55 protein-coding genes, 1 other RNA gene and 1 pseudogene (1 of these 57 running past the window's edge) are annotated in these 57671 nt (G+C 52.2%); 34 read left to right on the top strand and 23 right to left on the bottom strand.

Annotation, left to right across the window (positions count from 1 at the left end; genetic code table 11):
* Positions 1-90, top strand: a 90-nt coding sequence (locus tag FHD02_RS24480) for a hypothetical protein (protein ID WP_039391442.1), incomplete at its 5' end; no start/stop codon positions are given.
* Positions 91-111: 21 nt separating this feature from the next.
* On the opposite strand, the pseudogene FHD02_RS19610 reads toward FHD02_RS24480, so the two are convergent.
* The 6 genes and pseudogenes from FHD02_RS19610 to ydiK all read right to left on the bottom strand — a co-directional run.
* Positions 112-384, bottom strand: a pseudogene (locus tag FHD02_RS19610) (quinate/shikimate dehydrogenase); the annotation flags it as partial.
* 21 nt (positions 385-405) lie between these two features.
* On the bottom strand, positions 406-1641 hold the full coding sequence (locus tag FHD02_RS19615; RefSeq protein WP_079224424.1) for an MFS transporter: 1236 nt from the start codon (positions 1639-1641) through the stop codon (positions 406-408).
* Positions 1642-1879: 238 nt separating this feature from the next.
* Positions 1880-3100 carry an MFS transporter gene (locus FHD02_RS19620; protein ID WP_079224421.1) on the bottom strand — a complete coding sequence of 407 codons (1221 nt, stop codon included), beginning with the start codon at positions 3098-3100 and terminating at the stop codon, positions 1880-1882.
* Positions 3101-3147: 47 nt separating this feature from the next.
* Entirely contained in the window at positions 3148-3504 is a 357-nt protein-coding gene (locus tag FHD02_RS19625; protein WP_137360047.1) for a YdiL family protein, read from the bottom strand.
* A gap of 158 nt (positions 3505-3662) precedes the next feature.
* Positions 3663-3770: antisense sRNA RprA (gene rprA, locus FHD02_RS19630), an RNA gene on the bottom strand.
* A 184-nt stretch (positions 3771-3954) separates the two neighbouring features.
* The gene (gene ydiK / locus FHD02_RS19635; RefSeq protein ID WP_137370828.1) at positions 3955-5055 is read right to left on the bottom strand and encodes an AI-2E family transporter YdiK; all 1101 of its coding nucleotides are present in this window, start codon (positions 5053-5055) and stop codon (positions 3955-3957) included.
* Between the two features lie 213 nt (positions 5056-5268).
* On the opposite strand from ydiK, the gene FHD02_RS19640 reads away from it, so the two are divergent.
* The 3 genes from FHD02_RS19640 to FHD02_RS19650 all read left to right on the top strand — a co-directional run bounded on the left by FHD02_RS19640 (position 5269) and on the right by FHD02_RS19650 (position 8998).
* The gene (locus tag FHD02_RS19640; protein WP_137360048.1) at positions 5269-8325 is read left to right on the top strand and encodes an FAD-binding and (Fe-S)-binding domain-containing protein; all 3057 of its coding nucleotides are present in this window, start codon (positions 5269-5271) and stop codon (positions 8323-8325) included.
* Positions 8322-8732 carry a 1,4-dihydroxy-2-naphthoyl-CoA hydrolase gene (gene menI, locus FHD02_RS19645; RefSeq protein WP_042308766.1) on the top strand — a complete coding sequence of 137 codons (411 nt, stop codon included), beginning with the start codon at positions 8322-8324 and terminating at the stop codon, positions 8730-8732. Before FHD02_RS19640 ends, menI begins: the two co-directional genes overlap by 4 nt.
* A 77-nt stretch (positions 8733-8809) precedes the next feature.
* Positions 8810-8998 carry a YdiH family protein gene (locus FHD02_RS19650; RefSeq protein ID WP_029139522.1) on the top strand — a complete coding sequence of 63 codons (189 nt, stop codon included), beginning with the start codon at positions 8810-8812 and terminating at the stop codon, positions 8996-8998.
* Between the two features lie 67 nt (positions 8999-9065).
* Here FHD02_RS19650 and FHD02_RS19655 read toward each other — a convergent pair whose 3' ends face one another.
* The gene (locus FHD02_RS19655) at positions 9066-9917 is read right to left on the bottom strand and encodes a Vmh family MBL fold metallo-hydrolase (RefSeq protein ID WP_137370830.1); all 852 of its coding nucleotides are present in this window, start codon (positions 9915-9917) and stop codon (positions 9066-9068) included.
* A 122-nt stretch (positions 9918-10039) separates the two neighbouring features.
* Between FHD02_RS19655 and FHD02_RS19660 the strand changes: the two genes are divergently transcribed.
* The 8 genes from FHD02_RS19660 to FHD02_RS19695 all read left to right on the top strand — a co-directional run bounded on the left by FHD02_RS19660 (position 10040) and on the right by FHD02_RS19695 (position 18051).
* A complete protein-coding gene (locus FHD02_RS19660; protein WP_220394217.1) occupies positions 10040-10915 on the top strand; it encodes a LysR family transcriptional regulator in 876 nt (291 codons plus the stop codon).
* 489 nt (positions 10916-11404) lie between these two features.
* Entirely contained in the window at positions 11405-11773 is a 369-nt protein-coding gene (sufA, locus tag FHD02_RS19665; RefSeq protein WP_061381440.1) for a Fe-S cluster assembly scaffold SufA, read from the top strand.
* An 8-nt stretch (positions 11774-11781) separates the two neighbouring features.
* On the top strand, positions 11782-13269 hold the full coding sequence (gene sufB / locus FHD02_RS19670; RefSeq protein ID WP_038640262.1) for a Fe-S cluster assembly protein SufB: 1488 nt from the start codon (positions 11782-11784) through the stop codon (positions 13267-13269).
* A gap of 16 nt (positions 13270-13285) precedes the next feature.
* The gene (gene sufC, locus FHD02_RS19675; protein ID WP_038640264.1) at positions 13286-14032 is read left to right on the top strand and encodes a Fe-S cluster assembly ATPase SufC; all 747 of its coding nucleotides are present in this window, start codon (positions 13286-13288) and stop codon (positions 14030-14032) included.
* Positions 14007-15278 (top strand): Fe-S cluster assembly protein SufD, encoded by a 1272-nt coding sequence (gene sufD / locus FHD02_RS19680; protein ID WP_220394218.1) that lies wholly within the window; start codon positions 14007-14009, stop codon positions 15276-15278. The genes sufC and sufD overlap by 26 nt, the downstream gene beginning before the upstream one ends.
* Positions 15275-16495: a cysteine desulfurase SufS gene (gene sufS / locus FHD02_RS19685; protein WP_220394219.1), complete on the top strand. Its 1221-nt coding sequence runs from the start codon at positions 15275-15277 to the stop codon at positions 16493-16495. The genes sufD and sufS overlap by 4 nt, the downstream gene beginning before the upstream one ends.
* A gap of 12 nt (positions 16496-16507) precedes the next feature.
* A complete protein-coding gene (gene sufE, locus FHD02_RS19690; protein ID WP_042308753.1) occupies positions 16508-16924 on the top strand; it encodes a cysteine desulfuration protein SufE in 417 nt (138 codons plus the stop codon).
* 122 nt (positions 16925-17046) lie between these two features.
* A complete protein-coding gene (locus FHD02_RS19695; RefSeq protein WP_137370856.1) occupies positions 17047-18051 on the top strand; it encodes a L,D-transpeptidase family protein in 1005 nt (334 codons plus the stop codon).
* Positions 18052-18120: 69 nt separating this feature from the next.
* Here the strand turns inward: FHD02_RS19695 and lpp are convergent, their stop codons facing one another.
* From lpp to FHD02_RS24485, 3 genes are all read right to left on the bottom strand, one after another.
* A complete protein-coding gene (gene lpp / locus FHD02_RS19700) occupies positions 18121-18357 on the bottom strand; it encodes a murein lipoprotein Lpp (RefSeq protein WP_003029373.1) in 237 nt (78 codons plus the stop codon).
* Between the two features lie 309 nt (positions 18358-18666).
* On the bottom strand, positions 18667-20079 hold the full coding sequence (gene pykF, locus FHD02_RS19705; protein ID WP_006684766.1) for a pyruvate kinase PykF: 1413 nt from the start codon (positions 20077-20079) through the stop codon (positions 18667-18669).
* Positions 20080-20086: 7 nt separating this feature from the next.
* Positions 20087-20281 (bottom strand): hypothetical protein, encoded by a 195-nt coding sequence (locus FHD02_RS24485; protein ID WP_249357174.1) that lies wholly within the window; start codon positions 20279-20281, stop codon positions 20087-20089.
* A gap of 375 nt (positions 20282-20656) precedes the next feature.
* On the opposite strand from FHD02_RS24485, the gene FHD02_RS19710 reads away from it, so the two are divergent.
* Genes FHD02_RS19710 through FHD02_RS19720 form a run of 3 tightly spaced genes read left to right on the top strand, consistent with a single transcriptional unit; the run spans position 20657 to position 23174 of the window.
* Complete coding sequence (locus FHD02_RS19710; protein WP_220394220.1) at positions 20657-21679, top strand: methionine ABC transporter ATP-binding protein; 1023 nt, start codon at positions 20657-20659, stop codon at positions 21677-21679.
* Positions 21672-22340, top strand: coding sequence for a methionine ABC transporter permease (locus FHD02_RS19715; protein WP_137360053.1), 669 nt, complete (start codon positions 21672-21674; stop codon positions 22338-22340). The genes FHD02_RS19710 and FHD02_RS19715 overlap by 8 nt, the downstream gene beginning before the upstream one ends.
* Positions 22341-22361: 21 nt before the next feature.
* The gene (locus FHD02_RS19720; protein WP_003029358.1) at positions 22362-23174 is read left to right on the top strand and encodes a MetQ/NlpA family ABC transporter substrate-binding protein; all 813 of its coding nucleotides are present in this window, start codon (positions 22362-22364) and stop codon (positions 23172-23174) included.
* 78 nt (positions 23175-23252) lie between these two features.
* On the opposite strand, the gene ttrA is transcribed toward FHD02_RS19720, so the two are convergent.
* The 3 genes from ttrA to ttrB are packed head-to-tail and all read right to left on the bottom strand — an operon-like array spanning position 23253 to position 28068.
* Positions 23253-26318: a tetrathionate reductase subunit TtrA gene (gene ttrA / locus FHD02_RS19725; protein WP_220394221.1), complete on the bottom strand. Its 3066-nt coding sequence runs from the start codon at positions 26316-26318 to the stop codon at positions 23253-23255.
* Positions 26311-27333: a tetrathionate reductase subunit TtrC gene (gene ttrC / locus FHD02_RS19730; RefSeq protein WP_042308742.1), complete on the bottom strand. Its 1023-nt coding sequence runs from the start codon at positions 27331-27333 to the stop codon at positions 26311-26313. The genes ttrA and ttrC overlap by 8 nt, the downstream gene beginning before the upstream one ends.
* The gene (ttrB, locus tag FHD02_RS19735; protein ID WP_137360056.1) at positions 27334-28068 is read right to left on the bottom strand and encodes a tetrathionate reductase subunit TtrB; all 735 of its coding nucleotides are present in this window, start codon (positions 28066-28068) and stop codon (positions 27334-27336) included.
* A 227-nt stretch (positions 28069-28295) separates the two neighbouring features.
* Between ttrB and ttrS the strand changes: the two genes are divergently transcribed.
* From ttrS to ydhT, 9 genes are all read left to right on the top strand, one after another.
* On the top strand, positions 28296-30029 hold the full coding sequence (gene ttrS / locus FHD02_RS19740) for a tetrathionate respiration histidine kinase TtrS (protein ID WP_137370857.1): 1734 nt from the start codon (positions 28296-28298) through the stop codon (positions 30027-30029).
* Entirely contained in the window at positions 30004-30588 is a 585-nt protein-coding gene (ttrR, locus tag FHD02_RS19745) for a tetrathionate respiration response regulator TtrR (protein WP_137370835.1), read from the top strand. Before ttrS ends, ttrR begins: the two co-directional genes overlap by 26 nt.
* Positions 30589-30680: 92 nt before the next feature.
* A complete protein-coding gene (gene fumD / locus FHD02_RS19750) occupies positions 30681-30890 on the top strand; it encodes a fumarate hydratase FumD (protein WP_137360058.1) in 210 nt (69 codons plus the stop codon).
* 477 nt (positions 30891-31367) lie between these two features.
* Positions 31368-31994: a ferredoxin-like protein gene (locus FHD02_RS19755; protein ID WP_038640293.1), complete on the top strand. Its 627-nt coding sequence runs from the start codon at positions 31368-31370 to the stop codon at positions 31992-31994.
* A gap of 112 nt (positions 31995-32106) precedes the next feature.
* The gene (locus FHD02_RS19760; protein ID WP_038640295.1) at positions 32107-34209 is read left to right on the top strand and encodes an aldehyde ferredoxin oxidoreductase; all 2103 of its coding nucleotides are present in this window, start codon (positions 32107-32109) and stop codon (positions 34207-34209) included.
* Between the two features lie 10 nt (positions 34210-34219).
* Positions 34220-34885: a YdhW family putative oxidoreductase system protein gene (locus tag FHD02_RS19765; RefSeq protein WP_137360059.1), complete on the top strand. Its 666-nt coding sequence runs from the start codon at positions 34220-34222 to the stop codon at positions 34883-34885.
* A gap of 64 nt (positions 34886-34949) precedes the next feature.
* Entirely contained in the window at positions 34950-35618 is a 669-nt protein-coding gene (locus FHD02_RS19770; RefSeq protein ID WP_042308731.1) for a 4Fe-4S dicluster domain-containing protein, read from the top strand.
* The gene (phsC, locus tag FHD02_RS19775; RefSeq protein ID WP_137360060.1) at positions 35615-36400 is read left to right on the top strand and encodes a thiosulfate reductase cytochrome B subunit; all 786 of its coding nucleotides are present in this window, start codon (positions 35615-35617) and stop codon (positions 36398-36400) included. Before FHD02_RS19770 ends, phsC begins: the two co-directional genes overlap by 4 nt.
* Before the next feature lie 3 nt (positions 36401-36403).
* A complete protein-coding gene (gene ydhT / locus FHD02_RS19780) occupies positions 36404-37216 on the top strand; it encodes a protein YdhT (protein WP_220394222.1) in 813 nt (270 codons plus the stop codon).
* 9 nt (positions 37217-37225) lie between these two features.
* On the opposite strand, the gene FHD02_RS19785 is transcribed toward ydhT, so the two are convergent.
* The 4 genes from FHD02_RS19785 to FHD02_RS19800 are packed head-to-tail and all read right to left on the bottom strand — an operon-like array spanning position 37226 to position 40331.
* On the bottom strand, positions 37226-37903 hold the full coding sequence (locus FHD02_RS19785) for an amino acid ABC transporter permease (RefSeq protein ID WP_061381430.1): 678 nt from the start codon (positions 37901-37903) through the stop codon (positions 37226-37228).
* Positions 37893-38678, bottom strand: coding sequence for an amino acid ABC transporter permease (locus tag FHD02_RS19790; protein WP_220394223.1), 786 nt, complete (start codon positions 38676-38678; stop codon positions 37893-37895). The genes FHD02_RS19785 and FHD02_RS19790 overlap by 11 nt, the downstream gene beginning before the upstream one ends.
* Positions 38678-39496, bottom strand: a complete 819-nt coding sequence (locus FHD02_RS19795; protein ID WP_061381428.1) for an amino acid ABC transporter ATP-binding protein — start codon at positions 39494-39496, stop codon at positions 38678-38680. The genes FHD02_RS19790 and FHD02_RS19795 overlap by 1 nt, the downstream gene beginning before the upstream one ends.
* 1 nt (position 39497) lies before the next feature.
* On the bottom strand, positions 39498-40331 hold the full coding sequence (locus tag FHD02_RS19800) for an ABC transporter substrate-binding protein (protein WP_220394224.1): 834 nt from the start codon (positions 40329-40331) through the stop codon (positions 39498-39500).
* Positions 40332-40543: 212 nt separating this feature from the next.
* Between FHD02_RS19800 and FHD02_RS19805 the strand changes: the two genes are divergently transcribed.
* A complete protein-coding gene (locus FHD02_RS19805) occupies positions 40544-41437 on the top strand; it encodes a LysR family transcriptional regulator (protein WP_087856327.1) in 894 nt (297 codons plus the stop codon).
* A gap of 53 nt (positions 41438-41490) precedes the next feature.
* Here the strand turns inward: FHD02_RS19805 and FHD02_RS19810 are convergent, their stop codons facing one another.
* Entirely contained in the window at positions 41491-41631 is a 141-nt protein-coding gene (locus FHD02_RS19810) for a hypothetical protein (protein ID WP_003832695.1), read from the bottom strand.
* Positions 41632-41963: 332 nt separating this feature from the next.
* On the opposite strand from FHD02_RS19810, the gene FHD02_RS19815 reads away from it, so the two are divergent.
* Complete coding sequence (locus FHD02_RS19815) at positions 41964-43445, top strand: APC family permease (protein WP_042308718.1); 1482 nt, start codon at positions 41964-41966, stop codon at positions 43443-43445.
* Between the two features lie 19 nt (positions 43446-43464).
* Here the strand turns inward: FHD02_RS19815 and FHD02_RS19820 are convergent, their stop codons facing one another.
* Positions 43465-44163, bottom strand: coding sequence for a cache domain-containing protein (locus FHD02_RS19820; RefSeq protein ID WP_137360064.1), 699 nt, complete (start codon positions 44161-44163; stop codon positions 43465-43467).
* A gap of 24 nt (positions 44164-44187) precedes the next feature.
* On the bottom strand, positions 44188-44913 hold the full coding sequence (locus FHD02_RS19825; RefSeq protein ID WP_042308714.1) for a FadR/GntR family transcriptional regulator: 726 nt from the start codon (positions 44911-44913) through the stop codon (positions 44188-44190).
* A gap of 314 nt (positions 44914-45227) precedes the next feature.
* Between FHD02_RS19825 and FHD02_RS19830 the strand changes: the two genes are divergently transcribed.
* The 4 genes from FHD02_RS19830 to FHD02_RS19845 all read left to right on the top strand — a co-directional run bounded on the left by FHD02_RS19830 (position 45228) and on the right by FHD02_RS19845 (position 50327).
* Positions 45228-46655: a gamma-aminobutyraldehyde dehydrogenase gene (locus FHD02_RS19830; protein WP_220394225.1), complete on the top strand. Its 1428-nt coding sequence runs from the start codon at positions 45228-45230 to the stop codon at positions 46653-46655.
* 11 nt (positions 46656-46666) lie between these two features.
* Positions 46667-47140 carry an ester cyclase gene (locus tag FHD02_RS19835; protein ID WP_137360066.1) on the top strand — a complete coding sequence of 158 codons (474 nt, stop codon included), beginning with the start codon at positions 46667-46669 and terminating at the stop codon, positions 47138-47140.
* Between the two features lie 82 nt (positions 47141-47222).
* Complete coding sequence (locus FHD02_RS19840; protein WP_038640327.1) at positions 47223-49115, top strand: FAD/NAD(P)-binding protein; 1893 nt, start codon at positions 47223-47225, stop codon at positions 49113-49115.
* Positions 49116-49118: 3 nt separating this feature from the next.
* A complete protein-coding gene (locus FHD02_RS19845) occupies positions 49119-50327 on the top strand; it encodes a cytochrome c (protein WP_220394226.1) in 1209 nt (402 codons plus the stop codon).
* Positions 50328-50370: 43 nt separating this feature from the next.
* Here the strand turns inward: FHD02_RS19845 and FHD02_RS19850 are convergent, their stop codons facing one another.
* Positions 50371-51846, bottom strand: a complete 1476-nt coding sequence (locus FHD02_RS19850; RefSeq protein ID WP_137360069.1) for a PLP-dependent aminotransferase family protein — start codon at positions 51844-51846, stop codon at positions 50371-50373.
* Between the two features lie 106 nt (positions 51847-51952).
* Here FHD02_RS19850 and puuE point away from each other — a divergent pair, with 106 nt between their 5' ends.
* The 4 genes from puuE (at position 51953) to FHD02_RS19870 (ending at position 56187) form a co-directional block, all read left to right on the top strand.
* Positions 51953-53215, top strand: a complete 1263-nt coding sequence (puuE, locus tag FHD02_RS19855) for a 4-aminobutyrate transaminase (RefSeq protein ID WP_220394227.1) — start codon at positions 51953-51955, stop codon at positions 53213-53215.
* A 176-nt stretch (positions 53216-53391) separates the two neighbouring features.
* On the top strand, positions 53392-54447 hold the full coding sequence (locus FHD02_RS19860; protein WP_220394228.1) for an ABC transporter substrate-binding protein: 1056 nt from the start codon (positions 53392-53394) through the stop codon (positions 54445-54447).
* On the top strand, positions 54434-55438 hold the full coding sequence (locus FHD02_RS19865; protein WP_199979842.1) for an iron ABC transporter permease: 1005 nt from the start codon (positions 54434-54436) through the stop codon (positions 55436-55438). Before FHD02_RS19860 ends, FHD02_RS19865 begins: the two co-directional genes overlap by 14 nt.
* A complete protein-coding gene (locus FHD02_RS19870) occupies positions 55435-56187 on the top strand; it encodes an ABC transporter ATP-binding protein (protein ID WP_220394229.1) in 753 nt (250 codons plus the stop codon). The genes FHD02_RS19865 and FHD02_RS19870 overlap by 4 nt, the downstream gene beginning before the upstream one ends.
* Here FHD02_RS19870 and FHD02_RS19875 read toward each other — a convergent pair.
* The gene (locus FHD02_RS19875) at positions 56174-56896 is read right to left on the bottom strand and encodes a substrate-binding domain-containing protein (RefSeq protein WP_137360074.1); all 723 of its coding nucleotides are present in this window, start codon (positions 56894-56896) and stop codon (positions 56174-56176) included. The two genes, FHD02_RS19870 and FHD02_RS19875, sit on opposite strands and share 14 nt — an antisense overlap.
* Before the next feature lie 4 nt (positions 56897-56900).
* Positions 56901-57671, bottom strand: the end of a protein-coding gene (locus FHD02_RS19880) for an FAD-NAD(P)-binding protein (protein ID WP_220394230.1). 837 nt of this gene lie beyond the right edge of the window; only the last 771 of its 1608 coding nucleotides appear in the window; its start codon lies off the right edge, out of view; its stop codon occupies positions 56901-56903.

Consider the following 57671-nt stretch of genomic DNA (forward strand, 5'->3'; position numbering starts at 1 on the left):
TCAATGTGGCAGTTACTGAAAAAGGTCCGCCATTTTATGGAAACCGCCAGCCCATTCCCCGGAGGAAAACATGGCCAGGCAAAAGTGTAGCGGTATTAGGCGCAGCTATTTAATCGCGCCGACCAGTTTGGCTGCAGGGGTCAATTCATCAACATATTCACAGGCCAGTTGCTTGTTGGGCATTGAAACCCCGGTGCCGCGCATTTTTAAGGCTTTTAAGCCGGCAATCGCGTTAGCAAACGTTGAGTTATCGACTTCAAATGCCATGTAGGTAAAAGGTAGTCCCGCTTTTTCTAATGCCTTGTTTTGCATTTCTGGTGACAGACTATGTCTGATAGGGTAGGCCATTAAACCAATCAGTTCATATTTAGCAGTTACGTCCATTTGATACTCCTTCTAAACAATTTATTGAAAATAACGCTCGCCCAACCGCACATCATTTTTGGGGATAGCAAATACGCGGTAGTAACGAATAAAGACGATGATGGCGGTGATGAAGGCCAGCAGAGCAAATGCAAAGTCCAGCAAAATGATGTACTGCAGGCCAATGTTAGAAAGGTATCCGGTGATTAGTGGGATAATAAAATTGGCTACGCCACCCATCATCATATAAACGCTGGTGACTTTGGCTTTACTCCTGGGGAAAAACTCTGACATCACTGAGACGCCAAGCTGTAAAATACCGCCAGCGGCAGAGAACCCAATCAGAAATGAACCGGCGTTACACACCAGCGGAGAGGGATATAAATAGATGACCGCTGCGGTGATGGTTGCCAGCCCGGCGTTAAACACATTTGCCCATATCGGTCGAACCATTTTCTTCAGCAGGGCGGCAAAAATAAATACGCAGACCAACGAACCCATACTGTAGTAAGAGATGGTTTTCAGGGCGTCGGCTTCCGCCATGCCGGCAAATGCCATTGCGTATTTCGGCATCCAGACCACGATGACGTAAAAGGTTGAAAACGCCGCGACACCAAACATCACCGAAGCGACACCTTCCAGCCAAACCAATGGTTTGCTGTGCATCTGTGGCAGCTCTTTGGCGATACCGGCATCCACCATCTGGCTGGGAAAGCGGCTTTTTAACAGCATCAGGGTGATAACGACGAACAGTACGCCTGGAATAACGACCGCATAGCCGTACCAGATATGGTTGAGCAGCATGGTGCTGACGACAATGGGGTAGATCATCTGTCCGAACGAGACCATCGCTTTAACCAGGATAACCGCCGATCCTGATGCTTTGGGGAAGCATTCCATTAACGCCGGATAGCCGCCGGTATCCAGCGCCGAGTTAGCCACACCAACGCAAACTGCCAGAATAAAGGCAATCATCAGATTAGGACTAGCGGGAATGCCGAAGAAGAACAGCATATACAGAATAGCGCCTAGCAGGATAATCGCCTTGCGACCAAACTTATCTGAGAGCACCCCAAAGAATAAAATGCTCACCAGTCGTCCCAGACCAATGCCAGAAATTAAATAGGCAATCCCGGCATTGTCTGTGGAGAATTTTTCTGCGAGAGACGTCATATTTTGCGCCAGCGTAATGACGCTAATGCCGTGTAGGAAATAACTTAAATAAATACAGGTTATCGCCAGAAGAAATGGCGTGTTAAAGGTCTTATTTTGAGACATTTTCACAACTCCTTGCGGATTTTAAAATTGTTCCGTACTTGTCGATATTTTTAAATTTCGGCGACCTTGTGATTAATATACCGTTCAGTAGTCATAGAACCTACATAGCATGGCGTTTAACTTACCAGGTATTTTGCATCGTAAACTGTGAATTTAATTCTTCCTGATGAATTTTTGCTGATATTTTAATAGTGCAGTCAATTATGTTGCAGAGGAGAGGAACAATATTGCATCCCCATTATTTTGCGACCGTCGCCATTTTTAGTTGATGCTTTAAGGCGCTGCGGCTGCGATAACCAATAAACAGTGCCAACAGAAAACCGACAGCGGCTATACCAGTATCAAACCACATGATATGAGCAATGCTGGTCTCTGAGATCCTGGCTGTAATCAGCGGAATGGTGAAAGTCGCAATGCTGCCTGCGCTGTAGTAAATGCCGGTCGCTTTACCCTTCGCATGTGGAAAGCGTGCCGCCATCAGCGTTAAACCGATTTGCACCACGCCTCCGGCTGAAGAAAACCCAATGACAAACGCAAACGCGATAACCACGTAGGGTGTCGGATGCAGGCAAACTATCAGCAGCGCAATAAATGAAATAAATGTGTACAGCATCAACAACGATGTCGCGCGTTCCGCTTTGCGCGCCAGTGGCGCAGTAATCAATACACACAACAAAGAGCCGCAGGTGTAAATGCTTAACAATTTGATAGATAACGTATAGGACATGCCAGCGACAAACTGTCCGTACTGCGCCAGCCACTGGCTTACCAGATAAAATGTCGCCATGGCGATGTAGCCATACAGGGTGTAACTGGCAAGATCGAGAATCGAGCAACGATGTTCAGATTGGTGGATTTCCCGTTGAGCAGGTAATGCCCTGGTGGAGGTTTGACGCCCTGGATGCGTCGGGAAACGACAGCGAAACAAAAACACGCCGTTGAGTATCATAATGGCTGCCGCCAGCAGAAAGGACCAGCCAAACCAAAGCTCGGCCCACACCAACAAACTGATAATCATGGGAAGCAGAAACTGGCCGCTGGAGACGAAGGCTTTTATTAATATATTGGCTGTACTGGGTGAGCGGGGAAACGCCTCCATCAGGCTGGGATAGGTTCCGGCATCGAGAAAACTATTGGCCATTCCCGCCAGAAAGCCAAAAGCATAGGCGATAAAAATGCTATGAGTATTGATGATGCCAACAAAGAAAATCAGGTAGCAGATCATGCCGAAAATAATAAACGGTCGGCGGCCATAGCGATCGGAGAGCATGCCTGCCATTAATAAGACACTTAAACGACCGATGCCCAGTGAGGAAATAACAATCGAGACACCCGCGGCATTGGTTTGCCACTGGTGTTCCAGTGAAGACATATTGAGGCTTATCAGGATGACCCCCATGCCGTGGACCAGGTAATTAAAGTACAGCCCTATCGCAGTGGAGAAATAGGTGTTTTTCATAATATGTTACTCAGCGAATAGGCTAAATCGGTATGGCGTTGTAACACTTAACACAAACGCTCAAGGTCGTGAGCATAGAGTTCAACAGCAGCCGATTGATAGATTTTCCAGTCGAGGAAATCGTTGTGATGATAAACCGCCTGAAATGAGTTCAGATCAGGAAAAAAACGCATGGTATTATTACCGATACGATTGTTTATTTTGTCGATAACTGCATTAATTCTTACCTTCCGCCTGGCTTTCATTTCTTCACAAATGTGTGCGATGTCCTCCGGGATTTTCTTTTCGCCATTTTCCCATTGTTGCCATACGGCAACATTATTATCACGCGAGATATACATAGCGCTTTCCTCCACCGTCATAGCAAAAATATGGCGGATAGCCTGCAGTTCCAATGCGTTCATTATTTGATCACCTCATAAAAGACGGTGGAATAGTAATAACATCGCTGTGGATATTTCGGCTTGAAGAGAGTCACAGTATTTTGTGCAATATTATTTGTTGGATAGCGGGGAAGAGGTGCTGAGTTTTACAACCAGCCGAGTGGAGAGGCGAGTGAAGGACAAAAAAAAGCCCATCGTGGGAGATGGGCAAAGACTACACACAGCAATTCGTTGTTTCACTCAGGGGAATTCCATGCTTATAAATCAATGTGTTGATCTACAGCCTTGAGCTAATAGTAGGCATACAGATTTTTCGCGTCGATCAGATTCATCTCAATAGTTTAAAAACTGTAAAGAATTTGCGACATAAATGAGTACGTCGGGGAGGGTGCCGTTCGGTTTAACTCAGTATCAGGGTGAAATAGATTAACGCCGCTAAACAATCAGGCGGCAATGCCGCCTGACGTTGGGTTACTTGTTGCTTTCTATTTCGGCGAGGAGTTCATCTGGATCGCTCCCCGGCGCAGGAGCTTCATTTACCCAGGCTGAGAACAGACGCCAGGACACGGCCAGGACTACCGGGCCGATAAACAGACCAATCATGCCGAATGCGATTAATCCGCCGATGACTCCGGAAAGGATAAGGATCAGCGGCAAATCGGCCCCCATACGAATCAGCATTGGCCGAATGACGTTATCCAGCGTTCCAACCACGCCGCTCCACACCAGCAGTACGGTGCCCCAGGTTGAATCCCCGGTCCAGTACAGCCAGATAATGGCCGGGACCAGCACCGGTAGCGGCCCCAGTTGTACCAGGCAGGAGAGGATCATTAATACTGCCAGCAGCGTCGCATACGGCACGCCAGTTACCGCCAGACCAATGCCGCCGAGGACCGCCTGCACCAGAGCCGTAACCACAACACCTAACGCAACAGCACGAATGGCCTGCGCCGCCAGCAGAATGGCGGCATCACCGCGTTTGGATGCCAGACGACACGCGAAATGACGGATCCCTAACGCCACCTGCTCACCACGCCAGTACAGCAGGGCGCTGAACAGCAGCATCAGGCCACAATGCATCATAAAGCGGCCAATATGCGCAGCCTGACCGACAAACCAGGTGGTTGTGGCGCCAATATAAGGCCGAACTTTGGCCATAATGGCCGCGCCGCCCATATCCAGCAGGCTGTGCCATGCGCCATACATTTTGGCTCCCACCAACGGAATACTGTTCAACCACGCCAGATCCGGAAGCGCCATATCGCCAGCGGTGACGGCATGGATCAACGGTCCGCTGCCATCAACAATGCTATTAACCAGCAGCGCGATAGGAATGATGAACAACAGCACCAACAGCAGGGTCATTACCAGCACCGCCAGTGAACGGCGTCCCCACAGTAGTTTTTGCAAGCGTAACAGGATAGGCCAGGTTGCGATGACCACCGTACCCGCCCATGCAAAACCAAGGATAAAGGGCTGCACAATCCAGAGACAGGCCACAATCATGATGGCTAAAAACAGCACCGTTAGCAGCACTTGTGCAATATCCCTGGGCTGACGAAAATTTACCATAAATACTTTTCACCTTTGTCTTTGCGTCAGAACGTTGACGCGACGTGAACACTTAAATCACACCCTGTAATGATGAGCAATTTCAGCGGTTTTGAACAGGCGGATTCTGCCTGTAAATCTGCTGAGCGTATTAGAAAAAAATGTGATACAACAAGCAAAGCAACACGCAAACGATTAAATTCACAACACAGACCGCAGGAAAGGGTCACTATAATGATTCCACAAATTTCTCAGGCGCCAGGTGTCGTTCAACTGGTGCTCAATTTTTTGCAGGCGCTGGAGCAGCAAGGATTCACGGGCGATACGGCAACGAGCTATGCCGATCGGCTGACAATGTCGACGGATAACAGTATCTATCAGCTGCTTCCTGATGCTGTGGTTTTCCCGCGTTCAACGGCAGATGTGGCGCTGATCGCCCGTCTGGCGGCTGAACCTCTTTTTTCGTCGTTAATTTTTACCCCGCGCGGCGGCGGAACCGGCACGAACGGTCAGGCGCTGAATCAGGGCATTATTGTTGATATGTCCCGCTATATGAGTCGCATTATTGAAATCAACCCCCAGGAAGGTTGGGTGCGGGTCGAAGCTGGGGTAATCAAAGATCAGCTCAACCAGTTTCTGAAGCCTTATGGCTATTTCTTTGCCCCGGAATTATCCACCAGTAACCGGGCAACGCTGGGCGGGATGATCAATACCGACGCATCCGGACAAGGTTCGTTGGTTTACGGTAAAACCTCCGATCACGTGCTGGGTATCCGCGCGGTGCTGATGGGCGGCGATATTCTTGATACTCAGCCAATGCCGGTCGAACTCGCCCAAACGCTGGGCAAGAGCAATACCACTATTGGCCGCATCTATAAGACGGTGTATGAGCGGTGTCGCGATAACCGGCAGCTTATTCTTGATAAATTCCCCAAACTTAATCGCTTCTTAACCGGTTACGATCTTCGGCACGTCTTCAACGACGAGATGACCGAGTTTGATTTAACCCGCATTCTTACCGGCTCTGAAGGTACGCTGGCGTTTATTACCGAAGCCCGCCTGGATATCACGCCGTTGCCCAAAGTCAGGCAGTTGGTCAACGTCAAGTATGATTCGTTTGATTCAGCATTGCGTAACGCCCCGGTCATGGTGGAGGCGCGCGCACTGTCGGTTGAAACCGTTGACTCCAAAGTGCTTAATCTGGCGCGAGAAGATATCGTCTGGCATTCGGTAAGTGAATTGATTACCGATGTGCCGGATAAAGAAATGTTGGGCCTGAATATCGTCGAATTTGCGGGTGACGATGAAGCATTGATCGATGCTCAGGTTAGTGCGCTGTGTGAACGTCTGGATGGGTTAATTGCCCGTCAGGAAGCCGGTGTCATTGGTTGGCAACTGTGTACTGAACTCGCGGGCGTGGAGCGTATTTACGCCATGCGTAAAAAAGCCGTTGGTTTGCTGGGGAATGCGAAAGGTGCCGCGAAGCCGATTCCGTTCGCCGAAGATACCTGCGTTCCGCCGGAGCATCTGGCGGACTATATTGCCGAGTTTCGTGCGCTGCTCGACAGCCACGGTCTGAGTTATGGCATGTTTGGTCACGTGGATGCCGGGGTGCTGCACGTCAGGCCGGCGCTGGATATGTGCGACCCGCAGCAGGAAGTGCTGATGAAACGCATTTCTGACGATGTTGTCGCGCTGACGGCAAAATATGGCGGTCTGCTGTGGGGCGAGCACGGGAAAGGTTTTCGTGCAGAATACAGTCCGGCGTTCTTCGGAGAGGAACTGTATCGCGAATTGCGCAAAGTGAAGTCGGTATTTGATCCGCAAAACCGACTGAACCCGGGGAAAATTTGTCCACCGGAAGACGTTGACGCGCCGATGATGAAAGTGGATGCCGTCAAGCGCGGGACTTACGACCGACAGATCCCACTGGCGGTGCGGCAAGAGTGGCGCGGGGCAATGGAGTGTAACGGCAACGGGTTATGCTTTAACTTTGATGCGAAAAGCCCCATGTGCCCGTCGATGAAAATCAGCCTCAACCGTATCCACTCGCCGAAAGGCCGTGCCACGCTGGTACGTGAATGGCTGCGTTTGTTGGCCGATCGCGGAATTGACCCAGTTCAGCTGGAAAAAGAGCTACCGGAAAAACGCGCCAGTTTACGCGCGCTGATTGCCCGCACCCGCAATAGTTGGCATGCCCGCAAAGGCGAATACGATTTCTCGCATGAAGTTAAAGAGGCGATGTCTGGCTGTCTGGCGTGTAAAGCCTGTTCTACGCAGTGCCCCATTAAAATTGATGTACCGGAGTTCCGCTCGCGCTTCCTGCAACTGTATCACACGCGTTATCTGCGACCGTTGCGCGATCATATGGTGGCGACCGTCGAGAGCTATGCGCCGCTCATGGCGCGAGCCCCCAAAACGTTTAACTTTTTCATCAATCAGCCGCTGGTGCGTAATCTGGCTAAAAAGCACATCGGTATGGTGGATTTACCGTTGTTGTCTGCGCCGTCGCTGCAACGTCAGTTGGTTGGTCATCGTTCTGCCAACATGACGCTGGAGCAGCTCGAATTACTCAGCCCTGAGCAAAAAGCCCGCACGGTGCTGGTGGTACAGGATCCGTTCACCAGCTATTACGATGCGCAGGTGGTGGCTGATTTTATCCGTCTGGTAGAAAAACTGGGCTTACAGCCGGTACTGCTGCCGTTCTCGCCAAATGGCAAAGCGCAGCACATTAAAGGCTTTTTAAACCGTTTTGCCAAAACAGCGAAAAAGACATCCGAGTTTCTCAACCGGGTAGCGAAGCTGAACATTCCGATGGTGGGCGTCGATCCGGCGCTGGTGCTCTGTTATCGCGATGAATACAAGTTGGCGCTCGGAGAACAGCGGGGGGATTTCCATGTATTGCTGGTTAACGAATGGTTATCAACCGTTGTGGCGTCACAGCAGCCAGTCGCTGTTGCCGGTGAGGCGTGGTATTTCTTTGGACATTGTACCGAAGTGACGGCCCTGCCGGGCGCGCCTGCGCAGTGGGCGGCTATTTTTGCCCGTTTTGGCGCCAGGCTGGAGAACGTCAGCGTGGGGTGCTGCGGCATGGCTGGCACTTATGGGCATGAAGTGAAAAATCACCAGAACTCGCTGGGGATCTATGAGCTATCATGGCACCAGGCGTTGCAACGACTGCCGCGAAATCGGTGTCTGGCTACCGGATATTCCTGTCGTAGCCAGGTTAAACGCGTTGAAGGCACGGGCGTTCGCCATCCATTACAGGCACTGCTGGAGATTATAGGATGATCTGGAAACGTGAAGTCACTCTTGAGGCGCTAAATGCCATGGGTGAAGGAAATATGGTGGGGTTGCTCGACATTCGCTTTGAACATATTGGCGACGATACCCTGGAAGCCACTATGCCGGTGGACCATCGCACCAAACAACCTTTTGGTTTACTACATGGCGGTGCGTCGGTGGTGTTGGCGGAAAGCATCGGTTCGGTGGCCGGCTACCTGTGCACCCAGGGGGAGCAAAAGGTGGTGGGACTTGAGGTTAATGCCAACCATGTTCGCTCTGCGCGGGAAGGGCGTGTCAGAGGCGTGTGTAGCGCGATCCATACCGGCTCTCGCCATCAGGTATGGCAAATCGAAATCTTCGATGAGCAAGGGCGGTTGTGCTGCACATCGCGTCTGACGACCGCAATTTTGTGATGCATATTGCTTTTGGTCATTATCTGCACAGCGAATGGTGTTATACTGTGCAGGTTTTGAACACAAGCGAGGATGATATGTCTACCCAATTAGACCCGGCCCAACTGGCAATAGAGTTTTTACGTCGTGATAAAACCGATCTTTCACCAGCTCAGTACCTGAAAAGATTGAAACAACTTGAGCTGGAGTTTGCGGATTTATTGACGCTCTCTTCAACTGAACTGAAAGAAGAGATCTATTTTGCCTGGCGCATGGGCGTTCATTGATTCCGGTATGCTTATCGTAATGAAACCCCGACACGCGTTCGGGGTTATTTTTAGCGTTAAATCTTGTTTACCACTTCATCTCACCGGTATTAACCTTCGCACTTAGCTCCAGAGAGCTGGCATCCGCCAGACCTGGCCATGCCGCCGTCATGGTTTTAATCACGTAAGCTGATCCTTTATTCGCGCTTAACGCCTGCTCAAATGACTGCAAATAGTCCCGGGTGAAGCGAATCGCTTTATCGTCTGTCGGGCGTTCGCCAATGTAATGCCCCGGGACCACCTGAGCAGGCTGTAAGTTCTGCATCTCGCTTAACACATTGCGCCACGCGGAACGCTGTTCAGCAGACTGCGTATCCGCCGTCCAGACATGAATACCCGAAGCCACGCCGGTACCACCAATGATTGCGCGGTTCGCAGGGATCCAGACATACGCCGCATAATCGTTGGAATGGCGTAGCTCCAGCGTTTCGCCATCAACTGTGAAATGCGTTTGTGTGGTGGCTTGCGGCACGGTGAGTGAGGTTGGCGCGCCGTCCTTCATTTGCGGCCCCCAGAACTGCAGTTTGGCCTCTTTCGTGGCGCGGATGTGCTCTACCACATGCGGTGTTGCCAGCACTTTTACCTGCGGGAAGGCGCTGACGATGGGCTGCAGACCAAAGTAGAAATCCGGGTCGCCGGAGGTGATTACGATGGCTTTAAGCGTTTTACCGCTGGCGTGAATCATCTGTACCAGTTGTTCGCCATCTTTGGTGCTGAACTGCGCGTCAAACAAAATCGCCTCTTTCGGTCCCGAAACCAGCGTCGAGGAGACCGGGAAAATAGCCTTATCCTGCGGGTTATAGACGTCCAGTTGTAACGGAGCGGCGAAGACAGAAGAGGAGAACAAAGGTAACAGCAGGGCCAGAGTTTTAACTTTCATACCAGGTAACCTTATGCAGGAAATTGTCTTTTGATAGTTCACGTATTTTAAGGAAATTTGCATCTGTTAGAATTCCTGTATCAGGGTATGCTGAGTTTCTTAAAACGATCGGATGGGGTGCTATGGACAGGGTGATGGCGGCAACGGTATTTAACCATATCTGTGATTTGGGTAGCTTAAGCGCCGCCGCGCGTGCGCTGGGGATTTCCAGACCGATGGTTAGTCGTTACCTCGACGAAATGGAAAAATGGGCGGGGGCAAGGCTTATCCACCGGTCGTCGCGTCGCCTGACGATCACGCCAGCGGGAGAAGAGGCGTTAGTGAAAACGCGTTCTTTGGCGCAACTGTCACTGGATATTGCTGCCGCCAGTGCCGCGCAAATACCTTCCGGTACGCTACGTGTCGCGTGCGCGCATTATACCGCGATGCATATTCTTGCTCCGGTTCTGCCGACGTTTATGGCGCGGTATCCGCAGTTGCGTATTGAAGTTGAGATCAATAATCAGCCGGTAAGTCTTGTTGGGGAACGCATCGATGTGGCGATCCGCATTACGGATAACCCCGAGCCAGGGACCATCGCCCGTCGATTGGGGGACTGTGAATCCGTGCTGTGTGCGTCTGTCGATTATCTGCACCAACATGGCACTCCTGAAACTCTCGACGATCTTACTCAGCATAACTGCCTCTATTACAGCGGCTTTGCCGGAAAATCCTGGCACTTTCTCGATGCACAAGGGCAGACGGTTTCTGTTGCGATCAAAGGGAATTTGAGCGCCGGGATCTCTTCGCTGCTCTGTGAATCGGCGCTGGCGGGTATGGGGATTGCGCTGGTACCGGAGCCGGAAGCGCGAGAAGGGCTGGCGCAGGGAAAGTTAGTTCGGTTACTGCCAGAGCTACAGCCTAAACGCCTGCCAATATACGGGTTGTATCTTTCTCGTGAGCATCAGCCTGCGGGGTTACGCTTGTTGTTAGACGCAATTAGTGAAACAACGCGCTAATTATGTCCTTGACTGCGCTCAAAAAATAATCAAACCGCAATTTGTGTTAAACAAAACTTATCCGGGAGTGAGATTATTCTTATGCCCCTTCAAGAGCTAAGCCATTGCGAGTGCCGGAGATAAGCGCCGGATGGGGCCGGAACCCTTAAGCCTGCCAGCAAGCAGACTTAAGGGTTTTTTGTTATTTGCACGCTTTTTGAACCGTTTTCATCTCTGTCGAAACTCAGACCTATTCCTTAAATAGACATTATCTATACATCTTTTGATGTTTGACCTGCCTGAACGATTGGATTTTCATAATCCATTATTAATCAAAGCATTGAACAAAATAATCCATCTCTGATAACCCGCGCTGCAGGGTCTATGCTTATTAAAAGTAGCCAAAAAGGGCGATTAACCCGAATGCCCCTGCTGTTGAGGGGTTGAAGTGATAATCATTATCACTAACATGGTGTTATAGCTTGAAAGCTAATGACTCGAGGTAACCCTATGGAATTGCATTCAGGAACATTTAACCCGGACGATTTCGCATGGCGTGGTTTGACGTTAACACCGGCAGCTGCGGCGCACATCCGTGAACTGGTGGCAAAACAACCCGACATGTTGGGCGTGCGTTTAGGTGTGAAACAAACCGGATGCGCGGGATTCGGCTACGTGCTGGACACCGTCCGTGAGCCGGAAAAAGACGATCTGCTGTTTGAATCGGATGGTGCCAGACTTTATGTGCCGTTACAGGCGATGCCGTTTATCGACGGGACGGAAGTCGATTTTGTTCGCGAAGGATTAAATCAGTTATTTAAATTTCATAACCCGAAAGCCCAGAACGAATGCGGCTGTGGCGAAAGTTTTGGGGTATAGGCGGTACTATGTCTCGTAATACTGAAGCAACTGATGATGTCAACACCTGGGCTGGCGGGCACCTCAATTATAAAGAGGGCTTTTTCACCCAACTGCAAACCGATGAGCTGGCAAAAGGGATCAATGAAGATGTTGTGCGCGCGATTTCGGCAAAACGTAATGAACCCGACTGGATGCTGGAGTTTCGCCTGAATGCCTTTAACGCTTGGCTCACCATGGAAGAGCCGCACTGGCTCAAAGCGCACTACGACAAGCTGAATTATCAGGATTACAGCTATTACTCTGCGCCGTCCTGCGGCAATTGTGATGAAACCTGCGCTTCTGAACCAGGGGCTGTTCAGCAAACAGGGGCGAATGCCTTTTTAAGCAAAGAGGTAGAAGACGCCTTTGCACAGCTAGGGGTACCGGTTCGTGAAGGAAAAGAGGTGGCGGTAGATGCTATTTTCGACTCGGTGTCGGTGGCGACAACCTATCGCGACAAGCTGGCAGAGCAGGGCATTATTTTCTGTTCATTCGGTGAGGCGATTCATGACCATCCCGAGCTGGTGAAACAGTATCTGGGAACCGTCGTTCCGGGTAATGATAATTTCTTCGCCGCGCTAAATGCCGCAGTGGCATCTGATGGCACCTTTATTTATGTGCCGAAAGGCGTGCGTTGTCCCATGGAACTCTCGACCTACTTCCGGATTAATGCCGAAAAGACCGGGCAGTTTGAACGTACCATTCTGATTGCGGATGAAGGCAGCTACGTCAGTTATATCGAAGGTTGTTCGGCTCCGGTACGGGACAGCTACCAGCTGCATGCGGCGGTAGTGGAAGTCATCATCCACAAAGATGCTGAAGTGAAATACTCGACGGTGCAAAACTGGTTCCCCGGTGATGGTAATACCGGTGGCATTTTGAACTTCGTCACCAAGCGTGCGCTGTGCGAAGGCGAAAACAGCAAAATGTCATGGACGCAGTCGGAAACCGGCTCGGCCATTACCTGGAAATACCCAAGCTGCATCCTGCGCGGCGATAACTCCATCGGCGAATTCTACTCCGTCGCGCTGACCAGCGGACACCAGCAGGCCGATACCGGCACCAAGATGATCCACATTGGCAAGAACACCAAATCGACCATCATCTCGAAAGGGATCTCCGCCGGTCAGAGTCAGAACAGCTATCGCGGCCTGGTAAAAATCATGCCGACCGCCACCAACGCCCGTAACTATACCCAATGCGACTCCATGTTGATCGGGGCGGACTGCGGGGCGCATACCTTCCCGTATGTCGAGTGTCGAAACAACAGCGCCCAGCTTGAGCACGAAGCCACGACGTCACGCATCGGTGAAGACCAGCTGTTTTACTGTCTGCAACGCGGCATCAGCGAAGAGGATGCCATTTCGATGATCGTCAACGGTTTCTGTAAAGACGTGTTCTCTGAACTGCCGCTGGAATTTGCGGTGGAAGCGCAAAAACTTCTCGCCATAAGTCTTGAACACAGCGTCGGTTAAAATTTAAGGAAAGCACATGTTAAGCATTAAAGATTTACAGGTCAGTGTTGAAGATAAGGCGATTCTGCGTGGGCTCAGCCTTGAGATTCGTCCCGGAGAAGTCCACGCCATTATGGGGCCGAACGGTTCCGGGAAAAGTACGCTGTCCGCCACGCTCGCCGGACGTGAAGACTACGAAGTTACTGGCGGGACGGTTGAATTTAACGGTAAGGATTTACTGGAACTGTCGCCGGAAGACCGAGCCGGTGAAGGGATCTTTATGGCATTTCAGTATCCGGTAGAAATTCCCGGCGTCAGTAATCAGTTTTTCCTGCAAACGGCGCTGAATGCGGTGCGCAGTTACCGTGGGGAGGAGTCGCTGGACAGGTTCGACTTCCAGGATCTGATGGAAGAAAAAATCGCGCTGCTGAAAATGCCGGAAGACTTACTGACGCGCTCGGTAAACGTCGGGTTCTCCGGCGGCGAGAAAAAGCGGAATGACATTCTGCAAATGGCGGTGCTGGAGCCTCAGCTGTGCATACTTGATGAATCAGACTCCGGGCTGGATATTGATGCGCTGAAAATCGTCGCCGATGGCGTGAACTCGCTGCGCGACGGGAAACGTTCATTCATTATCGTCACTCACTATCAGCGCATCCTGGACTATATCAAACCCGATTATGTTCACGTTCTCTACCAGGGGCGAATTGTGAAGTCTGGCGATTTCACGCTGGTCAAACAACTGGAGGAGCAAGGATATGGCTGGCTTAGCGAACAGCAGTAACGTGCTGCAACAGTGGCACCATCTGTTTGAGACCCAAGGGGAAACCCGTTCGCACTATGCGCAACAGCATCTGCACCAGATGCTACGTCTGGGGCTGCCAACGCGTAAGCATGAGGACTGGAAATACACGCCCCTGGAGGGATTAACCAACAGCCGGTTCGTTAGCAATATCTCCGCAATAACGCCAGCCCAGTGTGACGCGTTAGCCCCGGCGATTGATGCGGTACGGTTGGTGTTTGTCGACGGGCAATTTTGTCCAACACTCAGCGACAGCGTGGAAGGTAGCGGCTTTGATATTACCGTTAATGATGAGCGTCAGATGTTGCCTGCGGCTATCCAGCCGGAAGTATTCCTGCACCTGACCGAAAGTTTGTCCCGCAGCGTAACGCACATTTTGGTCAAGCGTAACCAGCGACCAGCGAAACCGCTGCTGTTGCTGCACATTACCCAGGGACTGACGGGCGATGAGGTAAATACGGCGCACTATCGCCACCATCTGGATCTGGCGGAAGGCGCAGAAGCCACCGTTATTGAGCATTATGTCAGTCTCAGCGAGCTTCGTCATTTTACCGGTGCGCGCTTAACGATGAACGTCGCGGCGAATGCGCATTTGCACCACATTAAACTGGCGTTTGAGAATCCGCTCAGCCACCACTTTGCCCATAATGATATTCAGTTAAGTGCAGATGCCTCGGCGGTCAGCCAAAGTTTCTTGCTGGGTGATGCAGTGTTACGCCATAACACCAGTACCCAGCTTAATGGCGAAAATACTACGCTGCGCCTTAACAGCCTGGCGATGCCGGTGAAAAATGAAGTCTGCGATACCCGAACCTGGCTTGCGCACAACAAAGGTTATTGCAACAGCCGCCAGTTGCATAAAACGATTGTCAGCGATAAGGGGCGGGCGGTGTTCAATGGCCTGATCAACGTCGCTCAACACGCTATTAAAACCGACGGTCAGATGACCAACAATAATTTACTGCTCGGTAAACTGGCGGAAGTGGACACCAAACCACAGCTTGAAATTTACGCCGATGACGTGAAATGCAGTCACGGGGCGACGGTAGGGCGGATTGACGACGAACAAATGTTCTACCTGCGTTCGCGCGGGATCGGTCAGCAGGATGCTCAACAGATGATTCTCTATGCGTTTGCCGCTGAGCTAACGGAAGCCCTGCGCGACGAAACGTTGAAACAACTGGTACTGGCGCGGATCGCTCACCGCTTGCCGGGAGGCGTAGCATGACATTTCCCATTGAAAAAGTGCGGGCTGATTTTCCGGTCCTGACGCGTGAAGTGAACGGTTTACCGCTGGCTTATCTGGACAGCGCAGCCAGCGCGCAAAAACCTAATCAGGTGATTGATGCCGAAGCCGAGTTTTATCGTCACGGCTATGCGGCGGTTCACCGTGGTATTCATACGCTAAGCGCGCAGGCCACGGAAAAAATGGAGAATGTGCGCAAGCTCGCCTCGCTGTTTATTAACGCCCGCTCGGCTGAAGAACTGGTGTTCGTTCGCGGTACCACGGAAGGCATTAACCTGGTGGCGAACAGTTGGGGCAACAGTAATGTCAGGGCTGGCGATAACATCATCATCAGCGAAATGGAGCACCATGCCAATATTGTTCCCTGGCAAATGCTGTGCGCCCGCGTGGGCGCAGAACTGCGGGTCATTCCGCTCAATGCCGATGGCACGTTGCAACTGGAAGTGTTGCCTGCGCTGTTCGATGAGCGTACGCAACTGCTGGCAATTACCCACGTTTCAAACGTACTGGGTACCGAAAACCCGCTGGGTGAGATGATTGCGCTGGCGCATCAATACGGCGCAAAAGTGCTGGTGGATGGCGCACAGGCGGTTATGCATCATCAAGTGGATGTCCAGGCGCTGGATTGCGACTTTTATGTTTTCTCCGGACACAAGCTCTACGGGCCAACCGGTATTGGCGTTCTGTATGCCAGAGAGTCGCTGCTGCAGGAAATGCCGCCATGGGAAGGCGGCGGTTCGATGATTGCGACCGTGAGCCTGAGCCAGGGAGCCACGTGGGCCAAAGCGCCGTGGCGTTTTGAAGCCGGAACACCTAACACCGGGGGAATTATCGGGCTTGGTGCCGCTATTGAGTATGTTTCAGCGCTGGGGCTTACTGAAATCAGCGAATATGAACAGTTCATGATGCGCTATGCGTTGGAACAGCTGGCGGATGTGCCGGATTTGACGCTTTACGGACCGGATAACCGCCTGGGGGTGATTGCCTTTAACCTCGGCAAACATCACGCCTATGACGTCGGGAGTTTTCTCGATAACTATGGGATCGCCGTGCGGACGGGGCATCACTGCGCTATGCCACTGATGGCCTACTATAACGTTCCCGCCATGTGTCGGGCGTCGATTGCCATGTACAACACCCATGAAGAAGTGGATCGCCTGGTGACAGGTCTCAAGCGTATTCATCACTTACTGGGATAACAGGGAGGCGTTATGGCTGCGCTACCGGATAAAGAAAAGTTGTTGCGTAATTTTCTGCGTTGCGCTAATTGGGAAGAGAAATACCTGTACATCATTGAACTGGGTCAGCGTTTGCCGGAATTAAACGCCGATGAACACTGCCCCGAAAATAGCATTCAGGGATGTCAAAGTCAGGTATGGATCGTAATGCGTCAGAATGCTGAAGGGATTATTGAACTACAGGGCGACAGCGATGCGGCAATTGTGAAAGGGCTTATCGCCGTGGTCTTCATTCTGTATGACCGTATGACGGCCCAGGATATTGTGAATTTTGATGTGCGTCCGTGGTTTGAAAAAATGGCGCTCGCACAGCATCTCACACCATCTCGTTCACAGGGGCTGGAGGCAATGATTCGGGCTATCCGCGCCAAAGCCGCAACTCTTAGCTAAACTGATAAAACACGTCAACGTTCAGACCGACTTGAAAATGTCGTGTAAGGCAACGCTGTGACTCGTAAGCCGGATCTGGCGCTCGCCGCCGTCCGGCAGGAACGCCAGGGGGGTGAGTGAGTATGAAACGCGCGTCTGTTATTACCCTAATGCTAATCGGCGCTTACAGCGCTATTCAGGCCGCATGGGCGGTCGATTATCCGTTGCCCCAGGCGAACAGCCGTCTTGTTGGGCAAAATCAAACTTACACCGTGCAGGAAGGCGATAAAAACCTACAGGCGATTGCCCGTAAGTTTGATACCGCCGCAATGCTGATCCTCGAAGCGAATAATACTATTGCCCCTGTTCCCAAACCCGGAACGCTGATTACTATTCCCTCGCAGCTACTGCTGCCCGATGCGCCGCGCGAAGGCATTATTGTGAATCTGGCGGAGCTACGTCTGTATTATTACCCGCCGGGAGAGAATATCGTTCAGGTATTCCCGATTGGTATCGGTTTGCAGGGACTGGAAACTCCGGTAATGGAAACCCGGGTAGGGCAAAAAATACCGAATCCAACCTGGACCCCTACAGCAGGCATCCGTAAACGTTCTCTGGAGCGCGGCATCACATTGCCTCCGGTTGTGCCAGCCGGGCCAAATAACCCGTTAGGACGCTTTGCATTGCGTCTGGCGCATGGAAACGGTGAATACCTGATCCATGGCACCAGCGCGCCGGACAGCGTCGGCCTGCGAGTGAGCTCGGGATGTATTCGCATGAACGCGCCGGACATCAAGGCATTGTTTGCTCAGGTTCGAACAGGAACGCCGGTCAGGGTGATTAATGAGCCGATCAAATATTCGATTGAGCCGAACGGCATGCGGTATGTCGAGGTGCATCGCCCACTGTCGCCGGAAGAGGAACAAAACGTTCAGACCATGCCGTATGTGCTCCCAGCCGGTTTTACTCAGTTCAAAGACAATAAAGCCGTTGATAGCAGCCTGGTGGAACGCGCGTTGTATCGTCGCGCGGGTTATCCGGTCACTGTGACGGCCGGGCAAGCATCGGTTGTTACCAGCGGGAGTGACGTGAAGTCTGCGCAGAATGGTGTGCCGGGAGAGAATGCAGAGGTACGCGCTACGCAATAACAGGGAACGAGAAATTCAGAGCAAAAAAAATGGCGCACAATGTGCGCCATTTTTATTACACAGTTACTATTACTTGCGGTATTTAGTAGCTGCGTTGTCCAGACGCTGGTTAGCGCGAGCTGCGTCATCTTTAGCAGCCTGAACGTCGGAACGCATTGCGTTCACGTCGTTGCTCAGCTGGTCAACTTTAGCGTTCAGAGTCTGAACGTCAGAAGACAGCTGATCGATTTTAGCGTTGCTGGAGCAACCTGCCAGCAGAGTAGAACCCAGGATTACCGCGCCCAGTACCAGTTTAGTACGATTCATTATTAATACCCTCTAGATTGAGTTAATCTCCATGTAGCGTTACAAGTATTACACAAACTTTTTTATGTTGAGAATATTTTTTTGATGGGAATGCACTTATTTTTGATCGTTCGCTCAAAGAAGCATCGAATTGTGCAAAAACGGCTAAAAAACCGAGTGAAAACAGAAAGCTTCCATCGGATTCATCTTAGATAATCACGGATTGGATAGTGAAATCCGATTTGATTTTTTATTAATTGTGGCTATCGATAAAATAAAAAAAGCGCCACGAGGGCGCTTTTTTAAGCAAATTAATTCGCGGTGGAATTATTACAGTACGTGAACGGATGCAGTGTTGGTCGTGCCGCTTGGAACCAGCGCGCCAGAAACCATAACCACAACGTCACCTTTCTGCGCCAGACCGCTCTCCAGAGCAACTTCTTTGCCCAGGCGGTAGAAATCATCGGTAGAGCTGATTTCTTTGACAACCTGAGCCACAACGCCTTTGCTCAGCACCAGCTGACGCGCGGTAGTTTCGTTGGTGGTCAGCGCCAGGATGGTGGCATCCGGGAAGTATTTACGCACTGCACGAGCAGATTTACCGCCCTGGGTTGCAACCACGATCAGCGGAGCATCCAGTTTTTCTGCAGTTTCAACCGCGCCACGGCAAACGGCTTCAGTGATGCGCAGTTTACGGCTGTCGTTGTTGAAATCCAGACGGCTGGTCATTACACGGTCGGTACGTTCGCAGATGGTCGCCATGATGGTGACGGCTTCCAGCGGGTATTTACCTTTTGCGGATTCGCCAGACAGCATGACTGCATCAGTGCCGTCGAGGATGGCGTTAGCTACGTCGCCAGCTTCAGCGCGGGTAGGGCGCGGGTTTTTGATCATGGAGTCCAGCATCTGGGTCGCAGTGATAACGACTTTACGTGCGCGGATACATTTCTCGATGATCATCTTCTGCGCGAAGATAACTTCTTCAACCGGGATCTCAACGCCCATGTCGCCACGAGCAACCATGATGCCGTCAGAGGCTTCGAGGATTTCGTCGAAGTTGTTCAGGCCTTCCTGGTTTTCGATTTTGGAGATGATCTGGATGTTTTCGCCGCCGTGCGCCTTCAGGTGCTCGCGGATCTCAACCACGTCAGAACGTTTACGGATAAAGGATGCCGCAACGAAGTCAACGCCCTGTTCGCAACCGAAAATCAGGTCCTGTTTGTCTTTTTCAGCCAGTGCTGGCAGCGCGATAGAAACGCCCGGCAGGTTAACGCCTTTGTTTTCGCCCAGGTCGCCGTTGTTCAGCACCTTACAGATAACTTTGTTACCTTCGATAGCGGTAACTTCCATGCCGATCAGGCCGTCGTCAACCAGTACAGTGTTGCCAACGGACAAGTCTTTCGTGAAGCCTTCATAAGTCACAGCAACGATTTCGCTGTTGCCGACAACGGATTTGTCGGTGGTGAAGGTGAAGGTCTGGCCTGCTTTCAGAGAAACGTCGTTGCCGCCTTCCAGTTTAATGGTACGAATTTCCGGACCTTTGGTGTCGAGCAGAATGGCAGCTTTTTTGCCGGTTTTGCTCATCACGTTGCGCAAATTCTTGATGCGCTGACCGTGTTCTGCGTAATCGCCATGAGAGAAGTTCAGACGCATGACGTTCATGCCCGCGTCCAGCATTTTGGTTAACATCTCTTCGGATTCGGTTTTCGGACCGATGGTGCAAACAATTTTCGTCTTTTTCATGACAGTCTTAGTCTTTAAGTTGAGAAGGATTGGGAAATCTGGCTCCCATCGCGCACGGACGGGAAGCTAAACCTGAGTTACGAAAGTGGTGATGTCTCGCTCTAAGGATAGGTGACATCGAAAGAGCGTGCAGAGGAATATGTGCTTGCGTTTCAGCCCAACGGGAAGGTGAGTTTTGTAGTCGTTGAGTTTTACAGGTCAATGTGCTGAAACCATTCAAGAGACAATTGGCGCGCATTATACGCTGAATTTTATCTAAAAGGAAAATGGAAACGCTGTTTCAAAACACTTCTGTGCAGTTTGACAAAAAATATTCATTAATTTGTTCATCGGTATGGATAAAGGCGTTGAGCACAGAAGTAATTTGTTGCGCAACAAACCGCGCTTGCCGTCCCGAATAAGCAGATTTATACGGGTGTTTTCAATGTTGAGAACATATTCCTAAAAATTATATCAAATTCGTTTTAATTCATTCTAAAAGCCAATTTCACTCATTACACTCATTTGGACATCCATACTGCTAAACAGCTAAAGGCGCTAGCAGGATAACTAAAACAGCAGCGGATACCCAAACGACATGATTGTCCTGAAAAATATTTCAAAAGTGTTTACGCCAGGCAGGCTTGCTATTACCGCTGTCGATAACGTCAATCTGACGGTTGAGCAGGGGCAGATTTACGGAATTATTGGTTACAGTGGGGCGGGTAAGAGCACCTTAATTCGCTTGCTTAATGGTCTGGAAAAGCCGACCTCGGGCAGTGTGACGATTAACGGCCACGATATCTCTGCCGCCCGCGGAGAATCTCTGCGCCAGGCGCGACTGAAAATCAGTATGGTGTTCCAGCATTTCAACTTACTGTGGTCGCGCACGGTTAGCGAAAATATTGCTTTCTCTATGCAAATCGCGGGGGCGCCAAAGGCGTCCATCAAAGCGCGGGTTGCCGAACTGATTACGCTGGTTGGGTTGAGTGGTCGCGAGAATGCTTATCCGTCCCAGCTCAGCGGCGGACAAAAACAGCGGGTGGGCATTGCCCGCGCACTGGCGAACAACCCTGACGTACTGCTGTGCGACGAAGCCACCTCCGCGCTGGATCCGCAAACCACCGATCAGATCCTTGATTTACTGCTCGATATTAATCGTCGCTTCAAATTAACCATTGTGTTGATCACCCATGAAATGCACGTGGTTCGCAAAATCTGCGACCGTGTGGCGGTGATGGAGAACGGCAAAGTCGTTGAAGAAGGTGACGTGCTCAGCGTCTTTACCCATCCGCAGCAGCCGATTACCCGACAATTCGTTCGTCAGGTGAGCCAATACGCCGAAGAAGACGAGTTCAACCCACAACTGGCAAGCGAACTGGGTGGCGTGGTGATCAAGCTAACGTTTACCGGGCAACGCACCCACCGTCCTGTGGTCGGAGAATTGACCCTGCGCTACGGCCTGCCGTTTAACATTTTGCACGGCAAGATGACGCAAACCGCACACGGCGTGTTTGGTCAGCTATGGGTGCACGTTGTGGCTACCGAGGAGCAACTGAGCAATATTCTGGCCGACCTGCGCCATAGCGACATTGAAGGTGAGGTGATTCAACATGGCTGAAGAACTATTCCCCCATCTGAAGTGGGATCAATTATTAGCAGCAACGCAGGAAACGCTCTATATGACCGCGCTTTCTGGCGTGGCGACCTTTGTTCTTGGGGTCGCCCTTGGCCTGGCGCTGTTTCTGACCGCACGCGGTGCATTGTTCCAAAACCGCGCCGTGTATAGCGCGATTTCGCTGGTGGTGAATATCTTCCGTTCGATCCCGTTCATCATTTTGATCGTGCTGCTGATCCCGTTTACCAAAGCGATGGTTGGCACCATTCTCGGTGCCAATGCTGCATTGCCTGCGCTTATCGTGGGGGCCGCGCCGTTTTATGCGCGTCTGGTCGAAATTGCCCTGCGTGAGGTCGATAAAGGCGTTATTGAAGCGACACGTTCGATGGGCGCGCGTCTGAGTACGCTTATTTTTCGGGTTTTACTGCCGGAATCTTCTCCCGCTCTGGTGTCCGGGATCACCGTGACGCTGATTGCGCTGGTCAGCTACAGCGCGATGGCGGGAGTCATTGGTGCCGGGGGTTTAGGGAATTTGGCCTATCTGGAAGGATTCCAGCGCAACCACAGCGACGTCACGCTGGTGGCGACGGTGACGATTCTGCTCATCGTCTTCATCATCCAGCTTTGCGGCGATGTGATTACCTCTCTGTTAGATAAACGCTAATAAAATACGGATACCATTATCATGAAAAAATCACTGACATTACTCGCCGCAGCAACCTTAAGCGCCCTTAGTTTCGCCTCCTGGGCTGATACGCTAACCGTTGGCGCATCAAACGTACCGCATGCGGAGATCCTTGAGCAGGCCAAACCGATTCTGGCAAAGCAGGGGATCGACCTGGAAATTAAACCGTTCCAGGATTACATCCTGCCGAATACCGCGCTGGCTGGCCGTGAGATTGACGCTAACTACTTCCAGCATATTCCGTATCTGAACAGCGTGATTAAAGATCATGCAGGCGATAAAACCTACGACTTCGTCAGCGCCGGAGCGATCCACATTGAGCCGATTGGTATCTATTCGAAGAAGGTGAAATCACTTAAAGATCTGCCGGAAGGTGGTAAGGTGATCATGCGCGATGCGGTATCTGAGGAAGGCCGTATTCTGTCGATTTTCGAAAAAGAGGGTGTGATCAAGCTGAAGCCGGGGGTGGATAAAGTTACCGCGCGCATTAGCGACATCGTGGAAAACCCGAAAAAACTGAAGTTCCTGCCTAACGTGGAAGCGGCGCTGTTACCGCAGATGTACAACAACGACGAAGGCGATGCGGTGGTGATTAACGCGAACTATGCTATCGATGCGGGGCTGGATCCGGTGAAAGATCCGATTGCCGTCGAAAGCGGTGAAAACAACCCGTATGCCAACATCATTACCGTACATCGTGGCGATGAGAAGAAAAAGGATATTGTGGCGCTGGTAGACGTACTGCATTCAAAAGAGATTCAGGACTGGATCCGCACGAAATACAAAGGCGCGGTGATCCCGGTAAATAACTGATCCGCTTCTTGCCTTATCCGGCCTACAACGTCCTGTAGGCCGGATAAAACGCGTTAGCGTTGCCACCCGACGCGAAAGTTACACTCGCTCAATTCTTGCCGGCAGCCCCTGGCGTACCGCCGCACCCGACACCCAGTCAAGCCAGGTATTGGTTACCTGCCGGGTAGGATCCGCAAAGCCAAGATCGTTAAGATTAATTCCCGACCTTATCTGCGCGTCAAATGGCATCGGCTCGCCGTCGAGCGTATGCTGCGCCGCGCCCATTTCTTTATGTCCATAGCCATGTTCAATGGCGATAACTCCCGGCATCACGCCATGCAGCAGACTTATTTGCGCCAGTGCCTGACCGCCAGGCGTGGTGATACGTACCGTATCACCATGTGCTAAACCGTACCGCTTACCGTCATACGGGTTGAGCGCCACCAGATTAACCGGCTTCAGATGATGCAGGCGCGGGATCACCGCCGTGGCGCTGGACATGGTATTGGATTTAAAGGAGATCAATTTCAGTGGCCATTCTTGTTCCGGGAACAACTCTTCGACCGCACGTCCATCCGACAGGCGCGAAGGATACCAGGCCGGGCATCCGCTGTAGCGTTCCCCGGTTATCGCATGACGGTGCGCGGCGACATTCGCATTCCAGATTTGCAACGGTTTTTCCCACGCATTGCCGACGCGATTCTCCACCCGGCCATTGCTGGCTGGAGCGAAACGCCCACCGCGTGAATACACAAATGCCACCCGGCTGGCTTCATCGGCTTTCAGCGTTTGCGTTATCACCGGCATGATCCGTTGCACCCCAGTCAAGGCAATGTCTTCCGGCTGAGCCTCCGGGACCGGTGCTTTGCCCATAAACGCAATATTCGCGGCGAGGCGCAGATAATAATCTTCCGCTCGATTTAACGGATACTGATTGCCTTGCGGGTCGGTAATCGCATTATCACCAAAACCAGGCAAGCCAATGCGTTTCGCTACCGCAATACAGAAAGATTCCATTGAAGCCGGTTGACCGTCAGCGGTACTGCTGGTTGCGGCTCTGACCACGGGCCAGCGAGCGGTGGTGGCTTTGCTGGCGACGCCCGCCCACGGGGCGCTGAATCCCCAGCTTTCGAAGTTATGGGTATCCGGTACGATGTAATCTGCCAGCGCTGTGGTTTCGTTCATAAAGGCATCAATGGCGATAAATAGCGGCAAACGCGCAGGATCTTTAAGCTTTTCTTCCGCCACGCCGCGCAACCCTGCGATGCCGTAAAACGGGTTGGTCATGTTAGAGATCCAGGCTTTTAGCGGATAAGGGTAGCCTTCGAGTGCCGAGACAAGAAGCTCAGTAAGTTGACCGGCCACAAACGGATACCACGGGGCTTTTGCCGGGAAGGGTGATTGGCCGGCGGCCACTTTATTGCGATACTCTTCGGAAGACTCATACGCGGTTTTACTGCGTGCGATGCTTAATCCCTTTGGTTTAATCTTCCCGGCGAAACTGTCCATGTTGTAGCGTGGTCCATCGGTGGCGCCATTGAACTTACCGCCGCCGACAAATACGCCGCCTTCAAGACTCAGGTTGCCAATCAGCGCATTGAGCATCATTACCGACCAGGCGTTATAAAATCCATTGCCTGCCATCATACCACCGTGGGAGATCACCGCCGCTTTGCGTCCATGACGAGTAAACGCATCGGCCAGGGCGCCGATGTCTGCTTCAGACACGCCGCACTGCTGGCTGTATTGCGCCAGCGTTAGTTTTTCGGCGGATTCTTTTAGGCACTGGAGGCTGCTTTTTACCGTTACCGTCTGACCGTCTGTCAGCGTGACTTCTCGGGTGACAAACAACTGCGCGCGTGGGCAACCGCTGGCAGCGACAATATCGCCGGCCTCGTTAACGACCACCGGCTCCTGGGCGGCGTTTGCGTTCAGATGCGCGAGGGTTAAATGCTGCCCGGCAAGATTTGGGATCTCATCGGTAATCACCAGATGCGTGGCGTTGCTCCAGCTTTTTTCTCCGGCCTGCTGCATGGCCTGCACGCCGGGAATGGCGAGATAATCGGCGTTATAGCGTTGTTTTTCGATTATCCAGCGGATCATACCCATCGCCAGTGCGGAGTCGCTTCCCGGACGCACGGGCTGCCAGCGGCCGCGATCGTCAGCCAGTACCGTGGTTAATGGCAGGGCTGGCGCTACCACCACATAGCGGAAGTCGTCGCGTAAACGGGCGCTGGCGAGCTGGCGAGCCTGGCGCTTAAACGGGTTACCGGATTGCGCTGGAGAGGTTCCCATAAACAGCGCGAACTCGACATTATCCCAATCGGGTTTCACGTGGGTGTTTTTATCCAGATCCCCCATTAGCGCACCAGAACCGGCTCGATAGGCCAGGCCGCAGTAAGCGCCATGTGCGCCGAAGTTTTTACTGCCGAAACTGTTCAGCGCGAAGCGACGTAAAAACGTATCACGTCCTTCATCGCTGGTATTGGTGACCAGCAACTGATTGGATTTTGGCCCAAAGCTGGGATGTCTGGCATCAAGCGGTGTATGGGGATCGTGAATAGCCCGCAGGCCGTCAACATGGCCCTCACCAAACAGATCGCCGCCTTCCACCACTTCTTTGATCAATTGTTCGAAGCTGATGCGCTGCCATTTTCCCTCACCGCGTTTGCCAACGCGTTTCATGGGCTGCAGAATGCGCAGTGGACTGTACAAACCTTCAAGTAATGTTGCGCCACGAGCGCAGGCGGTGGAGCGCGCATCCAGACCCGACTCGCCCGCCAGTTTCGCCATTGCCGTGGCAAAGGGGACAGAGGCGTCAATAGGGTGCTCGTGAGATAATGGATGATAGGGGTTACCGGCAATGCGCAGCACTTTGCCTTGTTCACTATCAACCCGGACCCGCACACCGCATTGTGTCCAGCAACCAAAACACTGCGTCATTGAGATCACTTGCTGCGGATTCTGCTGCCATTGCGGCCTGGCATTGGCTTCGGGGATGAGCGCATTACCAAAGATGCGATCTCGAGTAATTTTGCCGGAGGTACCGTCCAGCAAGCCGTCCAGCGCGCGCTTTGCTACATCCCGATAACTCAGACCAAACGTCACCATGCCACCTACAGCAAGACCGACTTTAAGCCACTGACGACGGGTTAAATTAGCCATGTTGCATTCTCCTTGCGATCGCGTTCAGGGCTTCACGAACAATAATAATCAGTGCTATCCACAGGCCGAAGGTGCCCACAATGGCCAGCCAGCCATCGGTACCGCCGGGCAGGGTGTAAGGATTAAACTGGGCGTTAAATTTCGGTACGGTCTGTACCTGGATGAGTAACGTCCAGCGCATCAGCCAGCACAACGCCATGGCGCTAAACGCCAGTAATATGTGCAGCGGCCGCGATAATGGAAAACGCAGCACCAGCCCGCAAAGGCCAAGCGAGATAAGCCATAGCGCAACCCAGCCGATGGCGTAGTGCCGTGCCGAAGAGGCGACATCCAGCCACTGGCGGATTGCTGAACCGGATAGCGTATTGCTGCTCACCCAAATTGCCACCACGATAGCCAGCGCGCTCAAGGCGACAATTTGTCCCCACGCCAGTTTGCGCAGCAAAGATCCTTCACTTTTTGTTGCAGCGATGAGCAGGGCGAGGAACGTTTGCAGCGCGCTGAGGAACATTGCAACCGGAAAGGCGTAGCTGAACCAGACGGGACGCGCCTGCACCACCGACACTTCGCGACCGGTGTAAACCAGTAATCCGATAGCGGACAAGGCGCTACCGACGGCCAACCATTTAGTTACGCTGTAACTTTTAAGTGTTAACTGCTTAACGTGCTGTGCCAGAAACCACAGGCCCAGGAAGCCGGTGAACAGCGGTAAAAACAGTGCGCCCCATGGCATCCAGGACCATGGCGTCGGATAAGCATAAAAATGCCAGACGCGGGCGGTTTGGTGTAAATCAGCGGTCAGCGCCAACGGGGCGGTTATTGCACAGGTCAGGGCGATTAACAGCGTCAGGTTTTCCAGTTCTGCCGTCTTCTGTTTACGCCAGTGCAGCACGCAGGCGAACAGCGCGGCGCAGGCGGCAATACCGATGAAAAAGAAATACTGTACGGCCCAGGGTAACCAGCTTACATGCTGTGGATGGGCCAGAACCTCTTCGATAATCAGTGAATGGTTCATTTAAACCTCCTGCCAGAGAGCGGGTTGAGCACGTCCCATTAACGGGGTGACAAACGCTTCATCCAGACCCAGATAAAACACGTGCGGTGATGTTCCGCTTTCGGGTTTCAGCACCTTGATGGCCTCATGGTGTTTGTGCAGCATTTGAGAAATCCGGCTGTGCGGATCTTTGATATCGCCAATGATACGTGCGCCGCCGACGCAGGATTCAACGCAGGCCGGGAGCAGGCCCGCTTCCAGGCGGTGTACGCAAAAAGTGCATTTATCGGCGGTTTGCGTTTCGTGGTTGATGAACCGCGCATCGTATGGACAGGCCTGCACGCAGTAAGCGCAACCCACGCAGCGGGTGTTGTCGACGACTACGATGCCGTCTTCGCGTTGGAAGGTGGCCTGCACCGGACAAACGGGTACGCAAGGTGGATTATCGCAATGGTTGCACAGGCGCGGCAGCAGGACGTTGGTGACGCTTTGCTGGCCTGTCAACTGCACCTGATACTGGTTAACGAGGGTTCTGAAATCCCCCTGCGGCGTCTGGTTCTCAATGGCGCAACTGACGGTACAGGCCTGGCAGCCAATACAGCGTCGCAGGTCAATCAGCATGGCGTAGCGATGCTTGAGTGAGCCTTCATGGCGTTCAGGCGAGAAGGGGAATTGCGCCTGAGCCAGCGGAACCAGTGAAGCGCCAGCGGTCAGGACGCCCAGTTGCTGGAGAAACTGCCGTTTACTGCTGTCCATATTTTCTCCCGTCACGGTTCAACAACGAAACATTGGTCACGCCGTTGATTTGAGTGTGATGAATAAAGAATTCCAATGATTTACAGTGTAAAAATCGTGACGGGGGGTACTCTATTGTGGTTAACCACATACCCGGCTTGTTGTTGATCTAAAACAACATAATTGACAGGGATAATTGAGTGGGACGCAACGTAGTAAGATGCCTGACGGCGCTGGCGTCGCTGTGGATGCTAAGCGGCACGGTTGCGGCGCAGACATGGAACATTGGCGTGTTGGCAATGCGTGGGGAGATCTCCACACGTCAGCACTGGCAGCCGTTGGAAACCCTGTTGAACCAGCAAATTCCCGGTGAGCAGTTTCATATACAACCGCTGGACCTACGGCAGATGCAGGAGGCAGTGAATCGCGGCACGGTACAGTTTGTAGTCACCAATCCGGCGCAGTTTGTACAGCTAAACAGCCGTTCTGCGTTACGCTGGCTGGCGTCGTTACGTTCTACCCGTGGAGGCAAAGCCGCCAGTAACGTGATTGGCAGCGCGATTCTCGTCAGGCGCGATAGTGGGATCGCTTCCGCGCATGATCTGATCGGTAAAACGGTTGGCGCCATTGATGCTCAGGCTTTTGGCGGCTATTTGTTGGGGTATAAAGCACTTAGCGATGCTGGTCTGCGCCCGGAGCGCGATTTACGCCTGATGTTTACCGGTTTTCCTGCCGATGCCTTACTCTATCTATTACGCGAAAAAGCCGTGCAGGCGGTGATTGTGCCGGTGTGTCTGCTGGAAAACATGGATGAGGAAGGGCTCATTCATAAAACGGACTTTAGGGCTGTACTCAACCATCCAACCTCGATTCCCTGTTTAACCAGTACGCCACTGTATCCTGACTGGTCGTTTGCGGCACTGCCTGCAGTGAGCGACGAGTTGGCCGATCGCGTCACACGGGTGCTGTTCAATGCGCCGCAGAATGCAACGTTTCGCTGGGGAGCGCCTGCCTCAACACGCGAGGTAGAAGCGTTGCTGCGTGATGTCCGCCAGCATCCGCAGCAGCGCCAGCTTTGGCTGGACGTCAAAAGTTGGTTTATCCAGCACCGGCTCGCAATGGGGGCGGTGGCCGTTGTGCTGTTGCTGCTGACGCTCAATTATATCTGGGTGATGCTGCTGGTCCGCCGTCGCGGCAGGCAACTGGAGCGGAACAGCATTCTTCTGCGCAAACAAGAACAGGCGCTGGAAACTGCTCGCCAAATGAGTGTGCTTGGTGAGATGACCTCCGGATTTGCCCACGAACTCAATCAGCCGCTGTCGGCTATCCGCCATTATGCACAGGGCTGTTTGATCCGCCTACGCGGTCAGGATAAGCAGCATCCGTTGTTACCTGCGCTGGAGAACATTGATGCCCAGGCGCAGCGGGGGGCTGACACATTGCACAATCTGCGCCAGTGGGTCAGTCAGGCGCAGGGTAATCCGGTGATGACCGATGACTGGCGAGCCGTCAACGTGCATGATGCTATTCATCACGTCTGGCAATTATTGCGTATGCCCCAGCAATTTCCGGCGGTAGCGCTACAAGCTCGGGTAAATAAGACGTTAACGCTAACGCTGCCGAGCGTTCTGCTTGAGCAGGTGCTGGCCAATCTGGTGCTTAATGCGGCCCAGGCAGGGGCAACCACGGTGTGGTTCAGCGCCCAGCGTGAGGAGGGTGATGTGCGTATTTGGGTGCAGGATAACGCTGGCGGTATTGATGAGGCACAGTTGTACCAGGCTTTTCAGCCGTTTATGACCACCCGTAAAGAGGGCATGGGGCTGGGATTAGCCATTTGTCAGCGGCTGGTGCGTTACGCGAATGGAGAGATTGGGATCAAAAACCATCAGGCTCCTGATGAAAAAGCGGGCGTGGTGGTGACATTACATTTTAAGCAAAACCGGGAGGGAGGCCGTAGTGGCAATAATTCATCTGCTGGATGACGACATTGCCGTCACTCAGGCCTGTGCGTTTTTACTGGAAAGCCTGGGATACGAGGTATGTTGCTGGGATCAAGGCGAAACATTCCTCTCTGAGGCAAACCTGTATCAGGTCGGCGTACTGTTGCTGGATATGCGTATGCCGGTAATGGATGGGCGCGCTGTGCATGAAGCGATGCGCCAACGAGAAAGTACGTTGGCAGTGGTGTTCCTCACCGGGCATGGCGATGTGCCGATGGCGGTTGAACAAATGAAACGTGGCGCGGTCGATTTTTTGCAAAAGCCGGTGTCCGCCGAGCCGCTTCAGGCGGCGTTAGAGCATGCTTTGCAGATTTCTCACGCCGCCTTCTCGCGACAAGAGATCGTGGCCTGCTATCAGATGCTCACGCCAAAGGAACGAGAGTTGGCGCAACTGGTAGCAAAAGGGTTAATGAATCGGGAAATTGCTGACGCCATGAATATTGCGGTGCGTACGGTTGAAGTTCATCGCGCGCGGGTGATGGAAAAAATGCAGGCGCGGAGCCTTGCTGAGTTGGTTAATCGACTGCAGCGGATCCAGTAAATTTATGACATTTGTTTGATTTTCATTGAATTTTGTCTAATCAGCCAGAGTGATATATGCTGTTGGTTTGAGTTAATGACGGGCGGGCAAATATGGGAAATCAGACCAAAGACGACGAGTTGTACCATGAAATGTGCAGAGTAGTCGGTAAAGTAGTGCTGGAAATGCGCGATCTGGGACAAGAGCCAAAGCATATCGTCATTGCAGGTGTGCTGAGAACCACCCTCGCCAACCAGCGTGTAAAGCGCAGTGAGCTAGAAAAACAAGCCATTGAGACCGTTATTAAAGCATTGGCCGGATAATCCATAAAAAGAGGAGGGCAGTCATTTGCGCCATCCTCTTATTCTCGTCACGTTATTCTATCAATATATATAATTTAGGACTGCAATTAGAGAAATACACTCCGCTGTATATTTCGTTGTATATCGATTGATATATAAAAATATATTTGAGAGTGTAGTCACAAATATTTGCAAACCATATGAAATATTATTTCAACTTATCTTAATGATAATAAATCTCACTCCGCATTAATTACTTTCCTTCCGTTTTTTAATTGATGACGATCAAAACGACGATCCCTAAATAACCACATTATCTTTGTGCCTAACCCTAAAGGATTAGATTCATTCAGTTTAACCACCGTCATTTATACGATCAGGTTAGGGCAAATATTCACGTGTTGTTGGCAACATTAATGGCCGAATCGGCCAATCTGCGTGCAAAAATTAGCCTGGATGTGTTGCTGCTACTGCGTTTGCAAAGAGGATGCGAAATAAATGAACCAGGTTGATCGTCCATTTTTAGATTGTGGTTTAACGCGGCTGGAATTTTTACGTATATCCGGAAAGGGTCTGGCAGGACTGACCATTGCACCCGCGTTGTTATCACTTTTTGGTTGTAAGCAGGAAGATATCGACAGCGGTACAGTTGGCCTTATCAATACGCCGAAAGGGGTGCTGGTAACGCAGCGAGCACGCTGCACCGGTTGTCATCGCTGCGAGATTTCCTGTACCAATTATAACGATGGGGCCGTTGGCACCTTCTTTTCCCGCATCAAAATTCATCGTAATTACTTCTTTGGCGATGATGGCGTCGGGTCCGGTGGCGGACTGTATGGTGATTTAAACTATACCGCGGATACCTGCCGCCAATGCAAAGATCCGCAATGCATGAAGGTCTGCCCAATTGGCGCCATTACCTGGAAGCAGGAAGACGGCTGTATTGCCGTAGACCACAAACGTTGCATTGGCTGTAGCGCTTGTACCACAGCCTGCCCGTGGATGATGGCGACCGTTAACACGGAAACGAAAAAATCCTCAAAATGTGTGTTATGCGGGGAATGCGCCAATGCTTGTCCTACTGGGGCATTAAAAATTATCGAGTGGAAAGATATTACCGTTTGATAGAGGGCAGGCATGCCTGATACGCGTCATTAATTGCCAAAAATAGCGCAGTTTTGAATAAAAAACTGCCTGACGGGTATATCTATTAAACCTTCTTGCAAAGGAAAACATGATGGCTAATGGTTGGACAGGTAATATTTTACGGATCAATCTCACCACGGGTAATATCACCCATGAAGATTCCAGTAAATTTAAGAAATTTATCGGTGGGATGGGCTTTGGGTATAAAATTATGTACGACGAAGTCCCGCCAGGCACCATGCCTTTTGATGAAGGGAATAAACTGGTTTTCGCCACCGGGCCATTAACCGGCTCGGGCGCACCCTGTAGCTCCCGCGTCAATATCACCTCCTTGTCAACATTTACCAAAGGTAATTTAGTCGTAGATGCCCACATGGGCGGTTTCTTCGCCGCACAGATGAAATTTGCCGGTTACGATGCGATTATTATCGAAGGTAAGTCCGCATCGCCTGTTTGGATCAACATTAAAGACGATAAGGTCAGCATTGAAAAAGCCGATTTCCTGTGGGGCAAGGGCACGCGCGCCACAACCGAAGAGATTTGCCGCATTACCAGCCCTGAGACTTGCGTCGCCGCGATTGGCCAGGCGGGGGAAAATCTGGTACCGCTCTCCTGCATGATCAACAGCCGCAACCACAGCGGCGGCGCCGGTACTGGCGCGGTGATGGGCTCGAAAAATCTGAAGGCTATTGCGGTAGAAGGGACCAAAGGGGTCAATATCGCCGACCGCAAAGAGATGAAGCGGCTCAATGACTATATGATGACCGAGCTTATCGGCGCCAACAACAACCACGTTGTACCAAGCACCCCGCAGGCCTGGGCAGAATACTCTTCGCCAAACTCGCGCTGGACGGCCCGCAAGGGACTGTTCTGGGGAGCGGCGGAAGGCGGGCCAATCGAAACGGGTGAAATCCCGCCGGGCAACCAGAATACCGTCGGTTTCCGTACCTATAAATCCGTGTTCGATCTCGGACCTGCCGCTGAGAAATACACGGTAAAAATGAGCGGCTGTCATTCATGCCCCATTCGTTGTATGTCACAGCTCAATGTCCCGCGGGTGAAAGATTTTGGCGTACCGAGTACCGGTGGCAACACCTGCGTGGCGAACTTTGTGCACACCACCATTTTCCCCAATGGCCCGAAAGATTTTGACGATAAAGACGATGGGCGGGTGGTGGGAAACCTGATTGGTCTGAACCTGTTCGACGATTATGGCATCTGGTGTAACTACGGGCAGTTGCACCGTGATTTTACTTATTGCTACTCGAAAGGTGTTTTTAAGCGCGTACTGCCGGCGGAAGAGTATGCGGAGATCCGCTGGGATCAACTGGAAGCTGGCGATCCTAATTTTATTAAGGATTTTTACTATCGGCTGGCGCATCGCGTGGGGGAACTCAGCCACCTTGCGGACGGATCATATGCCATTGCTGAACGCTGGGATTTGGGCGAAGAGTACTGGGGTTATGCCAAAAACAAACTGTGGTCGCCGTTTGGTTTTCCTGTCCACCACGCTAACGAGGCTTCAGCGCAGGTTGGGGCGATCACCAACTGTATGTTTAACCGTGACTGCATGACGCATACCCATATTAACTTCATCGGTTCCGGTTTGCCGCTGAAATTACAGCGCGAAGTGGCGGGCGAACTGTTTGGTTCGCAGGATGCATACGACGAAACCAAAAACTACACCCCGATCAATGCCGCGAAGATCAAATATGCCAAATGGACGTTGCTGAAAGTCTGTTTGCATAATGCGGTCACGCTATGCAACTGGGTCTGGCCGATGACGGTTTCGCCGCTCAAGAGCCGTAATTATCGCGGAGATTTGGATCTGGAAGCGAAATTCTTCCAGGCAGTTACTGGCGATGAAACCACGCAGGCGAGTCTGGATCTGGCCGCTGAACGTATCTTTACCCTGCATCGCGCCTATACGGTCAAACTGATGCAAACCAAAGATATGCGCAATGAGCACGATCTCATCTGTTCCTGGGTGTTTGATAAAGATCCGAAGATCCCGGTCTTCACCGAGGGGACCGACAAGATGGACCGGGAGGACATGCGCCTGTCACTGACGATGTTCTATCAGGAAATGGGCTGGGATCCGGAACTGGGCTGCCCTACGCGCGAAACGCTGAATCGACTCGGACTTGAGGATGTGGCAGCCGATCTGGCGGCACAAGATCTGTTGCCAGCGTAAGGAACGCGAGATGACTAACGTGAGCAACGTTCAGGCACCCATTGAGGCGTTTCCTGATGAGGTAGATAGCCAAAAGAGACACTGGCTGCAGGCGCTACAGCTGCCTGCAGAACAGGTGAACGCGACGCAGGTTCAGGAACCTGCCAGCCCGGAGTCGATAGTGGCGGAGTTTATCCGCCAGCATTCAGCAGCGGGTCAATTGGTGGCACGCAGTGCCTTCCTGCAGCCACCATATTCGGTTCCTGAAACCGACCTTACCGTGTTGCTGGATACCCTGTGTCACGGTGCGAATAGGGCGGATATTACCTGTGTGCACGGCGCTGAAGAGGCATATTTCTTTTCAACGCAAACCATGACGGCAAACTACGCCAGCATGTGTGTGCAGGTGGTGGAAAACGACATCTGTCGCGCGATTGCCGAGGCGGTACGCTTCGACTGTCAAACGTATCCGCGCCCCTATAAGGTCGCGATGTTGACGCAACCGCCGTATAGCTTTGAATCTCAGCAGGTTGCAGCGGCGCTCTCGGCAATGGAAACGCACCCGGATTACGCAGATATACGCACTGTGGAATCGTCAAATGCGGAGCCTTATTTGTTTAGCGAACGTTTTATGAGTTATGGCAAAGCGTACGGCCTGTGCGAATGGTTTGAGGTTGAGCAGTATCAGAACCCCTGAATTCTTCAGGTTGATGTCATGGAATGTGTGGACGACCACTGTCACAGCATTAGAGGATAACCCGATGTCCTTCACCCGACGTAAATTTGTCATTGGCATGGGGACGGTGATTTTTTTTACCGGCCCAGGTCAAAGTTTGTTAGCAAGTCCCAGGAGCACTAAAGGCGTTCGTTATGTCATGATCCACGACGAATCTCTGTGTAACGGCTGTAATATTTGCGCCCGCGCATGCAGGAAAACCAATCATGTTCCTGACCAGGGCAGCCGTTTGTCGATAGCGCATATTCCGGTTTCGGATAACGACAACGAAACGCTGTATCACTATTTTCGTCAGTCCTGCCAGCATTGTGATGATGCGCCCTGTATCGAGGTCTGTCCAACCGGCGCCTCCTGGCGAGATGAGAATGGCATTGTGCGGGTAGATACGTCTTCGTGTATCGGCTGCAGTTACTGCATAGGCGCGTGCCCTTATCAGGTACGCTATCTCAATCCGCGCACCAAAGTAGCGGATAAATGCGACTTTTGCGCTGAATCACGTCTGGCGAAAGGTTTCCCTCCGATCTGTGTTAACGCCTGCCCGGAACACGCGCTGATTTTTGGTCGTGAAGATAGCCCGGAGATTCAGACCTGGCTGCGGGAAAACAAGTATTACGAGTATCAACTTGCAGGCGCCGGGAAACCCCATCTGTATCGTCGGTTCGGTCAACATTTGATTAAAAAGGAAAATGTATGAACGCGTCGCAGAATGCCGAACAGTTTCACGCCCAGCTTGCGCAATATGTCCCTATGTTTTCACCTGACTACTGGCCTGTGTGGTTGGTCATCGCCGGATTAATGCTGGTGGGAATGTGGCTGGTGCTGGCGCTACACGCCATGCTGCGCTTTCGTGCCGCGCATAAAGCGTCGGCAGGGCACGGTGAGAAGGTCTACTTATACTCGAAGGCCGTTCGTTTGTGGCACTGGTCGAATGCGCTGCTGTTTCTGCTTCTTCTGGTGAGTGGACTCGTCAATCACTTCTCGGCCGTCAGCGCGTCGGTGATGAAAAGCCTGCTCACTGTACACGAGGTCTGTGGCTTTTTGCTGCTCGCCTGTTGGATTGGTTTTGTCCTAATCAACCTGATTGGCGGTAACGGGCATCATTATATTATTCAACGTCAGGGCTGGATCGGACGAGCGCAAAGACAAACGCGTTTTTACCTGTTTGGCATTATGCAAGGAGAGTCACATCCATTCCCGGCATCAAAGCGTTCGAAATTCAATCCGCTACAGCAAGCAGCCTATGTTGCCGTGATGTATGGTTTGCTGCCGCTGTTGTTGATATCGGGTCTGTTATCGCTCTATCCGGCGGTTGTCGGCGATCTGTTCCCCGGCGTGCGTTACTGGTTGTTACAGGCGCACTTTGCGTTGGCAATAATCAGTTTGTTTTTTATTTTCGGGCATCTGTATCTTTGCACTACGGGGCGCACGCCGGGCGAAACCTTCAAGTGCATGGTGGATGGCTATCACCGGCATTAAGCGATGATGATTACGCGTGATGACTTACGGGCCTGGCGCGTTGGGCCCGTAATGTATCGCTGGTTTCTACGTACTTTTCCCGCCGGGGGAAGTTATGCCGATGTACATCGTGCGCTCCAGCGGGAAGGGTATATCGACTGGGCAAATAGTCTGGTGGAATATGGCTGGTCAAAATGGCGGGAAGAGGAGAGTTTTGTCCGGCAGGATATCCGGGCGATGGGAAATATTTCCCGCGTGCAAACGGTGGGGGAAACAGGTAGGCCGCAGGCGAGTGCGGAAGATAATGCCAGCTTTGGCTGTGCGGATGATAACGTTAAAATCGCCAGCGCCGGCTATGCCGCGCAGATTGCCAGTGCAGGTTACAGCGTACGTATAGGCAGCGTAGGCTATAACGCGCATATCGGCAGCTCAGGCGATCGCGGACGAATTGCGGTCGCGGGAAATTCAGCGCGTATCAGTAGCGTGGGCGACGGGACGCGTATCGCCAGTACCGGCATGCGTGTACGCATCAGTGCACTGGGTGACAGAAACCGTATTGCCTGCAGCGGTGATTTAACCCAGCTAGCCTGTTTCGGCGCGGAATCGAAAATCGCCAATTGTGCAGATAATATCCATATTATTGCCAGCGGAGAGAACGCGGTTGTTGCCAGTACCGGTACTGTCGATTCGATTATACTCGGTCCTGGCGGATGCGCGGCGCTGGCCTATCATGATGGCAAAAGAATGCGTTTTGCGCTTGCGGTTGAAGGCGAAAATAATATTCGGGCTGGCGTGAAATATCGGCTCAACGAAGACCACCAGTTCGTGGAATGTTGAGCCTTGAGGTCATTTTAGCGCGAACCGTCGCTGGGTGATTTTTTCCAGGCTAAAGCACAGCAGGTAATAGACCAGTCCGGTAAAGATAAAAATGGCTGCCGGATAGATTTGCACCCGGCTATTAACCTGACCGGCAACCGTCGTGAGTTCTGGCACATTGACAATAAACGCCAGCGACGTGTCCTTCAGTAGTCCAATAAAAATCCCTGTCAATGACGGCATAGTGTTGCGCAGCACTTGCGGCAATAAAATAAGCCACAGGGCCTGGTACGGGCGAAAACCCTGCACCACTGCCGCTTCATATTGCCCACCAGGTAACGCGCTAATTCCGGCATACACCGAGTGCATCACCGAGGCGGCAGTGAACCATGCCAGTGCTAACGTCACGGTAACTGCGCCAGGCAGATCGCTTCCTGTCAGCATGGGGAGCAAATACCACATCCAGAAAATCACAAAGATTAACGGAATGCCGCGAATAAACTCGGCCCAGATAAACAGTCCTTTGCGAACCGCGCCCGGAAAACGCCAGGCGCAGCAGGCAAGAACTATCCCCCCGGGCAGTGCCAGCAATGCCGCGCCGATGGCCATCAGCAAAGTAAGTAGCACGCCGCCGGGTTGGCCTTCGGTCACGCGTCCCCACAGGAGATAGTCCAGATTGTCAGTAATGACCGAAATATTAGCGATCATGTGGGATGCTCCTGAAACTTAATGGACGCGTTCTTATCCTGAACGGTTTACCTGACGCAGATTTCGGACCAAGACGCGTAAGCAGCATGCCTAGCACGATGCCGATAAACAGATAGAGGGCTGTTCCAACGGCAAAGGCTTCCAGTGCATGCGCGTTATAGCTCTCAATTTGCCGCACCTGATAGGTCAACTCTGCAAATCCAATACCGCTGGCAAGCGAGGAGAGTTTCATCAGGTTGAGATATTGCCCAACGATCGGCTGCCATGCGTTCGCCAGTCCCTGGGGAAGGAGAATGTGACGAAAAACCGCCCAGGCGGAAAAGCCCTGAGCAATGGCCGCCTCGCGTTGTCCGGCAGAAACCGCCTGCAAACCAGAGGCAATCTCCTCGACCAAAAAGGCTGAAGTAAAAACACCCAGCCCCCATGCAGAACAAAGAAACTCCGGCGTTAACCACCAGACGTCACCCGGCAGAACAGACCACGGGTGTTCAGCATTAATAAAGGTAATCACGTCACGGGGGAGCCAATTCCATGCGGCGAAATACCAGAACATCAGTTGCACCAGTAAAGGCGTGTTGCGAAACACTGAGACCCACATGCCGACCACCGCGGTGGCAATGCGATTGCCTGTCAAACGTAAGCCGAGTAGTAGGAGAGCAAAGAGAGTGGCAAGCGCGACGCCTGCCAGCGTCACCCATAGCGTGGTGAGAAAACCGGAAATTATCCATTGTAGAGGTTGCCCGCTCAGCACCCCCCGCCAGTCCATTAGATGCATTATAACGGTAACTCCTGGTGTAACGGGTCGAGCACTTTTTTCAGGAAACGCTGGGTTCTGGGATGTTGTGGGCGGGTGAAGAAATCCTCCGGCGAGGCGACCTCCAGTATATCGCCGCCATCAATGAATACCACACGATCGGCAATCTCACGGGCGAAGTGCATTTCATGAGTCACGACGATCATCGTGATACCGCTGTGAGCCAGATTTTTCATCACTTGTAACACTTCGCCGATCATTTCTGGATCCAGCGCGGAGGTGGGTTCATCAAACAAAATGATTTGTGGCGATGAAGCCAGCGCGCGGGCAATGGCAACGCGCTGTTGCTGCCCGCCAGATAACTGAGCGGCATAGGCATCGGCTTTCTCGAACAGTCCTACTTGATCCAGTAATTCGAGTGCCCGGCCTTTCGCCTCCGCCTTGTTCCAGCCGTGAACATATTCCAGCGCCAGCGCAATGTTTTGCAGCGCGGTCAGATGCGAATAGAGATTGAATTGCTGAAATACGAAACCGATACGGCTGCGTAACTGGCGTAATGCCGCCCCGCGCAGCTGACTAATTGGTTTACCATCAATGAAAATTTCGCCACCGCTGAGCGACTCAAGCTGATTGATAAGACGTATAAGAGTGGATTTTCCAGAGCCAGAGGGACCCAAAATGGTCACCACTTCACCAGGTTCAACTGCCAGGCTGACACCGTTAAGTACGGTATGAGCGTCATACTGTTTAATCACATTGTGCAGTTTGACGCTTGCCTGACCCAATTGGGTAGAATCCGCAGCCGAAGCTGCGGAACGATGAAAAAGGGCTGAGAGCATATTACTTGGCTTCTATTTTAAAGGCGCGGGGCTGCGGGTTTTTGGTTTCAGGACCGAACCACACATCATAAATTTTTGCCGCCTGACCGGTAGACTCCAGCTTCAAGAGTTCATCGTTGACGGCTTTTAACAGAGCGGGTTCGCCTTTTCTTACCCCCACGCCGATCTCTTCTTTACTCAGCAGGTCCGGCAAAATTTTGAAATCTGCTTTATCCGGCGCACCGCTTAACAAGCCCGCCAGAATTGTACTGTCCTGGGTGATGGCCTGCACATTACCGTTGCGTAATGCGGTTAATGCCAGGGGAATATCGTCATAGGCCAGTACACGCGACTGCGGGAAGCGCTGATGTAACGCCTGCTCACCGGTAGTCCCTTTTACCGCGCCGATTCGCGCTTTGCTGTATTCATCGAGCTTGTCCGGGGATTTTGCTGGCACAAGGAACTGCTGGCCGGTGACAAAATAGGGCACGGAGAAATCGATCACTTGTGCACGCTCAGGTGTGATCGTGATATCCGCTACGATTAAATCGGCTTTACCGGATTGTAATAGCGGAATACGGTTGGCCGGATTGGTGGCCACCAGCTCCAGTTTTACCCCCAGGGATTTGGCCAGCGCTTCGGCAAAATCGACGTCATAGCCGACAATCTTATGCGTTTTTGCATCAACTGAACCGAACGGCGGATTGGCGTCGAATGTCGCCACTTTAACGACGCCGGCGGCTTTGATATCGGCCAATTGGTCAGCCTGAGCCTGTGAGACGCTAATGCCAGAGGCCAGCAGCACGCTGAGTGCCAGAAGTGTTTTTTTAGCGCTGTGAATTTTCGTTGCCATCATTGTATGAAATCCCTGTAGTTTTTGGTTTGTGCTTTTTACGCTCCCATAACTTACGATTCAGACAAAATAAGAAAAAATTCTTATCTATATACAAAATGTTATTAGTGAAAGGGGGGAGAACAGGAGTGATGTGCGCGAACGTTCAGAAACGCTACGTGATTACCCTCATGACCTGTACCATACGTCAATAAAGTTAATGGCTGGGGATAAGCATGCTGCGCGATAATTTTAACGATCTTTATTATCTCATTATCGTCGCCCGCGAGCGGAGTTTTACGCGGGCTGCGGCAAAGCTCGGGGTCTCGCAGTCAGCGTTAAGCCATGCGATACGTGGACTCGAAGAGCGGCTGGATGTCCGACTCCTGACCCGTACCACGCGCAGCGTCGCGCCGACTGAAGCCGGAGAACGGCTCATCAACAGTATCAGTCCGCGTTTTGATGACATTGAAACGGAGCTGCTGGCATTAACCGACATCCGTCAGCGGGTGGCGGGTAACATTCGCCTTACCTTGGGTGAACATGCGTTGCAATCGACCGTCTGGCCCGCGCTGGCGCCTTTTTTGCAGGCTTATCCTGAAGTGAAAGTGGAAATGACCCTCGACAACAGCCTGACGGATATTGTGGCTGGCCGTTATGACGCGGGTATTCGTCTCGGCGAGCAGGTGGCAAAAGATATGGTTGCTGTCAGAATTGGTCCGGACTGGCGCATGGTGGTGGTCGGTTCACCCGCTTATTTTGCCCGCCATGGTAAACCACTCACCCCACACGATCTGCAAAACCATAACTGCATCAACATGCGCATGCCGACGTTGGGCGGGCTGTATGCCTGGGAATTTAGCAAAGGCGGACAAGATTTGCGCGTGCGGGTTGAAGGGCAGCTTATTTTTAACAATCTCCCCCCGCGGATTAGCGCAGCGATTGCCGGGATGGGGCTGGCATTTGTGCCGGAAGACACTGTCGAACAGGCGGTGGCTGACGGTGCGCTGGAAAAAGTGCTGGAGGACTGGTGCGAACCCTTCCAGGGCTATTATATGTACTACCCCAGCCGCAGGCAGCACACCGCCGCCTTTGCCAAATTGATTGAGGCTTTACGGTATACGGGCTGAAACGGAAAGGGGTAACAGGCGATAAAAAAACCGGCATTGCGCCGGTTCGGAAATCAGATTTTGCAGGCGTCGCCGCAGTCATTATCAGCAATAATTTCCTGCGCTTTCTTATCAGCATCTTCCAGACGTTCAGCATTACGCTCTTGCGCTTCTTCCAGTCCATCAAAGACCAGATTATCGAGATCAATTTCCATCATTCACCTGCTCAGGTTCAACGTTTAACATCACACTATTATATTGCAAAAATGTTGCTTAACAGCAGCGATTATTGCTACTTAGCCCCGAACTTAAATCAGATGCGCATGTTTTTCCGCCAGCGTAGCCCACTGTTGGCGGCTGCGAAGATCCATTGGTCATAAATACTGCTAAATGCCAGCGCTTTCTACCGTTTTGCTCTCACTTTTTCATTAACGTGACATGCGATCATTTTTAACAACTATGCGACAAAATCGCTATACATATAACTTAATATCTTTTATACATTAATTGTTCAACCCTGCGACTATTCCACAAAAGAGAAAGATATATGGAACAGACACCTGATAAGAAAAACGATAATTTTCAGAAAGATGGCAAAGAACAGTTCAATCGCTCAATCGGTTTAATTTCTAATTTCGCGTTGGGGTTTACCTACCTTTCGCCGCTCACTGCCGTCTATTCGCTGTTTGCGCTGGCCGTAACGCTGGCGGGGCCGCCCGCAGTATGGTGGATTTTAATCGTCGCATGTGGCCAGCTTTTAGTGGCGTTGGTGTTTGGTGAGGTCGCTTCCCAGTATCCGATAACCGGTGGACTGTATCCCTGGGCGAGAAGATTATGGGGCAAGAAATATGCCTGGATCGCCGCCTGGATTTACCTGTGGGCGCTGGTGGTCACCATTACGTCAATTGCGGAATATACCTCGACGTTTGTTGAGTCGCTGTTCCACTATGGCCAAACGCCTGCCACCATGTTGCTGACATCTGTCCTGCTACTGCTGTTGATGATGGCTGTTAATATGTCCGGGACCAAAAACCTGGCCAGGGTCGCCAAAATTGGCTTCTGGTGTGAAATTGTCAGCGTGATTGCGCTGGGAATTTATCTGTTGATCTTTCATCGTTCGCAGCCTTTCTCCGTCATTTTTGACTCGATGGGCGTGCTGGCTCAGGACGGAAGCTACTCCACCGCATTTATGTCTGCCGCGCTGATGGGGCTGTTTATGTTCTTTGGCTTTGAAGCCTGCGGTAACGTAGCGGAAGAGGTGCAGAACCCGAGCAAAAAGATCCCGGTCGCGATGATTTTAAGCATCGTATTTGGTGCGATTTCCGCCATCATTTCCGTGATGGGTTATCTGCTGGCTTCACCGAATCTGGTCAGTATCGTGAATGGTAAAACGTCCGATCCAATCCCCGCCATTCTCAATGAAGCCTTGGGGGAAACAGGCGCAACTATCTTTATCATCGTCGCGATTGTGGCGATGTTATCGTGCATTTTGTCTCTACAGGCTGCGTTAAGTCGTCTCATTTTTTCTTTCTCCCGCGACAGAATGCTGCCGGGAAGTGAATGGATGTCCAAAATCTCGAAAAACGGCGTTCCGGATAATGCGATGGTCGTCAGTTGCCTACTGCCGGTGATCATCTGCGTTTGGGTCTATTTCCAGCCAGACAACCTGTCGCGTATTACCGCGTTTGCCGTAATCGGTATCTATATCTCGTTCCAGATGGTCGTGCTTGCTGCGTTACGTCAGCGTCTGAAGGGCTGGAAACCGGCCGGGGAGTGGACCATTGGCGGTTGGGGCGTGATTGTAAACGTACTGGCCTTAGCCTATGGATTATGTGGGATCTGGTTGCTGGCTCAACCGGCAGATAGCAGCGACTTCATTGACCGTTGGACAGTGCTGTTCGGACTGGCGATTGTCGTTGGGTCGGGGCTTATCTATATGTTCCTGACCCGACCGTTTGGGCGCTCTGCGGCGCCGGAAAATGATGCTATTGCTTACGCCAATAAGCTCAATATGGGGCAGGATAACTAAAACAAGGGCCTTCGGGCCCTTAGTTTTGATAGTGATAAAGGATAAAGTAGTCGCTCTGATATACCACGGTGCTGTTGGCGGGTGACAGTAACTCCCCCACGCGAAAGCGAGGCCAACTGGAGAAGATAATCCTGTTTTCCAGATTGGTCAGTATGACGTAGTCAGGATGAGCGCAGGAGAGCAGTTCGGCTTCGATTTGGCTGACCAGCAGATCGACGGCGGCGACGCCGAGGAACTGATCGTTGTAGTAGACCGGCACTGCCGAAGTCAGGGTATAGGAGATATTGCAGATATAATCGACGTACGGGCCGTGGATATAAGCTTTCCCTGCCGGTGGCGAATGTTTAAACCACTCGAAGGTTCTGAAATCCAGTCGTTGTTGCGTGGCCTGATCCAAATCGAGGTGAGCCTGGCTCAAACCATTATCTTTCTTATACCACCACTCCAAAAGCCAATACTCTTTGGTGGTGGTAGTGCTCTCTATATGGCTGGCAAATCCGGCTCCAGAGCAGTAATGGTTGTCATTGAGCGTGCGCTTAATATGCTCTTGAACGGTGGATCTCACAGAGGGATCGAGGACAACCTCGGCTGAAGCTTTCTGTATTCCGGCAATCGCCTCATGGATGCTCCTCGCCAGCGCCACGGTAGAATCTACGGTAGAGACGGTAATATCATCAATTTTATGGATTAATGCGCTTAAGGATGTCGAAGAGCTCATTGTCTGTCCTGCCTTCACGGGTTGTCAGTTCGAGTTATATTTCAGCTTTTTTTCGATAAGGTAATAGGTAAAGGTGTCGATGATCCGCGTGGCAAGCTGTACTGATTCCGCCTCGTTGTGGGCGGCCAGCGCATCGGCCAGCGCTGAATAAAGCGCGATAATTTCGGCATGAATGCTGTCCGTGCGATAGAGGATCGCCACCAGCGATGCCCATTCAGCTTGCACCTGGAGCTCCTGGTTCGCCAGCCGTGCCGAATGTGAACTGGCGGCTATTGCCAGCAGGCATCGCATATCGGCCTGGGTCATCAGCTCAGGTGATTTTGCCTTTCTAAGCACCTCAACAAACTCGCGAAATTTGGCGATATCCGCGCCAGTCATTCGTCTGGAAGCAAGTCTTGCGCTATGGCTAATGATGGCGCAATGCATTTCCCCCAGATCCGAAAGATAATCGGTACTGATCGCTTTGAACGGATGCAGAGGGCTATTTTTGCCATCGATATTTTCGCAAACGAAGCTGCCACCATTACGACCACGAACAGTATGGATAAGATTATTAGCCCGAAGCGTGTTTAGCGCTTCTCTGATAGTGATATGTGAGACACCCATCATCTTTGCCAAATCAGTTTCGTTGGGAAGCTGTTCTTTCGGCTCCAACAATCCCGTGATAATAGCGTTTGAAAGGCGTTGCACTATCTGGTCTGAACGACTGACCTGCCCGATAGGCGCAAATATGACCGCGTGAGTAATCATAATCTTTTCTGCACTCAATTCCCTGAAACAACGACCCTTTCTAACACATGCCCGCTGGGCAAGGAAGGTAAGAATGGCCGCGTTATTTTACATGCCCATGCGCAAAATCTGCCGCACAGACGGATGTGTGTTCCGATAACCTCTGGAGCCGCGCGCGCCGCGTCAGCTACCAGTGGCAAGCTTTACCCTGAATAATGTAAAAAATAAGTTAAAAATGCGAGGCTTATCATAGTGTCAATGTTGCGTATTTGAAAAGTTTTTACAATATATATATTACATAAGATTCTTTATGTATTAATGAGCGGGAGACAGGCATGAAAACCCTGAAGCATTTTATTAATGGGCAATATGTAGCAGGCGGCAGCGAAGAGACCTTCGAACTGGTGAGTCCGGTTGACGGTGAAACGTACGCATTATCTCCTAATGCCAGCGCGGCAGAGGTGGAGCAGGCCTACTCTGCAGCTGAAGCGGCGTTTAGCATCTGGAGAAAATCGACACCGGCCCAGCGACAAATAGCGTTATTGCGCCTTGCGGACGAAATAGAACGCAATGTGGAGCGACTGGTCAATGCCCAAAGCCAGGAGACCGGTCAGCTTCGCCATTTTATTGAGAAGGAAGAGATCGCGGCATCCTGCGATGCCATCCGTTTTTTTGCCGGGGCTGCACGTTGTCTTGAAGGCAAGGCAGCAGGCGAATATTCCGCTGGATATACCTCGACTATTCGCCGGGAACCGCTGGGCATTGTCGGGCAAGTTACGCCGTGGAATTACCCGTTTATGATGGCGGTATGGAAGATTGCGCCGGCACTGGCTGCAGGTAACACGGTAGTGTTAAAGCCAAGCGACACCACGCCGGTCAGTACGCTGCTGTTGGCGGAACTGGCGGCGCCCTTGTTCCCGAGAGGGGCATTTAACGTGGTTTTAGGCAAAGCCAGTACCGGTTCTCTGGTGGTCTCAAACCCGAAAGCCTCACTGGTTTCGATTACCGGTTCGGTCCGTGCAGGTCTGCAGGTTGCGGCCTCGGCAGCGGCGAACCTGACCCGGGCGCATCTGGAATTAGGTGGGAAGGCGCCCGCGGTGGTATTTGCCGATGCGGATATGGACAAGGCGATTGCGACGATTGTCACGGCTGGCTTTTTCAATGCCGGGCAGGACTGCACGGCGGCCACGCGTATTCTGGTCGAACAGTCCGTCTACGCTGAATTCCTGGGAAAACTGGTACAGAAAACAAAGAGTATTAAATTTGGGCCGCCAGAAGATCAGGATGCATTGTATGGCGCATTGAATAGCCGGAATCAACTCGAGCAAGTGAAAGGCTTTATTGAGCGTTTACCGGCACATGCAAAAATTGAGACCGGCGGGCGCGCCGGATCTGGTCCAGGCTTCTATTTTGAGCCGACGATCGTCTCCGGCCTACATCAGCACGATGAAGCTATCCAGCATGAAGTATTTGGTCCAGTGATGACTATTCAGTCGTTTTCTGGCGATGAAGACGCATTACTTAAGGCCAATGACGTGGAATATGGGCTGGCGGCGAGCGTCTGGACCAGCAATCACAGCCGTGCCCAGCGCTTCAGCATTGACCTTGATTTTGGCACGGTATGGATTAACAGCCATATTCCCCTGTGCGCCGAAATGCCACACGGCGGCTTCAAAAAATCGGGTTATGGCAAAGATCTCTCATCCTATTCGCTCGAAGAATACACTCGGGTGAAACATATCATGTGCGACATTTCTGAATAGAGAGGGTGGTGATGAAAACATTAAAAGTGGCGGTGCTTTCATTGGTGATGCTCTCGGGCTATAGCCTGGCAGAAAGTCCCTCGCTGAATACCGTGAAAGAGTATATGGCGGCGTGGAATGCGCATGATGCTTCGCGAGCGGCTCAATATCTTGCAGATGATGCAGTCTATTATGATGCCGCCGCGGGAGAACCGATTAGCGGCAGGGAAAAAGCAGAAACAGAGGTGATTGGCGCCTTTATTAAGGCGGTCCCGGATCTGACCTGGAAAATGATCGGTAAACCTGTTTATGACGAGGATACCGTGGCTTTTCGTTGGCAATTTTCAGGTAAAAATAGTGGTGAATGGGCAGGGAGCCCACCGACAAATAATCTGATAAGATTTGAAGGTGTTAGCTATATTCATGTTAAAGCAGGAAAAATCACCTGGCAGGGTGATTATTATGATTCTAAGAAACTGGATGAAGAATTAAAGCCAGTGAAATAGATGGCGATCCCCTTTTTGCTGAGAAGGGGATGCCTCTTATTTGTGTCGTGTTAAGGGCAGTGTAGCAATAAGGAAAAAGTTAATGGCAATTACCAGACGTGATTTTCTCAACGGCGTCGCGGTGACCGTTGCAGCGGGGCTTACCCCGCTGGAATGGGTCAGGGCGGCAGGGAAGGAAAACGCATTTATAGATGGAAGTTATTATCCGCCTGCGCTTACGGGGCTGCGGGGCAATCATCCGGGATCGTTTGAAATGGCGCATGCCGTGGGCCGTGAGCATAAACATTTTGATTTAAACGCTCTGCCTATTGAGGAAGAGTACGATCTGGTGATTGTGGGCGGCGGTATCAGTGGCCTGGCTGCCGGTTGTTTTTGGCGTCAACTTGCCGGGCAAAATAGCCGGATTCTGATCCTCGATAATCATGACGATTTTGGAGGGCATGCCAAACGGAACGAGTTTACCAGCTCGGGCAAGAAACTACTCGGCTATGGCGGCAGCGAAGCATTCCAGTCGCCGGCGCATAATTTCAGTCCCGAAGTGCAAAAGCTGATGGAAACCGTGGGTGTCAGCGTCACGCGGTTGAAAGAGAGTTTTGACGTAAACTTCTATCCCGACTGGCAGCTCAGTCGCGGCGTTTTCTTCGATAAAAAGAATTTTGGCGAAACAAAAATCGTCAGCGGCGATCCGGGACGGGCGGTATCTGATGATATTCCGCCGGACAGACTGAATGGACGCAAGATCGAAGACTTTATCAATGATTTTCCGCTAAGCGAGAACGACAGAAAAGCGTTAATCGATCTGCATGTACGTCCTGCGGACTACCTTCCGGGTATGACGATTGATGAGAAAACTGAATGGCTGGATACTCACAGCTACAGTGAGTTTCTGGCGACAAAAGTCGGTTTGAGCAAAATGGCGCTGCTCTATTTTCAGCAGCGTTCTAACGACTTCTTTGCCATTGGCATTGAAGGGATTTCCTGTAGCGATGCCCGGGCGTGCGCCTTACCGGGTATGGAAGCGCTGGGATTACCCCCGCTGGATGGAGAGTCGCTGGCCGACCTCGAAGAGCCGTATGTTTACCATTTTCCGGATGGAAATGCCGGTCTGGCCCGACTGCTGGTCAGGTATATGCTACCGGATGCGCTGCCGGGCACCACCATGGAGGACTCGGTCCTCGCCAGACTGCATTATGAAAAACTGGACCTGCCGGAAAACACCACGCGTCTGCGCCTGAACAGCACGGTGATTAACGCCGCCAACGTGCCGGATGGCGTTGTTGTCAGCTATCTGCGCGACGGTAAAATGCATCGCGTTCGTGGTAAGAACACCATTATGGCGGGTTATAACATGCTGATTCCGTATCTGGTGCCAGAGATGCCGGAACAGCAGCAGGCGGATCTCAAACTTAACGTGAAAGCGCCGCTGGTATACACCAACGTGGTGGTTAAAAACTGGCAGGCATTTAAACAGCTTGGCGTGCATGAATTTTACTCTCCGGCAGCACCTTACAGCCGGGTTAAGCTCGACTATCCGGTCAGCATTGGCGGGTATCAACACCCAGCCTCACCGGACGATCCGATGGTGATTCATATGGTCTACGTCCCCACGTATCCTGGCAGTAACCTCTCGGCCAGAGAGCAGTTCCGGCTGGGGCGGGCCTATTTGCTGGGAACGACATTTGCGGCGCATGAAGAGATGATTCGCGCCCAGTTGCAGGAGATGTTTGGCGCAACAGGCTTTGATAATCAACGCGATATTGCCGCCATTACGGTTAACCGCTGGGCGCATGGCTATGCCTATTACCCTAACTCGTTGTTCGACGACATGGACAAAATGCCCGAGATTATCGAGCGGGCGCGCAAGCCAGTTGGTCGTATTGCCATTGCTAACTCCGATTCTGACTGGGGGGCTTATGCTCATACGGCGATCGATCAGGCATGGCGAGCGGTTAATGAACTCAAGGAGATGGGGTGATCTATGCGTAATGTAACCGTTCTTGCTGCCTGTTTATTTACCGCCACGGTTTCTGCGGCTGAAACTCATGGCGAATACATCGCGAGGATTTCTGACTGCGTAGCCTGTCACACGACGGAAGGTGGCGCGGCGATGGCAGGGGGTAAAAAGTTTCCCACTCCGCTTGGGGATATTTATTCGACCAATATTACGCCAGATAAGACACAGGGGATTGGTAGCTACGCATACGAGGATTTTGAAAAGGCGGTACGTCAGGGGATTGCCAAAGATGGTCATCCGCTCTATCCGGCCATGCCTTATCCCTCTTACGCGAAGCTTTCTGACGAGGATGTTCAGGCGCTGTACCGCTATTTTATGCATGACGTCACGCCGTCGGCACAACCCAATAAAGAGAATGCCATTCCGTGGCTACTCTCCGCCCGCTGGCCGCTGCATATCTGGAACTGGTTGTTTACCGACGCGCCAGAGACGGCTGTTGCGAGCGCGAAAACGGATGAAAACGCGGTCCTGCTAAAACGAGGCGCTTATCTGGTGGAAGGCCCGGGCCACTGCGGTTCATGCCATACACCGAGAGGTGTGGCGATGAACGAAAAAGCGTACACCAATGCGGATCCCGAGTATCTGAGCGGCGCGATGATCGACGGCTGGTATGCGCCGTCGCTGCGGGGCACCGGAATGTCGGAGTTGGAGTTAAAATCGCTGTTGCTGACCGGTAAAAGTAAACATGCCGCGGTTTCTGGTTCGATGGCTGAAGTCGTTACGCAAAGTACACAGTATCTGACGGACGAAGATGCCACGGCGATCGCACAATATCTGCTGAGACTGAAAAGTACGAAGCCTGAAGCGGGGCGTACCGCAGCGACTACGACATCCTGGTCGAATTCAGCCGAGGCGGGCAAAGTGACCTATAACCGCTACTGCTCAACGTGTCACGGTCTGGAAGGCAAAGGTACGGATGATAATGCACCTTCGTTGATCCGCAATCCGCTGGTGATGGTGGATGACCCGACGCCACTGTACAGAGTGATTGCCTATGGCGCAGAAACCCCGACAACGCGGGGCAGCGTCTCCTTTAAGATGCCAGCCTACGGCGGCATGTTAACCGACAGCGAAATGCGTGACGTAATTAACTACGTGCGTAAAAGTTGGGGGGAAGGGAATGGTGAAGTAAGCCAGGAGGATCTGGCTGGCGTTAAAAAAGCGTCACATTAAACAGCATGCCGGATAAGGTGCGAGCACCGCTATCCGGCAGTGCTTATACGGCGTTTTCCCTGATAATCGTCGCGAGTCGGGTAAACGCCGCCGCCATTTCATGTTCTTCAATACTGGCAAACCCCAACAGCAGGCCGCTGCATTTCTCTTCATTCACGTAGTAACGAGACAGCGGACGCACCAGCAGATCTTGCGCATTCGCTTGCCGGGCTATGGCGACGTCATCACTTCCGGCGGGTAGCTGTAAAATCATATGCAGCCCGGCGTTGCTGCTGAAGGAGCCAAGATATTGCTCACCAAGTTGGCGGGTAATAAGTTCCACCAGCATCTGGCGACGACGACTGTACAGCTGGCGCATTTTTCGAATATGCGCCGCGTAGTATCCCTCGCGGATAAACTCCGCCAGCGCGGCCTGAATCAATAAATGTCCGCCGCGATAGAGGTCGTTATGAACCTTTTTTAGCGGCGCGGCTAGCGGTTTGGGCAGTACCACATACCCGAGTCGCAGTGCGGGATAAAGGGTCTTGCTGAATGTTCCGATGTAGATAACCGGCGTCTCTTCCTCCAGTCCCTGTAATGACGGAATAGGCTGCCCGGAAAAGCGAAACTCGCTATCGTAATCATCTTCTATTATCCAGCTTCGCGTTTCGCGGGCGCGCAAGAGAAGCTGTTGCCGACGGCTCAGACTCATTACCGAACCGAGCGGATACTGATGTGACGGTGTCACAAAAATCAGTTTCGGTGCGGGTTCTGTTGGGCCTGGCGGAATCATACCTTGCTCATCAACCGGGATTGCCGAAAAGTTTACCGCGTTGATGCGTAGAATGTTTTTTATCCCCCAATAGCCTGGCTCTTCAATCCAGGCACTGTCACCCGGATTGCACAACGCACGCGTTACCAGATCCAACGCCTGGTGAATACCTTCAGTAATCAGAATTTGATCAGGCGAACAACGTACACCCCGGGCGGTGCGCAGATAGTCTGCCAGCGCTTCTTTCAATTCACTCACCCCGCCTGCGGCATCGTAAGTGAGAAACGCCGGGCGCAGTCGCCTTGCCAGCCGATCCTGGATTTTTTTGAGCACCCGGTGAGGAAAATGCTGAACATCAGGCACGCCAGGAATAAAGGCTCCCCATTGCCGGGGACTGGCGCTGGCATGCCCCAGCAGTTCAAGGCAGCGGACAGATAAGCGGGTGTGATCCTCAAGCGCAACAGCCACTGGCTCTTTGTTGGGGCGGAGGTCGAGATTGTCGAGCACGCTGTCGCTAACGAATGTGCCGCTGCTGGTGCGCGCAGAGATATAGCCTTCGGCCTGCAACTGCTCGTAAACCCGCAAGACGGTATTTCGCGATAACGTCAGTTCGCCCGCCAGATCCCGCGAGGGAGGCATGCGGGTAGCCGGTTTCAGGCTGCCCTCAAGGATGCAACTACAGATGGCGGCATACAGGCGACGATGTAATTTTTCATCTGTCCGCTGGCTAAATGCTTGCTTGATCACATCTCCGGCAAGTGAACGCATTTGGATCCTTAAAATAAAACGATTTGGCTCTCGATTAAAGTACCAGATGGCGTCTAAATTTAAAGGGTAATTCAACTGAAATGTATTTATGGACAAGGTGTAGAGAATGAACAATAAAAACCTGCAACAACGTCGTCTGGATGCCACCCCGCGTGGCGTGGGTGTCATGTGTGATTTTTACGCCCAGTCGGCAGAAAACAGCACGATTACCGATATTGAGGGCAATCAGTATATTGATTTTGCCGCCGGGATTGCCGTGCTGAACACCGGGCACCGTCATCCTCGTCTGGTGCAGGCAGTCGAAGCGCAACTGCAGGCTTTTACCCACACGGCTTATCAGATTGTACCGTACGAAAGCTATGTGTCTCTGGCTGAGAAAATCAACGCCGTTGCGCCGATTGACGGTAAACGCAAAACCACATTCTTTACTACCGGCGCAGAAGCCGTGGAAAATGCGGTGAAAATCGCCCGCGCGCATACCGGTCGTCCCGGTGTTATCGCTTTTGGCGGCGGTTTTCATGGACGGACTTACATGACGATGGCGCTGACCGGCAAAGTAGCGCCTTATAAAAAAGGGTTCGGCCCGTTCCCTGGTTCCGTTTACCATGCGCCATATCCTTCTGAGTTGCAGGGTATCTCCACGGCGGATTCGCTAAAAGCGATTGAACGCCTGTTTAAAGCCGACATCGATCCAACCCAGGTTGCGGCGATTATCTTCGAACCGGTCCAGGGCGAAGGGGGCTTCGTGGTGGCGCCATCGGAGTTTGTTGCCGGGATCCGCCGTATCTGTGATGAGCATGGCATCGTGATGATTGCCGATGAGGTGCAAAGCGGTTTTGCGCGTACGGGGAAACTGTTTGCGATGGATCACTACGCCGACAAAGCGGACCTGATGACGATGGCGAAAAGCCTGGCGGGTGGGATGCCGTTGTCTGGGGTGGTAGGCAAAGCAGACATTATGGATGCGCCTGCGCCGGGTGGGTTGGGTGGTACTTACGCCGGCAACCCGTTGTCGATTGCGGCGGCTCATGCGGTACTGGATATTATTCGTGATGAGCAGTTGTGCCAACGGGCAGCGGCTCTCGGTGAACAACTGCGCGCCACCCTGACTGACGCGCAAGGATGGTGTCCTGAACTGGCCGAAGTGCGCGGCTTAGGTTCAATGGTTGCTGCTGAATTTTGTGATGCAGCGACGGGCGAGCCCAGCGCTGCCGTCGCGCAACGCGTGCAGAAGAAAGCCCTTGAGCAGGGATTGCTGCTGTTAACCTGTGGCCAGTACGGTAACGTTATTCGTTTCCTTTACCCGCTGACAATTCCGCAGGATCAGTTTGCGAAAGCGCTCGATATCATTAAAGCTGCGACGAAATAGTTTAGCCACTCAGTATCAACAAAAGCCGACGGTGGTCATTGCCGTCGGCTTTATTTTTGCCCACAAAAATTGATCTTCCTCGTGTGTAGCGCGGTAATTATCGCTAATGGGTTGCCAGTTATATCGTTATATAATTTAATATACATCGTTTTTATTCCTCATCCAGATGGTACCTCATGTTAACTCTCCGTTCTTTTGTGCTGGTTTGCGCCAGCTTCCTGGTGGCGTTCTCTGCGCAGGCCGAGCGTACGATTACCGATCAGCTTGGTCGTCAGATCACGATTCCAGACCATGTCGACAAAGTGGTTGTGCTGCAACACCAGACGCTGAATATTCTGGTGCAACTCAACGCCCAGCAAGACATTGTTGGTGTAATGTCGAGCTGGAAAAAACAGCTCGGACCTGAATTCGCGCGTTTTATGCCGAAGATAACGACATTGCCGACGCCGGGCGATCTCACCAGCGTGAATATCGAGAGCCTGCTGGCGATTCACCCACAGGTCGTCTTTGTTGCCAACTATGCGCCTGCGGAGATGATTCAGCAGATTCAGAACGCCGGTATTCCGGTGGTCGCTATCTCATTGCGTCAGGATGCTGATGGTCAGCAGAATAAAATGAATCCGACTATGGCCGATGAAGAGCAGGTCTACAACGAAGGGTTAAAGCAGGGAATTCGCCTGATTGCGGATGTTGTGGGGCGCAAAGCGCAGGCAGAAACGTTGATCGATTACGTTTTTGCGGCGCGGGCAAAGTTCAACGCGCCAGTTGCCAACATTCCTGATGCGAAAAAGGTGCGTATTTATATGGCTAACCCCGACCTGATGACTTACGGCTCCGGGAAGTATACGGGACTGATGATGCAGCATGCGGGGGGATTAAACGTGGCGGAGGCCAGTGTGAAAGGCGCCCGTCAGGTCGCGCTTGAGCAGGTATTAGCGTGGAATCCGCAAGTGATTTTTGTTCAGGACCGTTACCCGCAGGTGGTGACTGAGATCCAAAACGATCCCAACTGGCAGGGGATTGATGCGGTGAAAAATCATCGCATCTGGCTGATGCCGGAATACGCCAAAGCCTGGGGGTATCCGATGCCGGAAGCCTTGGCGATAGGTGAACTGTGGATGGCCAAAAAACTGTATCCGGACGCCTATAAAGACGTGGATGTCGATGCGCAGGCGCAAGACTACTATCAGCGTTTTTATCGTGTGAACTGGCAGTCTGATGCAGCTAAGTAACCGCACTTTACCCCAGCAGCCACTGCTAATGGCGGCGGTTTTGTTACTGGGCGTCAGCTCGCTGTGCCTCGGGCAATATCCACTGTCGTTAAGCGAGGTATTTTACCATCTGACGCACTATAGCGATGCCGAAGGGATTGCCAGCCAGATTGTCTGGACGGTGCGGTTACCACGAATTCTGATCGCGTTGCTGGCAGGGGGCGCGTTGGGTTTATGCGGCGCGACGCTGCAAGGGGTATTTCATAATCCACTGGTCGACCCGCATATTATCGGCGTGACGTCGGGGGCTGCCTTTGGCGGTACGCTGGCTATTCTGCTCGGCCTGTCGCCGTGGCTGATGATGGGCTCAACGTTTTTCTTCGGTCTGACGGCGCTGATTCTGGTGTATGCCATCGCTACATTGCAGGGGCTGGAGAATACGCTGGTGCTGATCCTGTCGGGTATTATTCTGAGCGGTTTCTTTGCCGCACTGGTGAGTCTGATTCAGTATCAGGCGGATACCGAAGAGACGTTACCGAACATTGTGTTCTGGCTGCTGGGGAGTTTTGCGACGGCCAACTGGCATAAAGTTCTGCTGTTGGCGATTCCGGTGGGTATCGCCGCGACGGTTTTGTATCAGTTACGCTGGCGGATAAATCTGCTATCGCTCAATGATAAAGATGCCAGAGCGCTGGGCGTGGCGGTGGTTCCTCTGCGACGCAGCGTGCTGGTGTGCTGCGCTTTTTTAGTCGCCGCTCAGGTGGCGGTAAGCGGCAGTATTGCCTGGGTCGGTCTGGTTATTCCGCATCTGGCACGTTTGCTGGTGGGTGTCGATCATCGTCGGTTGCTCCCTTGTGCCTTCTGGCTGGGGGGCGGTTTTATGATTGTGGTGGATGATATTGCGCGCACCCTGATGCCTGCGGAGATCCCGCTGGGGATCATCACTGCATTATTTGGCGCGCCGCTGTTTGCTCTTTTACTCATCCGCAACAGCCGTCGGAGGAAACAATGAAATCTGTCGCACTGCGCGTGAATCGGCTGACTTACGGGTATCGCGCACCGCTATTTGAGCCGCTTACGTTCAGTTGCCGGAAAGGTGAGGTCTGGGCGGTGCTGGGACGTAACGGTCTGGGTAAAAGTACGCTGCTCGATACGCTAACCGGCACGCTGCCTGCTTTGGGCGGCAGTATTGAGAATGCCGGTGGAATTGGGATTGTGGCGCAACATTGTCATCTGCCGTTTCCCTATACGGTCAGCGATGTAGTACTGATGGGGCGGGCACAACACGTGAAGTTATTTGCGCAGCCCAGCCAGCAGGATCAAAAAAGGGCAGCGCAGGCGCTGGAGCAACTTAATATCGCACATCTTGGCGCCTGCTCGTTTGGTTCACTCTCTGGCGGGCAACAACAGTTAGTGATGATAGCCAGGGCATTGGTCACGGAATGTCAGACGTTATTGCTTGATGAACCGTGTTCCGCACTGGATCTCGCTAATCAGCAGGTGGTGCTGCAGCTCATCAGCGATCTGGCTCGCCAACAAGGCTGCAGCGTGCTGTTTTCAACCCACGATCCGCAGCATGCGCTACAGATAGCCACGCATACGCTGCTGCTGCTTCCTGAAGGAAAATGGCGGGCAGGCCCGACGGACTGCATCGTGACGGAAGATAATCTGTCCCAGGCCTATGGATTACCGCTGCGAAAAGTGAACGTTGACCATTACCAGACGCCGTTTATTGCGCCGCTGTTTTCTATTCGTCGGTAAGTGATATAAAACCGGCGGCGATCAGAAATTCCTGACCGCCGTTGCCGAGTATAAACTCAACCAGCGCCAGCGCATCTTTGGAAGCCTCAAGCACCGCCAGCTGGTATTCACATTGAATGTTATATTCAGCCGGAATCGCGACATAACGAACGTCGGGGAGTGTGCGGAGCGTTTTTGCATAATGCGCGTAGCCGATAAACAGATCGGCCAGTCCCTGACGCAGGACCCAGGCGCTGGCTATTTCTCCCTGCGGTATATTTACGCTGTCGCGACCACCAACCAGGGGAATGGCCCTTTCGCGAAGGTGCTGCCCAAGGCCCGTCTCCAGCGCATCCATCTTGTCAAAAAATGCCCAGGTATAATCTCCGGAAGGGTCACAGCCGGGCGTAGAGGTACCAATTCGCAGGGTGGGGTTTCGCAGCAAATCCAGCCATTCACCGGTCCGGGTGGTAACCAGACCCAGTTGGTTCCAGCAAAAGGTATGCGTCGAGAGGGCTATATGCTCAGCCAGAAGGCGCTGCGGATGCTCCCGATTGGCCGAAGCAAACAGCGCACAGGGTTCACCTGCTTCAATCCGCTCGCGCAATAAACCGGCTGGACCATATTCCACCTTTACATCTATTCCACTGATGCGCGTGAAATGGGTTATCAGCGGAGTCAGTGCTGGACGTAAACTGCCGGCAGCAAGTAGAGCGGTGGAAGAAGACATCGTGTCACGCCTCGTAATAGGGTAAGCGTCGACGAAGACGCGTGGCTGGCCGGGAAATGGCTTGAGCGACGCACTGCCCAATTTCTGCACAGGCAGTAAGCCCTTGCACGAAAGGTTGATCGTGCATCAGCCAGGGAAGTGCGGCGAGCGCAATGCGTCCCCGGACGATATCAGGCGCCTGTAACGTATAGTCATCGCCGACATCCGGTATTTCCTCACTCGTGGACTGCAGTTGATCCCGCAGCGATGGAAATGGCAGATCTTTAATTTTTAACGCTTTCTGGCCTCTGGCATCGATAAAAACGTCAAACTCATAGGTTTCGCCCTGAGCGCGTATTACCGTCATTTTTTCTTTTTGCTCTAACTGATAATCCTGACCGAGCGCGCGAATATTCAGGATCCCGGCCTCACGCAGCGCCAGTAATCTACGGATCGACTGTGAAGGAATGGCTGCATAGTTATCGATAAAGACGCGAGCAAGTCCATTGTTAAACCGCTCTCTGTCTTTCTCATCCAGCCACGGGACAATTTCCTGTACGGCCTCATGCAGTCGCAGAATAGCGTAACGCCAGGCAACCGTGTGTTTTTCACGTTTATTGCGTTCGACTTCTTCAAGATTGGCTGCGGCCCAGTGAAACGGATCGTGCTTTTTACGGGCAGCGAACCAGACATCCGTAAAGCTGTCGGCGTTCAGGGAAGAGAGGGCGACTTCTTTGCTCCAGACAGGGTCTGCCAGCTCAATTTCTTTGACTATGAGCATAAAGATCCTGTCCAG

The sequence above is a fragment of the Citrobacter sp. EC_71 genome, from assembly GCF_019584005.1.
GTDB classification, from domain to species: domain Bacteria; phylum Pseudomonadota; class Gammaproteobacteria; order Enterobacterales; family Enterobacteriaceae; genus Citrobacter; species Citrobacter werkmanii.

Bases quoted from the DNA above. Each gene is read 5' to 3' on its own strand.
- FHD02_RS19615 (WP_079224424.1), bottom strand. From the start codon at position 1,641: ATGTCTCAAAATAAGACCTTTAACACGCCATTTCTTCTGGCGATAACC.
- FHD02_RS19620 (WP_079224421.1), bottom strand. From the start codon at position 3,100: ATGAAAAACACCTATTTCTCCACTGCGATAGGGCTGTACTTTAATTAC.
- FHD02_RS19625 (WP_137360047.1), bottom strand. From the start codon at position 3,504: ATGAACGCATTGGAACTGCAGGCTATCCGCCATATTTTTGCTATGACG.
- ydiK (WP_137370828.1), bottom strand. From the start codon at position 5,055: ATGGTAAATTTTCGTCAGCCCAGGGATATTGCACAAGTGCTGCTAACG.
- FHD02_RS19640 (WP_137360048.1), top strand. From the start codon at position 5,269: ATGATTCCACAAATTTCTCAGGCGCCAGGTGTCGTTCAACTGGTGCTC.
- menI (WP_042308766.1), top strand. From the start codon at position 8,322: ATGATCTGGAAACGTGAAGTCACTCTTGAGGCGCTAAATGCCATGGGT.
- FHD02_RS19650 (WP_029139522.1), top strand. From the start codon at position 8,810: ATGTCTACCCAATTAGACCCGGCCCAACTGGCAATAGAGTTTTTACGT.
- FHD02_RS19655 (WP_137370830.1), bottom strand. From the start codon at position 9,917: ATGAAAGTTAAAACTCTGGCCCTGCTGTTACCTTTGTTCTCCTCTTCT.
- FHD02_RS19660 (WP_220394217.1), top strand. From the start codon at position 10,040: ATGGACAGGGTGATGGCGGCAACGGTATTTAACCATATCTGTGATTTG.
- sufA (WP_061381440.1), top strand. From the start codon at position 11,405: ATGGAATTGCATTCAGGAACATTTAACCCGGACGATTTCGCATGGCGT.
- sufB (WP_038640262.1), top strand. From the start codon at position 11,782: ATGTCTCGTAATACTGAAGCAACTGATGATGTCAACACCTGGGCTGGC.
- sufC (WP_038640264.1), top strand. From the start codon at position 13,286: ATGTTAAGCATTAAAGATTTACAGGTCAGTGTTGAAGATAAGGCGATT.
- sufD (WP_220394218.1), top strand. From the start codon at position 14,007: ATGGCTGGCTTAGCGAACAGCAGTAACGTGCTGCAACAGTGGCACCAT.
- sufS (WP_220394219.1), top strand. From the start codon at position 15,275: ATGACATTTCCCATTGAAAAAGTGCGGGCTGATTTTCCGGTCCTGACG.
- sufE (WP_042308753.1), top strand. From the start codon at position 16,508: ATGGCTGCGCTACCGGATAAAGAAAAGTTGTTGCGTAATTTTCTGCGT.
- FHD02_RS19695 (WP_137370856.1), top strand. From the start codon at position 17,047: ATGAAACGCGCGTCTGTTATTACCCTAATGCTAATCGGCGCTTACAGC.
- lpp (WP_003029373.1), bottom strand. From the start codon at position 18,357: ATGAATCGTACTAAACTGGTACTGGGCGCGGTAATCCTGGGTTCTACT.
- pykF (WP_006684766.1), bottom strand. From the start codon at position 20,079: ATGAAAAAGACGAAAATTGTTTGCACCATCGGTCCGAAAACCGAATCC.
- FHD02_RS19710 (WP_220394220.1), top strand. From the start codon at position 20,657: ATGATTGTCCTGAAAAATATTTCAAAAGTGTTTACGCCAGGCAGGCTT.
- FHD02_RS19715 (WP_137360053.1), top strand. From the start codon at position 21,672: ATGGCTGAAGAACTATTCCCCCATCTGAAGTGGGATCAATTATTAGCA.
- FHD02_RS19720 (WP_003029358.1), top strand. From the start codon at position 22,362: ATGAAAAAATCACTGACATTACTCGCCGCAGCAACCTTAAGCGCCCTT.
- ttrA (WP_220394221.1), bottom strand. From the start codon at position 26,318: ATGGCTAATTTAACCCGTCGTCAGTGGCTTAAAGTCGGTCTTGCTGTA.
- ttrC (WP_042308742.1), bottom strand. From the start codon at position 27,333: ATGAACCATTCACTGATTATCGAAGAGGTTCTGGCCCATCCACAGCAT.
- ttrB (WP_137360056.1), bottom strand. From the start codon at position 28,068: ATGGACAGCAGTAAACGGCAGTTTCTCCAGCAACTGGGCGTCCTGACC.
- ttrS (WP_137370857.1), top strand. From the start codon at position 28,296: ATGCTAAGCGGCACGGTTGCGGCGCAGACATGGAACATTGGCGTGTTG.
- fumD (WP_137360058.1), top strand. From the start codon at position 30,681: ATGGGAAATCAGACCAAAGACGACGAGTTGTACCATGAAATGTGCAGA.
- FHD02_RS19755 (WP_038640293.1), top strand. From the start codon at position 31,368: ATGAACCAGGTTGATCGTCCATTTTTAGATTGTGGTTTAACGCGGCTG.
- FHD02_RS19760 (WP_038640295.1), top strand. From the start codon at position 32,107: ATGGCTAATGGTTGGACAGGTAATATTTTACGGATCAATCTCACCACG.
- FHD02_RS19765 (WP_137360059.1), top strand. From the start codon at position 34,220: ATGACTAACGTGAGCAACGTTCAGGCACCCATTGAGGCGTTTCCTGAT.
- FHD02_RS19770 (WP_042308731.1), top strand. From the start codon at position 34,950: ATGTCCTTCACCCGACGTAAATTTGTCATTGGCATGGGGACGGTGATT.
- phsC (WP_137360060.1), top strand. From the start codon at position 35,615: ATGAACGCGTCGCAGAATGCCGAACAGTTTCACGCCCAGCTTGCGCAA.
- ydhT (WP_220394222.1), top strand. From the start codon at position 36,404: ATGATGATTACGCGTGATGACTTACGGGCCTGGCGCGTTGGGCCCGTA.
- FHD02_RS19785 (WP_061381430.1), bottom strand. From the start codon at position 37,903: ATGATCGCTAATATTTCGGTCATTACTGACAATCTGGACTATCTCCTG.
- FHD02_RS19790 (WP_220394223.1), bottom strand. From the start codon at position 38,678: ATGCATCTAATGGACTGGCGGGGGGTGCTGAGCGGGCAACCTCTACAA.
- FHD02_RS19795 (WP_061381428.1), bottom strand. From the start codon at position 39,496: ATGCTCTCAGCCCTTTTTCATCGTTCCGCAGCTTCGGCTGCGGATTCT.
- FHD02_RS19800 (WP_220394224.1), bottom strand. From the start codon at position 40,331: ATGATGGCAACGAAAATTCACAGCGCTAAAAAAACACTTCTGGCACTC.
- FHD02_RS19805 (WP_087856327.1), top strand. From the start codon at position 40,544: ATGCTGCGCGATAATTTTAACGATCTTTATTATCTCATTATCGTCGCC.
- FHD02_RS19810 (WP_003832695.1), bottom strand. From the start codon at position 41,631: ATGGAAATTGATCTCGATAATCTGGTCTTTGATGGACTGGAAGAAGCG.
- FHD02_RS19815 (WP_042308718.1), top strand. From the start codon at position 41,964: ATGGAACAGACACCTGATAAGAAAAACGATAATTTTCAGAAAGATGGC.
- FHD02_RS19820 (WP_137360064.1), bottom strand. From the start codon at position 44,163: ATGAGCTCTTCGACATCCTTAAGCGCATTAATCCATAAAATTGATGAT.
- FHD02_RS19825 (WP_042308714.1), bottom strand. From the start codon at position 44,913: ATGATTACTCACGCGGTCATATTTGCGCCTATCGGGCAGGTCAGTCGT.
- FHD02_RS19830 (WP_220394225.1), top strand. From the start codon at position 45,228: ATGAAAACCCTGAAGCATTTTATTAATGGGCAATATGTAGCAGGCGGC.
- FHD02_RS19835 (WP_137360066.1), top strand. From the start codon at position 46,667: ATGAAAACATTAAAAGTGGCGGTGCTTTCATTGGTGATGCTCTCGGGC.
- FHD02_RS19840 (WP_038640327.1), top strand. From the start codon at position 47,223: ATGGCAATTACCAGACGTGATTTTCTCAACGGCGTCGCGGTGACCGTT.
- FHD02_RS19845 (WP_220394226.1), top strand. From the start codon at position 49,119: ATGCGTAATGTAACCGTTCTTGCTGCCTGTTTATTTACCGCCACGGTT.
- FHD02_RS19850 (WP_137360069.1), bottom strand. From the start codon at position 51,846: ATGCGTTCACTTGCCGGAGATGTGATCAAGCAAGCATTTAGCCAGCGG.
- puuE (WP_220394227.1), top strand. From the start codon at position 51,953: ATGAACAATAAAAACCTGCAACAACGTCGTCTGGATGCCACCCCGCGT.
- FHD02_RS19860 (WP_220394228.1), top strand. From the start codon at position 53,392: ATGTTAACTCTCCGTTCTTTTGTGCTGGTTTGCGCCAGCTTCCTGGTG.
- FHD02_RS19865 (WP_199979842.1), top strand. From the start codon at position 54,434: ATGCAGCTAAGTAACCGCACTTTACCCCAGCAGCCACTGCTAATGGCG.
- FHD02_RS19870 (WP_220394229.1), top strand. From the start codon at position 55,435: ATGAAATCTGTCGCACTGCGCGTGAATCGGCTGACTTACGGGTATCGC.
- FHD02_RS19875 (WP_137360074.1), bottom strand. From the start codon at position 56,896: ATGTCTTCTTCCACCGCTCTACTTGCTGCCGGCAGTTTACGTCCAGCA.